Origin of the sequence: Streptomyces sp. NPDC015532 (assembly GCF_043078065.1) — a bacterium.
Classification (GTDB): domain Bacteria; phylum Actinomycetota; class Actinomycetes; order Streptomycetales; family Streptomycetaceae; genus Streptomyces.
The window spans coordinates 221,746-279,416 of the sequence record NZ_JBIBSY010000004.1 but is presented as its reverse complement, the minus strand read 5'-3'; the positions used below and the strand labels follow the sequence as shown (position 1 = coordinate 279,416).

The window sequence follows — 57,671 nt, the reverse complement described above, 5'->3', positions numbered from 1 at the left end:
CCTGCGGGCAGGCGTGTTCATGGTGTCCCCGTTTCTCTTCCGATCCGTATGGAGTCGCGAGCGCCGCCGGTCGTTACCCCGGACCGAGGGACATGGGGGTCCCATGTGGACGGGCGGGCCGGGGTGTTGTGGCGCTGCCGTGCCGACGACGTGCTTCGGCCGGTGCGACAGCCACAGCATGGGATTCCTCGCGGGCCTGGGACAACAGCCGCCCGCCAACCTGGGACGATGGAACCATCCCACCCCATATGACCTGCGGAAACGCGGAAGCCTGGGATGCCTTTCCGGGATGTGAGGACCCCGCCCGGCCGCCCCGCCGCCCTATCCCCGCAGGTCCACCCGCACCGTCAGCAGCCCCGTCCCGATCAGCCGGACCGCCGTGCTGTTGCCCCGGGGCAGGGTGTGCAGCCGGGCCACCGGGTCGTCGTCCGGGAGGAGGTGCGCCGTGCCCTCGTGCCAGCGGCCGTGGAGCCGCACCCGCACCCTCGGGTCCGCCTGGATGTTGCGTATGTACTGCGACCGTTCCCCGAACTCCGAGACCAGCCAGAAGGCGTCACCGACGCGGCGGCCGCCGAGCGGGGTGCGCCGGGGCAGGCCGGAGACACGGCCGGTGGTCTCCAGGAGCGTCTGGAACGGCATCCGGCGCGCGAGCGGGTTGACGAGGTGCCGCTGGAAGGCGGTCGTGGTGCGGAACCTGAGGTCGGTGAGGCGGGCCATGGTCGGTGGGGCTCCTGTCCGGGCTGGTGTGTGACACAAGGGAGTTGTTTCAATGGTCCCCGATGTCGCGCGACAGGAGCAGGTGGCTGCGGATGCGGGTTGTGACCTGGAACCTCTGGTGGCGGTTCGGGCCCTGGGAGGAGCGGCAGAAAGCCGTCCTGGCCGTGCTGCGCGAGCTGCGGCCCGACGTCGTCGGGTTGCAGGAGGTGTGGGAGTGCGGCGGCCAGAACCTCGCCGGGTGGCTCGCGGACGAGCTCGGAATGCACTGGACCTGGGCCGCGTCCGACGCCTCGGACCGCTGGCAGCGGCGCATCGGGGACACCACGGTCGAGGTCGGCAACGCCGTACTGAGCCGCTGGCCGGTGGTGGCGCAGGAGGTGCTGCGGCTGCCCGCCCCCGACGAGCTGTACGACGGACGGCTCGCCCTTCACGCCCGCCTCGCCACGCCCACCCACGACGTGCCCTTCTTCACCACCCACCTCACCTCGGCCATCCACGCCTCGGGCGTACGCCGTGAACAGGTCACCGCGCTCGCGGAGTTCGTCGCCGCGCACCGGGGCGGAACCGACTTCCCCCCGGTCGTCACGGGCGACTTCAACGCCTGGCCGGACTCCGACGAGATCCGGTTGTTCGGGGGATACAGGACGTCACCCGCGGTTCCCGGACAGGTCTTCCTCGACGCCTGGGAGTACGCCGACCCGACGGCGCCCTGGGCCACCTGGGACCCGGCGAACGCCCATGTCGGCCCGCACAGCCCCGCCGCGCGCATCGACTACGTCCACGTCGGCCCGCCCGGCCCCGGCGGCCTCGGGCACGTGCGGTCCGTACGGCGGGCCGGGGACGGGCCGGTCGACGGGGTGTGGCCCTCGGACCACGCGGCCGTCGTGGCCGACCTGTCCCTCCCCCTGGACGGTCAGGACACGTCCTGAGGCCGGCGGCACCGTGCGAATGACCGGTGCAGGAGGCCACTTGGACGGGGAAAACGCAACGTCGACAGGGCTCGCGGAGGCGGCTACCTTCACCTGGTCCTCGGTGGTCGCCCACGGTCGCACAGGGGTTTCTTCGGGCTGAACCGGCCGCGACGGGACGAGCCGGTCACGCCCCACGACTCCTCGCCCCCCTGCGTGAGCCACCGATCCGACTCCACGCCAGGCAGCCCCGACCAGGGAGAGTCGCATGCCCCATCTCGCTCTGTACACATTCGGCGTCCTGAAGTCACCCCTCGCCGATCCCGCACCTCTCACGCACGAGTTCTACGAGATCGGTGAGGCCGTCTACCGGAAGATCGGCCGGCACCCCGGACACCTCGGGCATGCCGAAGCGGCGGAGGGGGACCGGGGCTTGCTCTTCGAGGCGGACTGGGGCGCATGGGGAGAGTTCGCCGTACCGACCTGGTACGGCAAGGGCCGTACGGTGGAGACCACCGCCCTGGCCGCGACCCTCTCCCTCTGGACCGGCCCGCGCCCCGCCTTCGACGCCGTCTACAGCGGTCCGCACCGTGAGGCGCTGAACAGGCGTTACGACTGGTTCGAGAGGACAGGACACCCGAACTACGTGTGCTGGTGGGTCTCCGACGGCGTGACACCCACCTGGCGGGACGGGGTTTCCAGGCTGGAACACCTCCACGGCCACGGCTCCGCGCCGCACGCCTTCACCTTCCACCACTCGTTCTCCCCGGAGGGGACGCGTACGCCGTGATCGGCGCCGCGCCCGGCTCTCCGGTGAGCAGCCCCGGCCGCCTGCCGGACGGTCCGAACGGCGGGACCTAGGACCCCAGGAAGACCGGATTGGTGAACGCCGCCAGGGCCCCCGGCACCGGGCCCGCCGCCGTCTCGTGGCGCAGTTCCGCGCGGACGTACGCCGCGTAGGACGCCGTCGTACGCCATTCCACCGTGCCGGAGCCCGCGACCGGCAGCGGATCGCTGGTGAACAGCGTGCCCTGGTCGGTGACGAAGCGGACCGTGCAGCGCGGGGCGCCGGTGACCTCCAGGCGGACGGTGACCGGGGTGTCCGGGGCGACCCTCAGCCGCTCCCCGATGCCCGCGTGTTCGCCCCCGGCCCCGGACGCGGAGAAGGCGAGGGAGACCAGCTTCGACTCGGCGACGTAGGAACGGCCCGCGCGGATGCCCTCCTGGACTGCCTCGCGGGTCAGGTCGTCCGCGAGGACCACCGTCTGCGGGGAGCCGACCCGGTCGGGATCGCGGTGCGCGTCGCTGTTGCCCATCGCCGGGAGCCAGTCGTCTCCCCCGCGCACGGAGGCGACCAGCATGTTGTCCCAGTCGGCGAGGGCGACCTCGTCGTCGGGGGTGTACGGGCCGTTCCACACCTCGACCGCGTCCGCCTCGCCGAAGCCGAACTTCCAGCCGCAGCCGACGCAGGTGGCGTGCGGGTGCGCGGGCACCACGAGCCCGCCGGAACCGCGGATCCGGCGCGCGAACCGGCCGAACCGGTTGTCCCGGGCCCGGTAGCGCCAGTCGACGAAGGTGCCCGGCTCCGTGCCGAGCGCCAGCACGTGCCCGTTGCGGGTGGTGACCTCCTCGCCGAGCATGATCAGCAGATCGTCGCCCGCCTGGTCCGCCCAGTGCGGATGCGCGGCATGCGTGTTGTGGTCCGAGGAGTTGATGAAGTCCAGGCCCGCCGCCCGCGCCAGCGCCGCGATCTCGGCCGGGGAGCGGCGGCCGTCCGAGTACCAGGAGTGCAGATGGCAGTCGCCGCGGTACCAGGCACGGCCGCGGCCCCTGGCGCGCGAGGGCGGATACACCGGTTCCGGAGCCGGAGCGGGCTTCCCGTACGTGAGCGTGATCGTGACCTCGTACGCCAGTCCCTGCGGCGCCACCGTGTACGGGCCGAGCGCGATGTGCCAGGTGCCGGGGCGCACCGGCCCGGGGAGGTAGCCGGGGGTCGCGTCGTCCGAGCGGATGAAGAACTCCGTGCGCGCGCCGCCCGACCAGCCCCGGAAGCCCCGGCCGCCCAGCTCCGTGCCGTGCTCGTCGAAGATGCCGATGTCCAGCGCGTTGCCCGCCGTGCCGGCCGGGACGGACGGCCTCTCGTAGGTGTAGGAGACCTTGATCTCCGCTACCCCGGTCGGTACTTCGACCGGGAGATACACGAAGTCGGGGGAGCCGGTGGGGAGGGTGCCGCGCACCGTCCGCGTCTCCTGGTCGTCCGCCGCTTCCGCGTGCGCACCGCTGGGGAAGGTCACGCTTCCCAACGTAAGCGCGGCCACCGCTCCCGTCACGAACAGCGCGCGTCTGCCGATGGTGCGGTCGTCCTCGCACATACTGCTGCTCCCCCGGGGCCGGGCGTGACCGTGACATGAGTGACGCGAAGTGCCACGGACCACTGTGGGAGCGGGCGGTGAACGCGGGTGCACGCCAGGGGAATCGACGGCTTTCGGGGAGACCGACAGATGCCGCGCGGCTCGAATCGGGCACGCCTGGCGATACCTGATCACCTCGACCGTATGCTCGAAGGATGACGACCTCCGCTACGGGCACGACTCCCGGATCCGGGCCGACGGCGAACTCCATGCGGCGAGCGCTCAGGCGCGCCCGGGACGGTGTCGCGCTCGACGTGACCGAGGCCGCGGTGCTGCTCCAGGCGCGCGGCACGGACCTGGACGACCTGGCCGCCTCCGCCGCGCGGGTCAGGGACGCGGGGCTGGAGGCGGCCGGCCGGTCCGGTGTCATCACGTACTCCAAGAGCGTCTTCATCCCGCTGACCCGGCTGTGCCGGGACAAGTGCCACTACTGCACCTTCGTCACCGTCCCCGGCAAGCTGCGCCGGGCCGGCCACGGGATGTTCATGTCCCCCGACGAGGTCCTGGACATCGCCCGCCGGGGCGCCGAACTCGGCTGCAAGGAAGCCCTGATCACCCTCGGCGACAAGCCCGAGGACCGCTGGCCCGAGGCCCGTGAATGGCTGGACGCGCACGGCTACGACGACACCATCGCGTACGTACGGGCCATCTCGATCCGCATCCTGGAGGAGACGGGCCTGCTCCCGCATCTGAACCCGGGTGTGATGTCGTGGACCGACTTCCAGCGGCTCAAGCCGGTCGCCCCGTCGATGGGCATGATGCTGGAGACCACCGCGACCCGGCTGTGGTCCGAGCCCGGCGGCCCGCACCACGGCTCCCCGGACAAGGAGCCCGCCGTCCGGCTGCGGGTCCTGGAGGACGCCGGCCGCTCCTCCGTCCCCTTCACCAGCGGGCTGCTGATCGGCATCGGCGAGACGTACGAGGAGCGCGCCGACTCCCTGTTCGCGCTGCGCCGGATCTCCCGGTCCCACCACGGCATCCAGGAACTGATCATCCAGAACTTCCGCGCCAAGCCGGACACGGCGATGCGCGGGATGCCGGACGCGGAGCTGGACGAGCTGATCGCCACCGTCGCCGTCGCCCGGCACATCATGGGCCCGGCCGCCTGCCTCCAGGCCCCGCCGAACCTGGTCGACAGCGAGTACGGGCGGCTCATCGGCGCCGGGATCGACGACTGGGGCGGGGTCTCGCCGCTGACCATCGACCACGTCAACCCGGAACGTCCCTGGCCGCAGATCGAGCTGCTGCGCGAGAGGTCGGCCGAGGCGGGCTTCGAACTCCGCGAACGCCTGTGTGTCTACCCGGAGTTCGTGCAGCGCGGGGAGCCCTGGCTGGACCCCCGCCTGCTGCCCCACGTACGGGCCCTGGCGGACCCGGAGACGGGCCTCGCGCTCCCGGACGCGGTCGTGGAGGGCCACCCGTGGCAGGAGCCGGAGGAGGCCTTCACGTCCTCGGGGCGCACCGATCTGCACCACACCATCGACACCGAGGGCCGTACCGGCGACCGCCGCGACGACTTCGACACCGTGTACGGCGACTGGGCGGCCCTGCGGGAGGCCGCGGCCCCCGGGATGGTGCCGTCCCGGATCGACACCGACGTACGCGCCGCCCTCGCGACCGCGGCCGACGACCCGACGAGGCTGACCGACGACGAGGCCCTCGCGCTGCTGCACGCCGACGGCCCGGCGCTGGACGCGCTGTGCCGGATCGCCGACGACGTCCGCAGGGCGGCGGTCGGCGACGACGTCACGTACATCGTGACCCGCAACATCAACTTCACCAACGTCTGTTACACCGGCTGCCGTTTCTGCGCCTTCGCCCAGCGCCGCACCGACGCCGACGCCTACACCCTCTCCCTGGACCAGGTCGCCGACCGTGCCGCCCAGGCCTGGGACCTCGGCGCCGTCGAGGTGTGCATGCAGGGCGGCATCCACCCGGACCTCCCCGGCACCGCCTACTTCGACATCGCGAAGGCGGTGAAGGAACGCGTCCCGGGCATGCACGTCCACGCCTTCTCCCCGATGGAGGTGGTGAACGGCGCCACCCGCACGGGCCTGTCGATCCGCGAATGGCTGACGGCGGCCAAGGAGGCGGGCCTGGACACCATTCCCGGCACCGCCGCGGAGATCCTGGACGACGAGGTCCGCTGGGTCCTGACGAAGGGCAAACTGCCCGCGGCGACCTGGATCGAGGTGGTCACCACGGCCCACGAACTCGGCATCCGCTCGTCCTCCACCATGATGTACGGCCATGTCGACCAGCCCCGGCACTGGCTCGGCCATTTCCGCACGCTCTCCCGCATCCAGCAGCAGACCGGCGGCTTCACGGAGTTCGTGACCCTCCCCTTCATCCACACCAACGCCCCCGTCTACCTGGCCGGCATCGCCCGGCCCGGCCCGACGACCCGCGACAACCGCGCGGTCATGGCGATGGCCCGCCTCCTGCTGCACCCGCACATCCCCAACATCCAGACCAGCTGGGTGAAACTCGGCACCGAGGGTGCCGCCGAGATGCTCCGCTCCGGCGCCAACGACCTGGGCGGCACCCTGATGGAGGAGACCATCTCCCGTATGGCGGGCTCCAGTTACGGCTCCTACAAGTCGGTCAAGGAGCTGGTCGCGGTGGCCGAGGCGGCGGGCCGCCCCGCCAGACCCCGCACCACCCTCTACGGCGAGGTCCCGGAGGAACGCCAGAAGGCGGCGGCGGCCTCCGACGGCCATCTGCCGGACCTGCTTCCGGTGCTGGACTGAGGGAAAACCCTTTCGACGCTGTCGGTGCTCCCTGTTAGGTTCATGCGGCTCACTTGATCAACGAGCCTCAAGTACCAACGGGAGAGGGCGACTTGAAGGATTCCAGAAGAGCGGTCGGGCGAGGACGGCTGGCGGTGGGGTGCTGCACGGTGGCACTGCTGACCACCGCGGCCGGCACCGCGTACGCACTCGACAACCTGCCGCCGAAGCAGCCGCTCGTCGCGGATCTGTCGACCCAGGGCAGGGCGTGCGCGACGGGCGCCGACACCGTGTACGTCTCCTCGGCGCCGACGCTCGACGCGGTGCTGTACGACCCGGAGGAGGACAACCAGCCCTACGAGACCAACCGGGTCGACGGCGACTTCGAGGCCTGGTGGACGGACGCGGCCGGAGCCGAGCAGCGTCGTACGTTCACCACCGACCACGGCCTGTCCGGGAGCCGGCGGAGCTGGCAGCTGCCCTCCGACATCCCCGCGAACACGGTCGTCTCCTGGCACGTCCGCGCGAACGACGGCCAGGCCACCTCGGCGTGGAGCGACGCGGGCGCCGGATCGGTCTGCTCGTTCGTGGTCGATGACACGAATCCGGCCAACGCGACGGTCGCCTCGCCCGAATACCCCGTCCCGGAGCAGGAGTTCTGGGTGGACGGCGTCGGCGTCTACGGCCACTTCACGATGGACTCGCCCTCGGACGACGTGGTGTCGTACGCGTACAGCTTCCTGGGCGGCCCGGGGGGAACGGTCTCCGCGGGGCGGCCCGGGGCGGCCGTGACCATCCCGTACCTGCCGCTCAGCAGCGGGCCGAAGTACCTCCAGGTCCGCGCGATCGACCGGTCTGGCCGCAGCAGCGGGCAGACCACCTACAACTTCAACGTGAAGTCCGGCCGCGCCTCGGTCGCCCACTGGAAGCTGACCGACCCGGCGGGCTCCCGTACCGCCGCCGCCGAGACGGGCACCGCCGCCCGGGCCGGCACCGGCGTGACCTTCGGCGGCCCCGCGCCCGCGGGCACCGCCATCACCTCCTCCGTCGCGCTGGACGGCGGCGGCCACGGCTTCCTCACCCCGGACGCCCCCGCCACCGACCTCCGCAAGTCCTTCGCCGTCAGCGCCTGGGTGCGGCCCGCCGAGACCGGCCGGACCATGACGGCCGCCTCCCAGGACGCGGACGGCGCACCCGGCTTCTCGCTCGGCCTGCGCGCCGAGGACTCCGGCCCGGCCTGGTCGTTCGCGATCGGTGACGCGCGGGTCTCGGGCGGCGCGCCCGAGACCGGTGAGTGGGCGCATCTGGTGGGTCTGTACGACGCGGAGACCGGCAAGGCGCGGTTGTACGTCAACGGCCGTGCGACCGGCACCGCGGCGGACGCGACGCCCGCCGAGGCGGCAGGCGCCTTCCAGATCGGCCGGGCCCGCGGGGCCAACGGCTACCGCGACCGCTGGCACGGCGACATCGGTGACGTACAGGTCCACGACCGGGTCGTCGTACCGGACGAGGTCTCCGAACTCGCGCACCGCGCAGCGAAGCGGCTCGGTCACTGGTCGCTGGAGAACGTGTCCGACGGCGCGAGCCCGGAGCAGGCGGGCGGCTCCCCGCTGCGGCTCGGCCCCGGGGCGACCCTCTACCGGTACTCCGACGCTTCCGCTGCCTGCCCTCCGGAGCTCGACCCGGACTGCCCCTACGTGCCCATAGCACTGGTGGGCGACGGGCATCTGCACCTGGACGGTGAGAGCGGCCACGCAGCCCTCGACGGACCGGCCGTGGACACAGCGGACAGCTTCACCGTCGGCGTCGTCGTGCGCCTCGCCGACTCCGAGCCCGCGCACCCGATGACCGTGCTCTCCCAGGCCGGCGAGCACACCGACGCCTTCAAGGTGCGCTACGAGCCGTCCTCGCGGACCTGGCAGCTCGTGATGCCCGAGAGGGACGAGGCCGGAGCCCCGGAGAAGGTGGTGTCCGAGGTCGAGAGCGCCGACGGCGGCGAGGGCCCCGGCCATCGCCTCGCCGTGGTCTACGACGACGGGGCCGACACGATCAGGCTGTACGTCGACGGCCAGCTCGGTGGCGGGGACACGGCCGACTTCCCGAACGGCCGGCACAGCGGCGGCGCCCTCCAGGTCGGCAGGGCCAAGGCCGGTGACGGCTGGGGCGAGTACCTGCACGGCGACGTGGACGAGGTGCAGGCCTACCAGGGGGTCCTGAGCGAGACGCAGATCAGGCAGCTCGGCGCGGGCGAGGGCATCGACCCGTGATCCCGCCGGTGCCCAGGCACTGACCACCGTCGAAGCGGGCGGCCGGAAGCGTGATCCGGCCGCCCGTGCGTGGCCCGTCAACACCGCGCGTTCCGGGACGGGTTGCGTCAGACTGGAGGGCGGACCGGGCGGACCACGGGGGAGGGGCGGGCCGATGACGCGGGCGCGGCCGTCGATGCAGGAGCTGATCGAGGGGCGGCGGCGCCACGGGTTCGTCGGACGCGGGGCCGAACGGGCCACGTTCCGCGCCAACTTCGACCTGCCTCCCGAGGACGAGCGGCACCGGTTCCTGTTCCACGTGCACGGCAACGCGGGCGTCGGCAAGACGTTCCTGGTCCGCGAGATGGAACAACTGGCGCGTGAACGCGGCGCGCTGACGGCCTACGTCGACGAGAGCGTCGGCAGCCTGCCCGAGGCCATGGCGGCGCTCAGCCGCCGCTTCGCCGCGCAGGGACACCGGTTCAAGGAGCTGGACCGCCTGCTGGCGTCGTACCACGAGCGGCGGCACGAGGCGGAGGCCGCCGTCCTCGCCCCCCACGAGCCCGAGCGGCCCGGCCCCTCGGCGGGCAGCCTGACCGTGGCACGGGTCGGACTGGTGGGACTGGGAATGGTGCCCGGGGTCGGCGCCTTCGCCGGAGTCCTGGACCCCGCCCAACTGGCCCAGGGCGCCGACCGGCTGCGCGCGGGAATCGGCGCGCGCCTGCGCAACGAGGAGGACGAGCGGCTGGTCCTGTCACCGCACGCCGTGCTCACCCCGGTCCTCGTCAGGGAGCTCTCCGAGGCGGCGTCGGCCGTACCGTGGATCGTCCTGTTCTTCGACACCTACGAGCGGACGGGACCGTTCCTCGACGCATGGCTCCACGCGGTGATGGCGACCCGGGAGCACGGCCTGCTGCCCGCCACGGTCGTCGTGGTGACCGCGGGGCAGCGCCCCTTCGACACCTCCCGCTGGGGCGGCTTCACCGACTTCGTCACCGACCTGCCCCTCGGTCCCTTCACCGAGACCGAGACGCGGGGCCTCCTCGCGGACAAGGGCGTCGTGGCGGAGCCCGTGGTCGAGGAGGTGCTGCGCCTCACGGGCGGACTGCCCCTGCTGGTCTCCACGCTGGCCGAGCAGCGCCCCGCGGACCCCGACGACATCGGCGATCCCTCGGCCACCGCCGTCGAACGCTTCCTGAAGTGGGAACCGGACCCGGTCCGCCGCGCGGTGGCCCTCGCCTGCGCCCTTCCCCGCGGCCTCGACCTGGACGTGTTCCGGGCGGCCGTGGAGTGCCCCGACGAGGACGCCGACGCGTTGTTCGGCTGGCTGCGCGGGCTGCCGTTCGTGGACGGCCGCGGTGACCGGATCCGGTACCACGGCCTGGTCCGCGAGCCGATGCTCCGGCTCCAGCGGCGCCATTCCCCGCGCGGCTGGACCGAGCGCCACGAGAGGCTCGCGGAGGTCTTCGGCCAGTGGTGCGACGAGGCGGGGCACGACCTGCTCGATCCCGACGAGCTGTGGAAGCACGAGCCGTGGCGGCGGCTGCGGCTGGAGGAGTCGTACCACCGGCTGTGCGCCCGGCCGCGCGCGGCGCTGGGCGCCGCGCTGAGCGACGTGGTCGAGGCCTGCCGGACCGGTCAGGTGGCCGGACGCAACTGGGCCAGGATGATCGAGGAGGCCGGAGACGCGGCGGGCGACCCGGCCCTGCGCGAACTGGGCCGGGGATTGACCGAGGCGCTGGCGGACGACGAGGGCGGGGTGGCCGCGGCGATGGACCTGCTGCTGGCCCGCTCCGCGCTGCACGGCGCCGGCCGCGCCCTGGCACACGGGGTACGGGCCAGGGAACTGCGCAACGGCGGGGAGTACGAACGGGCCCTGGCCGAGTACGACCGGGCGGTCGAGATCGATCCGGACGAGGCACGGGTGCACTACGGCCGCGGCTTCGCCCACCAGTTGCGGGGGGACTTCACCGCGGCGCTGGCCGCCTTCGACCGCGCCGACGAGCTGCGGCCGGACACGGGGTGGATCATCGCGGAACGGGCGGAGACACACCGCCTGGCGGGCCGCTTCGAGGAGGCGGTGGCCGACTTCGACCGGGCCGTCGCCCTCGACCCGACGGACGTCGACTCGCTGGCCTCCCGAGCGGTGTGCCGGCACGCCCTCGACCGGTTCGACGCGGCGGGCGCCGACTTCGACCGTGCGCTGGGCATGGACGGGAACCACCTCTGGGCGCTCGTCCGCAGGGCCCGGCTGCACCGTGACACGGACGCGTGGGACAAGGCCTTCGCCGATCTGGACCGGGCGGCCCGTCTGGAGCCGGACTCCGCCTGGGTCGCCTCGGAACGGGGCGACGCCTACCGGCTCGCGGGCCGTTTCGAGGAGGCCGTCGCCGAACTCGGACGGGCCGTCGGGCTCAAGGCCGACTACGCCTCGGCCCTGGCGGGCCGCGGGGTGTCGCACCACGAGCTGGGCGACAGCGCGCGGGCGCTGGCCGATCTCGACCGTGCCGTCGCGCTGGAGCCGGACTACTCCTGGGCCCTGGTGATGCGGGCCCGGGTGAGGTGGGGTCTTGAGGACCTGTCCGGCGCGAACGAGGATCTGCGGCGCGCGCTCGCGGCGAGTCCGGACGCCGACTGGATCGAGGTCGAACTGGGCAACGCCCTGCGGATCGAGGAGCGGCACCAGGAGGCGATCACCGTCTTCCGGCACGTCCTGGACCGGGATCCCGGCAACGCCTCGGCGCTCGGCTGCCTGGGAGCCACCTACCGTGACCTGAAGGACTACGAGGAGGCGCTGACCTGGCTGGACCGGGCCCTGACGGACAGCCCGGACTACGCCTTCGCCTACGAGAAGCGGGCCCAGGTGTTCCTGGCGACCGGAAGGCCCGAGCGGGCCCTCGCCGACTGGGAACGGCTGATCGCCCTGGGCGGTGACGGGGACACGGCACGCTGCCGGATCGTGGAGACGCTGATCCACTGCGGCCGGCGGGACGAGGCGACGGCCCGGCTGTCCGAGGCGGGCCCCGTGCCGGGCCCGGACGACGCGCTCGACCTCGACCTCGACCACGTGCGCGTCGACGTCCTCCGGCACGCCGGGGAGTGGGCGCGGGCCCGGCACCTCGCGGAACGGCTCCGTGCGGAGGAACCGGTACCGGGCACGTTCCAGCTGGCGATGACCGAGGCGCGGTCCCGGGGCAGGACGGCCGCGGAACCCTGGTGGCGTGAGCTGGAACGGCTCCTGGACACGGACGCCCCGGACGAGCTCACCCGCCGGTCGGGCCGGTGCATCATCGGCTGGGCCCTCGGGGACTGGGCCGACGCCGACCGGGGGCTGGGCGACGTCCTGGCCATGGACCCCGAATGGGACGATCTGGCCGAGCTCGCGGACATCCTCACCGAACTCCTCGCCGCCCCCGGCGCCGACCCCTCCCGCCTGACCCCGCGCCTCACGGCGGTCACAGCGGCCCGCGACGCGATCCGGGCGCGCTACCCGGACTGACGGCGGCCGGGGGCCGAAGCCCGCGCTGTCCCCCGTGGACCGCCCGGACCCGGCCACGCGGGGACACCGGGAGCACATCCTCTTTCTGGATCCGCGACCTCGGCCGGCGGTTCCTGTTCGATTACAGTGCTGCCCTGTCGGACGTGCGTACGGACAGTGCCTCAGGAGGTCTCGGTGGGTGCGACAGCCGGTGCCGTCTGGGGCCGTGGGGAGCAGCAGGACTTCCGGAGCCGGGTCCGCGGGACACTTCTGGGCGCGGCCGTCGGCGACGCGCTCGGCGCCCCGGTCGACGGGCTCTCGCTGGAGGGGATCCGGGAGACCTACGGCGCGGAGGGCCTCGCCGGACCGGCCCTCGCGTACGGGCGGCGCGGCGCCGTCACGCACCTCACCCAGCTCGCCCTGTTCGGCGTCGACGGACTCGTCCGCGCCCAGGTGCGCCGCGACACCGGCGCCTGGCATCCGCCCTCCGACGTGCACCGCGCCTACCGCCGCTGGGCGGCCACCCAGAGCGACTGGGGGCCCGACGAACGCCGCAAGGACGACGGCTGGCTGGCCCGCGAGGAGTGGCTCTACGCCCGCCGCGATCCCGCCCAGGCCTGTCTGCTCGGCCTCGCCGACGACATCATGGGGACGCTGGACGCGCCCAAGAACCCCGGCGAGCAGGGTCCCCAGGCCGCCGCCCGTTCCGCGCCGTTCGGCCTGCTCGTCGGCTGGGAGCCGCAGCTCGTGATGCAGCTCGCGGTCGAGTGCGCCGCCCAGACGCACGGCCACCCCTCGGCATACCTGACGGCGGGCGCGTACGCCGTGACCGTGCACGCGCTCGCCCGCGGCGAGAACCTCGACGCGGCCCTGCAGCAGGCCCTCGCGCTGCTCGTGACCCGGCCCGGGCACCAGCCGGTGGCCGCCGCGCTCCAGCACGCCCTGGGCGCCGTACGGCAGGGCATGCCCTCACCCGAGCGGGTCCAGGAGCTCGCCGTGAGCGGCATCGCCGAGGGGCCGCTCGCCGCCGCGGTGTACTGCGTGCTCGTCGGTGAGGACGTTCGGCACGGTCTGTGCCTCTCGGTGAACCACGGCGGGCCCTCCGCCGTCACCGGCGCCCTGGCGGGTGGTCTGCTGGGCGCCCTGCACGGCGAGACGGCCCTCCCGCCGGCCTGGCTGGCCGAACTGGAGGGCCGTCCCACGGTGCTGGTCCTCGCGGACGACTTCGCGATGGAGATGACCCAGGGGCCCGCGCTGCACGGGCCCGCCGGATCGTCCCCGGGCTGGCTCGCCCGCTACCCCCGCGCCTGACCCGGGGACGCGACGGGCCCCGGGTCCCCTCGGGCCCTTCTCTAGTCCTTCACCGGTGTGCCCACCACGCCGTCCGCGGCGCTCGCCGGTGCCGGGACCGCCGCGGCGGTCGATCCGTCGTCGTCCGTGTTGATGATCTCGATGAGGGCGTCCCGCTCGGGGGTGTCCTCGGGCCGCAGGAAGCCGATGAGGATGTACAGGACGAGCGAGATGGCCATCGGCACGGAGACCTGGTACTCCAGCTTCACGTCCGTGCGCTGGGAGAAGTCCAGGTTGTAGTTGACGAAGAAGAAGGCGAGCAGACCGCAGGCCCAGCTGGTCAGCGCCGCCGTCGGGCCGGACTTACGGAACGGCCGCAGCAGACCCAGGATGAACGGGATCGCGATCGGTCCCATGAGCCCCGCCACCCACTTGATGACGACGGTGATGATGTCCTTGAACGTGGGGGAGTTGACCTGGGTGGCCACCGCCATGGAGAAGCCGAGGAAGGCGACGGTGGTGACACGGCCCGCGATGAGCCCGGCACGGGTGTCCCAGGCGCGCGCGGCCTTGGAGAGCACCGGCGCCACGTCCCGGGTGAACACGGCCGCGATGGCGTTCGCGTCCGAGGAGCACATGGCCATCGTGTGCGAGAAGAACCCGACGACGACCAGGCCCAACAGGCCGTGTGGCAGGAGCTGTTCGGTCATCAGGCCGTACGCGTCCGAGCCGTCCGGCTTCTGCGCGGTGACGAGCAGCGGCGAGAGCCACATGGGGATGAACAGGATGACCGGCCACACGAACCAGAGCCCGGCGGACAGGAACGCGGAGCGCGTGGCCTGCTTGGCGCTGCCCGTGGCCATGTAGCGCTGGGCCTGGTTCCACATGCCGCCGTTGTACTCGAACAGCTTGATGAACAGGTACGCGATGAAGAACACCGTCAGGTACGGGCCCGCGAACCCGTCCGCGTGACCGTGCAGCTTCGGCGAGTCCAGCGCCTTGGAGAGGCCGCCCTGGTCGGAGATCTTGTTCAGCGCGATGACCAGCATCGTCAGACCGGCCAGCAACTGGATGACGAACTGGCCCAGTTCGGTCAGCGCGTCGGCCCACAGCCCGCCGATCGTGCAGTAAACGGCCGTGATGCCGCCGGTGATGAGGATGCCCTGGGTGAGCGTGACGCCGGTGAAGACGCTGAGCAGGGTGGCGATGGCCGCCCACTTCGCGCCGACGTCCACGATCTTCAGCAGGATGCCGGACCAGGCCAGCGCCTGCTGCGTCGGCACGTTGTAGCGGTCCTTGAGGTATTCGAGGGGCGAGGCGACGTGCAGCCGTGAGCGCAGCCGGTTGAGCCGGGGCGCGAAGGCCTTGGCGCCGATGGCCACGCCGATGGCGATGGGCAGCGCCCAGGTGACGTACGAGGTGATGCCGTAGGTGTACGCGATGCCGGCGTAGCCGGTGAACATCACCGCGCTGTAGCCCGACATGTGGTGCGAGATGCCGGACAGCCACCACGGCATCTTGCCGCCCGCGGTGAAGAAGTCGCTCACATCGTCCACACGCTTGTGGGACCAGACACCGATCGCGGTCATGACACCGAAATACGCGACCAGGACGGCCCAGTCGAGACCGTTCATGTGCCCCCTCCAGGGGTCCGCCTTGTGAACCTGCAGATACCGGACGGCACTTCGCCAGTACGCATACGGGTCCCCCTTGCTCGAACGGAGCCGAGCGTTCGGGGAGGGCGGCGCCCCCGTGCGGGAGCGGGGACTTGGGGATTGAACCGCTGGTTCGACCAGCCGGTCAAGACCTCTCGCGGTCACAGATATGAACACAGATCAGAAAGCAGAACGATTTTGCCTCTACTTTACCCACCGGGCTGTTGTCGTGCTCGTGACGTGGACCACACCATGAGCGGGCACTTCGTCAGACCGCAGCAGCAATGACACGAAGACAGCCGTACGGGATGCGGGTCCCGTGCGCCTGCGAGAGGAGCCGCCTGCCGGATCGACTACCGCATGAGTTCGCCCGCGTTCACGAGCAGGGACTGGCCCGTGATCGCCCGCGCCCGGTCGGATGCCAGGAACACCGCGGCGTCGGCGACGTCCCCGTCCGTGGCCAGCTCGGGCAGGGCCATCCGCTCGGTGAGCCGCTTCAGCACGTCCGCCTCGGGCACCTGCTCGGTGTAGGCCGTGAACTGCACGTACGCCTCGACCGGTGGGCCCCACATCCAGCCGGGCAGCACGGTGTTGACCCGTATCCGGTACGGGCCGAGCTCCCGCGCCAGGGAGTACATCGCGCTCGTCAGCGCGCCCTTCGAGGCCGCGTAGGCCGCCTGCCGCACCTGGCTCGGCGCGGCGACCGACGACTGCGTCCCGACGATGACGACGGAACCGCCGCGCTCCTTCAGTGCGGGGAGGCAGGCGCGGGTCATCCGCAGCGTGCCGAGCAGGTTCACATCGATGACCGACTGCCAGGTCGCGAAGTCCGCGTCCTCCAGGCCACCGAAGTAGCTGTCCCAGGCGGCGACATGGACCACCGCGTCGATCCGCCCGAAGCGTTCGGCCGCGAGCGCCGCGAGCGCGTCGCACTGCCCCTCGTCGGTGATGTCCGTCGCGCGGAACGCCGTGTGCGTGCCGTCCGGGTCCAGTTCGGCCGCCGCCTTGGCGAGATTCGCCTCCGTGCGCGCCCCGAGAACGGCGTTGCCGCCGTCGCGCACCACGGCCGCCGCGACCTGATGGCCGAGTCCCGCTCCCACGCCCGACACCACGACGGTCCTGCCGGTCAGCAGTGACATCCGGGGCCTCCCCGACTCTGGCAAATTGTCTGACGGAGCGTCAGAGTATGGGCGTCCGGCGGAGGAAGGAAGTCCCGCGCACGTTCCACCGAGGAAGGGGTTCGTCATGTCGGAGGAGACCCGCAGCGAGACCTACGCGGAACTGGCCGCCCTCGGCCCGTACGGCGTCCACCCGGGCCACGCCCTGATCACCCTGGTCGAACCGCACCCGGGCCACGAGTACGCCTACAACCGCTGGTACGAGGACGACCACTACTACGCGGGCGCGATGGCCATGCCCTGGATGTACGCCGGACGCCGCTGGGTGGCCACCCGTGACCTCCAGCTGCTGCGCTACCCGGAGAAGTCGGCGGTCGCCCAGCCGGTCACCGCGGGCTGCTACATCTCCACCTACTGGGTCACCGACGGCCGCTACGACGACCACATGAAGTGGACCGTCGGCATCAACAGGCGGCTGAACCGCGACGGCCGCGTCTACCAGGACCGTACGCACGTCTTCACGGCCTTCCAGGACCACGAGGCCACCGTCTACCGCGACGGCGCCGCGGGCCCCCGCGACTTCCACGCCCTCGACCATCCCTACGCCGGTCTCGTGGTCGAGGTCATCGACGCCGAATCCGCCGACCGGCGCGCCGAGTTGCTGGAGTGGCTGCGCTCCCGCCACCTCCCCCGGCGGCTGACGGGCTCACCCGCCGCCCTCGTCACCGTCTTCCGGCCGACCCCGCTCCCCGGTGACCGCATGACCTACGTCAAGCAGGTCGAGGGCGTGGAGACCCGGCTCACCCTGCTGTGGTTCCTCCAGGCGGATCCGCGCGACTGCTGGGAGGCGCACTTCACGGGCCTGGACGAGGCCGTGGCCGAATCGGGCCTGGGACGCGTGGAGCTGGTGGCCCCGTTCATCCCCACGGTCCCGGGAACGGACACCTACGTGGACCGCCTGCGCTAGCGGGACCCTGAGGCGAGTGAGCCGAAGGGGCGCGTCGGCTTCTCGACACCGGCTTCAGCGCCCCGGAGGCGAACCGAGCCCGAAAGAGGAGAGGGCCGAGCCCCCTCGGCCAGGACGGCGGGCCGGTCGAGAGGGCTCTGTCGGTGGAGCGTATGAGATTGTTCCGGACATAGGGGTCAGACGAGGCTGGACGCTCCGCGGCTCACCTCGGTGACGAAGGCGTTCCAGGCGTCCGCGGGAAAGGCGAGCGTGGGGCCGGCGGGAACCTTGGAGTCCCGGACGGCCATCGCCGCGAGGACAGGGGACTTGACCTCGACGCAGGCGCCGTTGCCGGTGGAGTAGGAAGACTTGGTCCAGGTGTCGAGGGCGCCCTGCTGAATTGCCATGATCGCTCCAGAAAGCTGTCGTTCGTCGATGAGTTGCCGCCACGAAGCCGTCGGCGCACTGCCACCGGACTGCGGATCCGTCAGGAGACCCGCGGTCCGGATTGCGCCAACGTTGTTGCTCGATGGCGTGATCGACGCTACTCGCCAACATCGGTTGGCGAAGCGACTATTCACTCGACTGGATGGCATATTCCATGGGGGTCTTCCGCGTTGGGGCGGCGACAGTGTAGGGTCCGGCCGCTCATCGGCCGGGACGCCCTCGCGAGGCCGCCCCCGCGCCGGTCAGCGCGCGTACTCCTTCGCGATGTCCGCGATGAACTGGCGCGACTGCTCCACGTTCAGGGCCTGGGCCCGCAGGTGTTCGTACATCACGCTGTACTTCTGGACATCGTTCGCCTTCTCCAGGTACAGGTCGCTGGTCACGCCCTCGATGTAGACGACGCTGGAGTCGGCCGCGTCGGGGAACTCCAGGATCGCGTACTGGCCGTTGAGGCCCGGGTGCGCGCCCATGTCGAAGGGGATCACCTGCACGGTGACGTGCGGAAGCTGGGACTGCTCGACGAGGTACTCGAGCTGCTCGCGCATCAGCGAGCGGTTGCCGACGGCGCGGCGCAGGGCGGACTCGTCGAGGACGGTCCACAGGCGGAGCGGGTTGTCGGGCGCGGAGATTCGTTCCTGCCGCTTCATCCGCACCTGGACGCGCTTGTCGATGTCGGCGGGCGCGGTCTCCGGCAGGGCCCCCGCGATCAGGGCCTCGGCGTACTGCCGGGTCTGCAGCAGGCCCGGGACGACCTGGGGGTCGTACACGCGCAGGCTCGCCGCGTCGGTCTCCAGACCGATGTAGACGCTGTACGGGATGTCGCCGAAGGAGTGCCACCAGCCCTGCTGGCGCGAGTCCTTGGCCATCTGCATCAGCGAGTCGACGATCCGGTGGTCCTCGACCTCGTAGACCCCGCACAGATCGCGGACGTCACGCTGGCTGATACTGCGCCGGCCGTTCTCCAGCCGGCTGATCTTCGACTGTGACACCAGCAGGCGCTCGGCGACCTCTTCGGCCGTCATGCCCTTGAGTTCGCGGAGCCGCCGAAGCTCCTGGCCCAGCCGGCGCCGCCGGACGGTGGGATTGACACTTGACGCCACGGGACGTGCACCTCCGGCTGCGGGCCTGTACTTTGCGTATCTGCTGTTGAGCAGATTGCCACCAAGGTGCTTTCTACCGCTGGGAAACGGCGTATATGCGCCGGGTGGGCGCAAGTTCGCAGATTCGGCGTGTATACGCGGCCGTGCGACGTCGGTGTCACCACCGTTTCGCCGTCATCGTCGTTCGACGGCACTACCGTTTCCGCCGTCACCGTCGGTACGGGCCCCGCGACTCCCTTGAGGGACACGGAAGATCGCCGCCGAAGCGTGGTCGTGCCCGGCCTGCCGCCCGGGTGTGCGGACCCCCTCGGGGGCGGGCCGCTCCCCGCATGCGGTCGCGCGGGGCGCCGGGACCGTGCCGTCGTCCGGACGTACGGTCTCAGCCACCCCGCGCGAGCCGGCGGCTCCCGAACCGGATCATGGGGACTGCGGTGCGGCGCTGGTGTCTTGCGGCGGTGCTGGCGGTGCGGGTGCTGCGGGTCCTGCGTGGTGCGGGTACCGCCGGCGGTGCGTGACGCGGGCCGCGTGGGCCCGCGGCTCAGTGCGCCACGGCGCGCGCCATCGAACCATGGCGCGGTTGCATCGGAACACCGCGTGCGGGTTCCGGTGCGGACCTGACGCCGGCGGTGGCCGGGCGGCCTGCCGGTGCCGGGCTGCGGCGAGGCTGTGCCACACCGCTCTGGACGTCCATCACGGCATGCGCCACGAGGCCGCCCATGGGGTCGTGCCTGATCAGGTCCCGCAGCCGGGAGCGGGACGAACGTCCCTCGTTCCCCGGGTACAGGTGCTTGCCGAGACCGACCGCGTGGGCCAGCGCGGCGAGCGCCGCGGTCCGCGGGTCCGGCGGTACGCCGGTGCGGATCGCGTTGTCCAGCCGGGTTCGGATCTCCCGGCTGATATCCGTGTCCGTCGCTTGGTAGCGAGTCGTCGGAAGCACCCCGCACATCTGGCCGGCCACGGCATGGACCATGCCGCACCTCTCCAGATGAGAGAGGTAGGTCTGGCGAAGCCCCAGGCGGGGTCCGCCGATCCAGTTCACCGCGCGTACCGGTGCTCCGCGCCGGCGAAGGAGTTCCAACGCACAGTCCAGTGTTGGATCTCCGGTCGGCCGTGGCACCACCACGGCGATACGATCCCCGTCTGGGGCTATCCGTCCGGCCAGCGCCAGCTCCACTAGCTGTGCTCCGGCCAGACCGAGGTCGAGCGACTGCGGCTGCGCGGTGGTACCCGTGGCCGGGTCCAACGCCAACAGCAGAAGCTCCTCCGGAATTGTTCTGCGGCTCTTGCCCATCCATGCCTCCCCGCGTGGATGAATGACAGGGTGACCCCTCTCACATTGGTCTGTCGAGAGCGCGTGACCGGAATATGAGGGAACCGGCAGGTATGTCGTTCTCGTCTACCGCAAGAGTCGGGCCCTCGCACAGGACACTGGTACATGGCTCGGGCAGCGGTGTCCGGGCGGCGGTTCAAGGGTTTGACGGTTTGTTCTCGGCGCGCGGCGGGCGCGCGTCGCATGGAGGAGGCATCGGTGGCGGGCGAGTCCCCCGACAGGTCGAAGCAGCACGAGTCGTCGGCGTCGTCGGCAGAAGCGACGCCGGCGACCCCGGCGTCGGTTCCGAGTCCGGCGCGGTCGGGCGCGTCGGCGTCGACGTCGACCCAGAGCTCGGCCCCGGCCGACCCCCGGATGGCGATGGCCCGCGAGAGGGCCGCCACGGTGCGGGTGGATCAGGCGACGGCGGTGTTCTCCACGAAGGCGCTCTCGGCCGAGACGGCCCGCACGGCGGACGCCTCCCGTACGGCGGAGCCGGAGCGCGTCTCCGAGTCCGTGGACGGCGAGGGCGCGGCCGGCGGCAAGAACGCCGAGGGTGACACCCGGCTGCGCGCGGCGGTGGCCGCGTGGGTCGCCGGATCGGACGAGCCCGCTCCGGCGGACACGGCCGGGGCTGAGGCCGGCTCCGGGGGCGGAACCGGATCCCCGGACGAGGACGGCCCCGCAGGCGCCGACGACGCCGCCGAGACCGAGGCGGAAGCCTCTGACGCCGCCGAGACCGGCGCGGACGCAGACGGCACGGACACGGACGGCACGGAGCCGACCGGCGACGTCGAGGGTGACGACGCCGAGGCCGACGCCGACGCTGAGCCCGAGGCGGAGCTCGCCGAGGAGCCGGGCGAGCCCGCGGACTCCGCGACGGCCGAGGGCGCGTCCGACGCGACCGACGCCACCGACGAGGCGTCCGAGGTCTCTGGCGATGCGTCCGGCGATGTGCCCGGCACGGACGAGCAGGGCGCCGCCCCCGCCGCCGACCCCGGCTCGGACCGCGACATCGATATCGACACCGACCAGAAGCCCGAGTCCGGTCAGGAGCCGGAAGCCGGCTCCGACGAGACTCCCGCGGACCTGGCGGACGACGACGAGCCCGCGTCCGCCTCCCAGGACGAGCCCGGGAGCGGGCGCGACGCCGAACCCGAGGACGAGCCCGCCGACGCCCCCGAGAGCGGGCTCGACGGCGACAGCGACACCTCCGACGAGCCCTCGGACGCCGTGCCGGACGAGATCTCGGACATCGAGGCCGACGAGGACCCCGCCCCCGAGCGCCCCGTCGACCAGCCCACCGCCGTCTTCAAGACCCCCCGGCGCCCGGCCGTGGACCAGCCCACCACCATGCTCAAGCTGGGCGGCGCCACGCGGAAGCCGACCGACGGGAAGCCCGCCACCGGGCCGACGGACGCCCCTGCCGACAAGGCCGCGGGCAAGTCCGCCGAGCAGCCCGCCGACGGGCCCGGCGCCAAGCCCGCCGGCGCCCCCGCACGCACCAGCAAGTTCGTCCCCCTCAACCGGCTCGACGACTTCGCCCCTCCGGCGCGCCCGAAGCCGACGCCCGAGCCCTCCGCGAAGCCCGAGCCCACCGCGAAGCCCGAGCCCTCGGCCAAGCCCGAGCCCACCGCGAAGCCCGAGCCCTCGGCCAAGCCCGAGCCCACCGCGAAGCCCGAGGGGCCCGCGAAGCCCGGGCCCTCCGCGAAGCCTGAGTGGCCCGCGAAGCCCGAGCGGACCGCCGCCCCCGCCCCCGCTCCCAAGTTCGCCGACAGGCCCGCGGCGGCCACCGCGGCCGTTCCGCAGGTCGGCCCCGAGCGCACCACCCAGCTCCCGCTTCCGCCGAAGCCCCCGCTGGACCTGCTCGCCGAGCTGACGAACACCCCGCCGCCGCCGCAGACCCCGGTCCGCACCCTGGTGCGGCGGGTCAAGATCTGGACGCCGCTGGTCCTGCTGCTCGCGGTGATCTTTGCAGTCGCGCAGGCCTTCCGCCCGCTGCCGGCTCCGGCTCTGACGCTCAGCGCCGACAGCACGTACACCTTCGGCGGCGGCACCCTCGACCTGCCCTGGCCCGGTCAGGGCCAGTCCGCGATCGAGGTGGACGGCGTGGGCAGCCTCGGGACCGACGGCAAGCAGACCCCCGCCCCCACGGCGAGCGTCGCCAAGATCATGACGGCGTACGTGGTCCTTCAGGAGCACCCGCTGAAGGGGAACGAGGACGGCGAGAAGATCACCGTCGACCAGCAGGCCGAGGACGAGTCGAAGCTGCCGGACGAGTCGACGGCGGCGCTGTCGAAGGGCCAGCAGTTCACCGAGCGTCAGATGCTCCAGATGCTGATGATCCCCTCGGGCAACAACGTGGCGCGGCTGCTGGCCCGCTGGGACTCCGACAGCAAGTCGTTCGTCACCAAGATGAACGCCGCGGCCAAGGACCTCGGCATGACGAACACGACGTACACGGACCCGAGCGGTCTGCAGAAGACGACGGTCAGCACGGCCACCGACCAGATCAAGCTGGCCAAGAAGGTCATGCAGAACGACGTGTTCCGCAGCGTCGTCGGGATGGCCAAGGCGGATGTCCCGGGGCTGGCCAACACGATCTACAACAACAACGACCTCCTGGTGCAGCAGGTCGGCGTGATCGGTCTGAAGACCGGTTCGTCGACGCCCGCGGGCGGCAACCTGGTGTGGGCCGCGACCAAGGTCGTGAACGGCAAGACGCAGACGATCTACGGCGCGGTGATGAACCAGGACGCCGGCACCGGCAAGGTCTGGGACAGCCTCCACCTGGCACTCGTCAACAGCCAGAAGCTGATCGACAAGGTCCAGAAGAGCCTGATCACGGCCACGGTGGTGAAGAAGGGCCAGGTCGTCGGTTACGTGGACGACCAGCTCGGCGGCCGGACCCCGGTCGTCGCCACCAAGAACATGACCGCGGTCGGCTGGCCCGGTCTGAAGACCGAGCTGAGCATCGGCGAGGGCAAGACGGCGGTCCCGCACACCGGCACGGCGGGAACGGTCGTCGGCGAGCTGAGGGTCGGTGACGGTTCCAGCGAGGCCGTGCGGATCCCCGTCGCGCTCCAGAGGGACCTCGCCGAGCCCGGCTTCGGCGCGCGGGTGACCCGCGTCGGCTGAGCGGACGGGCACACCGGTGACGTACGCGCGCACGCATCGGTGACGTACCGCGGGAGCGGTGCCCGCACCCGCACTCCGTCGGACGGTGCCCCACTCGGGGGCTGTCCGGCGGAGTGCGTGCTAGCGTCGCGCTAATCGGGGCTGCTCGCGAGCCGCGGGTCCCGGCCCAGAACGGACCAAACGGGACACGGGGAGAACCTTGCAGTGGCGACAGCGGAGCCGACACACGCCGACGACGCCGATGCGGGCCAGGGAACGGGCCCGCGAATACGGCCGCGCGCCGGCACCCGCGAGGCGGTCCGTGACGTAGTCACGGACACGGTCGCCGGCGCCGACACGGACACAACCACCAGCGCCGACACGTGCGCGAGCACGGGCACCGCCACAGTCGCGGTCGCCGGCGCCGACACGGGCACAGTCACCGGCGCGAGCACGGACACCGGCACAGTCGCCGTCACCGGCGCGGGCACAGTCACCGGCGCGAGCACGGACACCGGCACAGTCGCCGTCACCGGCGCGGGCACCGACACCGGCACAGGCGCCGGCGCGAGCACGGACGGCGTCGCGGACACCGGTGCGAGCGCGGGCGCGGCGGCGGACCCGGGCACGAGCGCGGACACCGTCGCGGACGCGGGCGGTGGCGCCGCCGGGAAGCCCGGCGGGACCGGGCCGGCCGCTCCGGCGGCGACGGCCGGATCCGCGCCGCGCGACTTCCTCCGCCGCTACCCCGTCCTTCTCCTCACCGCCTTCGCCGGCGTGCTCCACATCGTGTGGTTCTTCACGTTCGCGAACAGTGGCGGCGACCTCGCGGCGCAGGACGCGTGGGCGGAGTTCGTCGGCCGGCACCCGGACTCGGCGTACAACCTCGCCTGGTACGGCGGAATGCACCCGGTCTCCTACAGCGTGGTGTCGCCGTATCTGATGTCGGTGCTCGGCGTCCGGACGACGATGATGATCGCCGGGACGCTCTCGGCCGGTCTGCTGACGATGATCCTCCTGCGCAGCCGCGTCGTCCGGAACCCGATCGCCACCTCGCTCGCGGGCATCTTCGCGCTGGTCTGCAACGCGATCTCCGGCCGGGTGACGTACGGCCTCGGCACGGCGTTCGCGCTCGGCGCGGTCGCCGTCGTCTTCTGCTGGCCCCACCGCTGGCGCTACAAACGCTGGGCGAAGGCCCTGTGCGCGGCGCCGCTGGCCGCGCTCGCGACGGCCGCCTCACCGGTCGCCGGACTCTTCGTGGGCCTGCTGGCCGCGGCCATGTTCCTCCAGAGGCGCCGTCCCGGCGCCTACGCCCTCGGCATCGCCCCGACGGTCGTGGTCGGGCTCTCGGCCCTGCTGTTCCCCTTCTCGGGCACACAGCCGATGACGTTCTTCTCGGTCATCCTGCCGTTCGCGTCCGCCGCCGCCGTCTACTACGTGGTGCCCAAGGAGTGGACGACGGTACGGATCACGGCGGCGGTGTACGGCCTCGCCGTGCTCCTCGTCTGGCTGATCAGCTCCCAGATCGGCTCGAACATCACGCGCCTGGCGATGCTGTTCGCGGGCGTCGCCCTGACCGCCGCGCTGCCCTTCACCGTGCCGAAGTCGCGGAAGTGGTACGCCACCGTCATCGCCCTCGCCGTGTTCACCGGCTGGATCGGCTTCAAGACGGTCGACGACATCGTGCACACGACCCCGGCGGCTTCCTGGGCGCGCGAGCTGGCCCCGCTCGTCAACCAGCTCCAGCTCGTGGACGCCGAGAAGGGCCGCGTCGAGGTGGTCCCCGCCCGCTCGCACCGCGAGGCCTCCGCCCTGGCCCCCTACGTGAACCTCGCCCGCGGCTGGAACCGTCAGGCCGACATGGAGCGCAACCCGCTCTTCTACGACGACACGCTCAACTCCGCGAACTACCACGAGTGGCTCCAGCGCTGGGCCATCCACTACGTCGTGCTGCCCAAGGGCGAACCGGACGGCGACGGCGGCCAGCGCGAACGCGAGCTCGTCCAGCGGGGCATGCCGTATCTGCGGCAGATCTGGGGCGACGCCAACTGGCAGCTCTTCACGGTCACCGACCCCACCCCGCTCGCCGAGCCGCACGCCGTGGTCGACCTGGCCGAGCAGGGCGAGATGACCATCGAGGTGAAGGAGGCGGGCCGCATCCTCATCCGCATCCCGTACTCGCCGTGGCTGAGCATCGTCGACGAGGACGGCAAGAGCCTGAAGGCACCCCAGGAGACGAAGGCGTCGAAGCGCCGCACGGACGGCACCCCGAAGACGTACGAGAACCTCAACGGCTGCCTGACGCCGACGGAGGAGACCGCGGCGGGCGACATCTGGACGGAGCTGCTCGCCCCGAAGCCGGGCACCTACCGGCTCGCGGCGCCGTACCAGCTCCCCCGGGGGACACCGTGCCCGGAGGAGCTGCGCTGACCCCTCCGGTACCGCCGGGCTAGTACCGCTCGAAGGGCCCGCAGTAGGTCAGGCCCGCCTCCTGCGGCCGTCCGTCGCGGAAGAAGCGGACGAGCAGATCGCAGAAGTCCTGGGGCCGCTGGAGATGGGCCAGATGGCCGCACTCCGCGATCGTGGTGAACCACGCGCCCGGCAGGTCCGCCGCCACCGAGCGGACCATGCCGGGCGTGGTCAGCGTGTCGTGCTCGCCGGTGAACGCGAGATACGGGACCGCGGGGACGGGCGCCCGCCGGTACCACTCGTGGGCCAGCAGCCGCCGGTTCCGCTCGACCGTCACGGCGACGTCGCGCGGGGTCTGCGCCGCGAACTGCTGGTACATGAGCCGGGTCAGCGCGGCGTGCTTGCGTACGGTGCGGTCGCCGGGCGGCGGCACGAAGCACCGTACGAACTCCTCGGCGGTCTCCTCGACGCGTCCCTGCTCCAGGAGCCGGACCCAGCCCACGAGCGCCTCGGCGAACCAGTCCGGAATGTGGTCCGACATCCCCTGCACGGCGACCCGGCGCAGCAGTTCCGGATACCGCTGGGCGAGCCGGAGCCCGACCGCCCCGCCGTAGCACCCCGCGTACAGGTTGACCGGGCCGAGCCCGAGCCGGCGCAGCATGTGGCCCGCACACTCGGCCAGGAAGTCGATCCCGTGCTCGGCGGGCAGGAAGTCCGCGTCCCCGAACCCGGGCAGATCCACGGTGACGACGGTTCCGAGCTGCCCGAGCCACCGCTCGTGCCGTGTCCACGAGTACCGCGTCTGGTCCGAGCCGCCGAGTACGAGCAGCGGCTCCGTGACGGGGGAGCAGTGCCGGGCCACCCGCGCGGTGTACCCGTAGCCCTCCCACGAGAGCCGGTGCTCCGCCACTTCCGTGGACGCCCCGCCTCCCGGCACCGGGACGCGGGCATGGACCGAGGAAGCGACAGAAGGCACAGCGAACTCCCGAGGGGGACGAGACCACCGAAACTCCCCAGTCGTACACGGCTCCCCGGCGCCGTGCCCGCACCGTCACACGAAGGTGGGCGTTGCACGTCACCAGGTGGGCGCGGCATCACGGGAAAGGGGCGTGACGCGGCGGCCGCGCCACGCCCACGTCGACGCGGTCCCTTCAGATCACCTCACCGGGAACGCCACGTCGCACACCGCGTCCGCGGGCCCCGCCGCGTCCCAGTCGGCGAAGTAGATCTCCCGGCACGGGCCGTCGACGGACAGCCCCTGTCCGGTGACCCAGCTCTCGACCGCCTCGAACGCGGCCAGGATCTGCGGGTGGGCGACCTGCGCCTTGCTGATGCGGACGAACGCGATGCGCCGGGCCGGTTCGACCCGCACCTCGGCCCCGGTGGCCCGGCCCTGCCGTCCGGCCCAGGCCCGTGCCGCGGCCTGGTCGGTCACCGGTACGCACGTCTCCGCCGGACCGTCGCTCTCCACACCGACCTCGGCGTGATAGACGACGAACGGCGGCCCCGTGATGCCCCCGGCCTCCCGGGCGCCCTCCTCCAGCCGGCCCAGCGAGGCGGGGATCCACACCGGCAGCTCGGGCGCCAGGACGTGCCGTTTCTCGGTCAGCACGACCTGTTCGGGCACCTCGGCGGTCTCGACGACGAACTTCTCGTACATCTCGGAACTCCTCCCGGAAAGACGTCCACGGAGGTAGTCGGCGAGCGCCCGCTGCGCGGCGAAGCGGGCCTCGGCACCGTCCCAGTACGCGGTGAGCAGCGAGGCCGCTTCCGTGCCGCGCGCCTCCACCACGTCCGCGATCCGCGCCAGCGGCATGTCGAGCTGGCGCAGCAGCGCGACGAGCCGGGCCCGTTCGGTCTGCTCGGCCCGGTAGTACCGGTAGCCGCTGACCTCGTCGACGTACGCCGGGGTCAGCAGCCCCAGCCGGTCGTACAGCCGAAGGGCCTTGGCCGAGAGCCGCGCCCGCGAGGCGAACGCGCCGATGGTGAGCAGGTCCTTGTCCACCCTGTCATCCTCCGTCACCGGGCGCCTTCCGCCCGGTGACAGGGACGCTCCCCCTTGCCCCAGGGGCAAGGTCAACGCCGGCGCCGCGAGCGTCAGCCGATGGCCTGCTCCACACCGGCGCCGCGAGGATCAGCCGATGGCCTTCTCCACGGCGGAGACCAGCTCGGCCGACTCCGGCTCGGTCTGCGGCGAGAAGCGGCCGACGACCGTGCCGTCCCGCCCGATCAGGAACTTCTCGAAGTTCCAGCGGATGTCGCCGGAGTGCCCCTCGGCGTCGGCGGTGCCCACCAGACGCTCGTACAGCCCGTGCCGCGCGTCACCGTTCACCTCGACCTTCTCGGTCATCGGGAAGGTGACCCCGTAGGTGGCGGAGCAGAACTCGGCGATCTCCTCGGAGCTGCCGGGCTCCTGGCCGAGGAACTGGTTGCAGGGCACGCCGAGGACGGTGAAGCCCTGGGCGGCGTAGCGCTCGTGCAGCTGTTCGAGACCGGCGTACTGCGGGGTCAGCCCGCACTTGGAGGCGACGTTCACGATGAGGACGGCCTTGCCCGCGTACTGGGACAGGTCGGCGGAACCCCCCTGGAGGGCCCCGATCTCGACGGCGAGCACAGAGGAACCGGTGTTGTCAGTAGTCATAAGCGGATGCTAACTCCGGTAGGTGTCGGTCCCGCCGGACCCACCGGCCCTGTCGGTCCGCTCCCGGCGCCCGTCCGGCGAATCCCTTACGCCGGACAGGTCCTGGCCCTGCGCTGTGACGAGCACCTCACCGGCGGCCGTCCGCGAGTACAGCACCGACCGTCCCGCCCTTCGCCGCTCCACGAGCCGCGCGTCCAGCAGGACCCGCAGATGGCGGCCGACCGACCCCAGTCCCTGCCCGGTCACGGCGACCAGCTGACTGGTGGACAGGGGCGAGTCGAGACGGAGCAGGACACCGGCCCGGGCCGTTCCGAGCAGCGCCCCCAGACTCTCCGGCACCACCGTGGCCCCTACGTCGGCCAGCGCCCCCGCGCACGGGTAGACCAGGGCGTAGCGGCGGGACCCCTCCCAGGACACCCATCCGGCCTTCGGCGTGACGGGGACGAAGACCAGCTGGGCGCCGGAGATCTCGCGCGGCGGGTACTCGTGGAGGTTGACCTGGAGCCGGTTGCCGCCGAGCCAGCGCGTCCCGGGCCGCAGCCCGTCCAGCGCCGCCGCCCAGCCGCCCTGGCCCAACCGCGCGGTCCGGGCCACCACATCGGCCTCCAGGACGCGCCGCCGCCGTTCCCAGTCGGGGCGTACGGACTCCTCCCAGACGGCGGTGAGCAGCGCGGCGGCCCGCTCGGGCAGATCGTCGCGGTCCGCGAGAGCCGCGGGCAGCGGGCCGCCCACCGAGCGGACGAGATGGCCGCGGGCGTCCCGGGGCGAGACCTCCCGCACCCGGGCGACCTCGGTCTCGAACGACTCGTCGCCGTACGGGGTCGGGGTGAGGAAGTCGGCGATCCACGCCCGCCCGAGCCCGCAGCTCACGAGCAGCGCGGTGACGGGGTCGGCGGCCAGCCGCCCGCGGTACGCCGCCAGATGGACGTCCAGCCAGGCGCGTTCACCGGGGTGCGTGGCGGTTTCCGCGTGCAGCAGCTTCAGACAGGCGAACGTCTCGGCTAGCGGTGACAGCACGAAACGACTCCCGGCGAGGGTGTCCGCGTTCACCTGCCACCAGCCCATGCCCGCCCCCTGCCTCCCCCCGGAACTCCTCGCGCCGGACCGTGTCCCCTTCTTGGAACGTCTGGCGCCGGGAGGTGTTTCCTCCCCGAACCTTTCGCGTCCACGCGAAACAATATCGACCGTCCGTACGACCTCGCAGACTCCGCGGATGCGCAGCTACTCCGAGCTCTTCCGCACGCGGGAGTTCACCCCGCTGTTCCTGTCCTCCTGCTTCCGGACCGCCGCCTCGACGGTGAGCGGTCTGGCTCTCGGCACCCTGGTCTACCGGGCCACCGACTCGCCGCTGCTCACCGCGCTGAGCATGTTCGGGCCCTCGCTCGCCCAGATGGCCGGCGCGGCCACCATGCTCTCGGCCGCCGACCGGCTGCCGCCGCGCGCGACCGTGGCGGGCATCGCGCTCCTCTTCGGGCTCGGCACGGCGGCGACGGCGATCCCCGGGCTGCCGATCTGGGCGATCTTCGCCGTCCTGCTGCTCCTCGGCCTGATCCAGTCCTTCGGCGGCGGGGTCCTGTGGGGCCTGCTGACCGAGATCCTCGCCAAGGAGGGCTATCTGCTGGGGCGTTCGGTGTTCAACATGATGAGCGGGATCGCCCAGATCGCCGGATACGCGACCGGTGGCGTCCTCGTGGCCCTGCTGTCCCCGCGCGTCACGCTCCTCCTGGCGGCCGGGCTGTACCTGGCGGCCGCCCTGACAGCCCGGCTCGGCCTGACACCCCGGGCACCCCGGGCCCTGGGCCGCCCCTCCATCGCCCGGACCTGGCGCACCAACGCCCGCCTCTTCTCCTCACCGGAACGCCGCACCCTCTATCTCCTGCTCTGGGTACCGAACGGCCTGGTCGTCGGCTGCGAATCGCTGTACGTGTCGTACGCGCCGAGCCGGGCCGGCGCGCTGTTCGCCTTCGCGGCCCTCGGCATGTTCGTCGGCGACGTGACGACCGGCCGCTTCCTGCCGCCCCGGGTACGCGCCCGCCTCGGCGTCCCCTTCCTGCTGCTCCTGGCGACCCCGTACCTCTTCTTCGCCCTGCGTCCGGGCGTGGCCGTGGCGGCCGTCCTCGTCGCCGTCGCCTCGATCGGCTTCGGGTCGAGCCTGATCCAGCAGGAACGCCTGGTGGCCCTGATCCCCGACGACCTCAGCGGCCACGCCCTCGGGCTCCACACGGCGGGCATGCTCACGATGCAGGGCGTGAGCGCGGCGCTGGCGGGCGGGATCGCCCAACTCGCCTCGCCCGCGACGGCGATGACCGTGATGGCGACCTCCTCGATCGCCGTGACGCTGACCCTGGCCCCCTCGCTGCTCCGCCACCGCGCCGCGCCCCCGGAGGGCCGACACCCGGAGCCGTCCGCACCGAGGGGACCGCAGTCCGAGGTGAACTCCCCCTGAAACGAGGCGGGCCCGTCTCCGCCGTAACGGGCACAGCCCCCACACGCACACACAGGCGCTACCGCTTCGTAGCCCGGTACCGCTTCATCAGGGCGACGATCCGCGCGGGGTCGGCCGGGCCGTTGAGCTCGGCGACGAGGTCGTCGGGACACAATTCGTAGAGATCGCCCCACCACCGGCGTCCCCGGTTGTCCCAGATCCGGTATCCGCCCGGTACCCCTCTGGAGACGTATCGCCTTCGGCTCACAGGAATCCGCCGCCGCTCAGGTTCGGAGCGGGCGCCCGCCGAGGGGCCGGGGCGGCGCCGATCGCGAACTGGTTTCCCATGCCGGTGACGATAGAAGACGCCACCGGCGGCCCGACCGTCCCGTGCCCCCGGAGCGGAGGACCCGAGACGAGCGTACGAAGGTTTCCGCAGGCGCCGGTGCGCCTCCGCGCGCTCTGTCCGGCGCGGCTCGGCGGGTGGAACGATCCCGATGCTCGGTACCGGCAGGGGAACGCCTTTGGCCGCCGTGGAGATGTGAGCGGCGGACCGTGGATGTTTGCTGGTCCGAGAACGGCGTCACCACTACGAACAGCAAGGGGCCGGACATGGCAATCGTGATGTCGATGCACTGGGCGGACGCCACGCCGGAGCAGTACGACACCGTGCGGGACGCGGTGCAGTGGGAGGAGGTCCCGGGGGCCGGCGGTCAGATGCACGTGGCCTGGTTCGACGCGCAGGGGCTGCACGTCACCGACGTCTGGGAGTCCCAGGAGGCGTTCGAGACCTTCTTCGCCGAACGCCTGGCCCCCGCGATCCAGAAGGCCGGCATGCCCGGCGCCCCCGAAACCTCCTTCAGCCCCCTCCACCGCCGCTTCATCGCCCCGGGCATCAGCGGCGCCGCGTAGGACCACGCAACACCGATCCCGCCCCACTCCACCCGTGGGACGCGCGTCCACGCGTCCCACGACCGAACGACGAACCCCGGGCGCCGAGAAGGGCCCGGGGCACCAGGAAACGACAAAGGGCCAGCCTGGGAGGAAACCCCTCCCGAGCCGGCCCTTCTGTCTGTGCCCCCGGCAGGATTCGAACCTGCGACACCCGCTTTAGGAGAGCGGTGCTCTATCCCCTGAGCTACGAAGGCGTGCGGATCGTGTGCGATCCGGTAGCTAGCGTAGCGGATCGCGGGTGGAGGCTGGGAAGGTTCCCGTTCGTGCAGGTGGGGTGGGGTCGGGCAGGGTGGCCGAGGGGCGGGGGCTCCGGTGCTCTGTGGGCGGTGCGTGGGAGGTACGCGGCCGTGTGTCGGTGGCGTGCGAGGGCCCCCCGGACGTCGCCCCGGTCTCGTGGGCGCGGCGGCTGTTCGGAGCCCTCGGGTCGGCTGGACGCCCTCGGGTCAGTTGGTCGGGAGGCCCGAGAGGGCCGGGCGGGTCAGGTGGAGCATGCGGGTCAGCCACAGGTCGCCCGTCTCCTGGGAGGAGCGGGGGACGAAGTGGGGGGACGAGGCGGGGCGCGGGTGAGGGGAGCGGGGAGGGCCCGAGAGCGTGGGGTCCGCGGGGAGGCGGGCCAGGGACGTCGTGCCGGTGATAATGGACAGCATCAGTACGGCAGCCGCTCGGACGTCGACCCCGGGGAGCAGGGAGCCGTCGCTCCGGGCCCGGTCCAGGATTCCGTGCAGGGCGCCGAGCCAGTTGGTGTGACAGTGGAGTGACGGGTCGTCGGGAGTCCTGATCTCCTGAGCCAGCCGAGCCCCCGCGCGAACGGTCATGTCGGTTTCCACGAGGCCCACGAGGGTGTGCGCCATGGCGGTGGCTATCTCGAACGCCGGCGTCTCGCGCCGCGCCAGCTTCCCCAGCGCGGCCTCCGACGTCGTGCAGGCCTGCGCCTGGACCGCGCGGGCCAGATCGGACTTGGCCGCGAAGTGGAAGAACAGGGCGCCCTTGGTGACCTGGGCCCGTTCACTGATCGCGGACAGGGTCGCCCGTTCGTAGCCGGACTGGTCGAACTCGGTCGAGGCGGCCCGGATCAGGTTGCGCCTGGTTCGCTCGGACCTCTCCTGCTTCACCACGACGCGACCACCCGGACGCTCCTTGTCGTTCGGCTGCTGTTTGTCCTGCCGCAAGCGACGCTAGGAACCCGCTTTTGGATCTGTCAACGGGGCCTGGGTCGGGCAGATCATCTTCACGCCAGGTCATAACCGCCTTCCAGACATGGCTGGTTGAAGGATGGAAGAGGTCAGGTTCGTGGCACCCGGCGGAAGCGGCCCGCGATGTGCAGGTCCGCCTCGACGCGAGTCGCTGTCGCTCGGAGTTCGGGCAGCACGTCGCTGACGCATGCCTCGGCGGTGCGGCGCCCGCTGTGCATGGCGACGTTCACCGCGGCCACGGTCCGTCCGGCGAGGTCGCGCACCGGGACGGCGATGGATCGCAGGCCCTGCTCCAACTCCTCCTCGACCAGGGCGTATCCAGCCTTCCGTACCCGGTCGAGTTCGGCCCTGAACAGCTCCGGGGCCATGCCGATCCGCCGGGAGACGGCCTCGGGCGCGCCGGTCAGGATCTCCGTCACGCGGGTCTCGGGAAGATCGGCCAGGATCGCCCGGCCCAGCGAGGTGGCGTACGCGGGCAGCCGGGTGCCGACGGTGACGTGGACGCTCATGATGCCGCGGGTGGAGACGTGTCCGGTGTACTGGATCTCGTCGCCCGTCAGCACCGCGAGCGACACCGAGTCGTGCAGCCGCTGGGAGAGTTCGGTCAGATGCGGGGCCGCGATCTCAGGGAGCGTGGTCCGTGAGAGGGGCGGAAAGCCGAGCCCCAGGACGCGCGGCGTGAGGCGGAAGACGCGGTCGTGCGTGGTGACGTATCCGAGGTGTTCCAGCGTGATCAGGGCGCGGCGAGCGGTCGCTCGGGCGAGTCCTGTCGCCTGAGCGACCGCGGTGAGGGTCAGTTCGCCGCGGCCCTCACCGAAGGCCGTGATCACGGTCAGGCCCCGTGCCAGCGACTCGATGAACTCCCGCCCCAGTTCCTGCTTGGAGGCAGCGGTCCAGTCGGCGAGCCCGGCGGGGGTGGCGGCCCTTCCCACGGGTTCCGTGCTCCCTGAGGTGCCGGGGCTCCCAGCACTGCCGGCACCGCCGGGGCTCCCAGCACCGCCGGCACCGCCCGTGCCGCTTGAGCCGCCCGCGACCCCCGTGCCTCCTGGGCCGCTCGTTCCGGTCAGGATGTCGTCGCTCCGCGTGATCCCGGCCTTCCGCTGCGGCGTGGGTTCGTCGTCCCGTGCCAGTGCCCGTTCCATCTCGGCAACGGCCGTCCGCAGGCGCGGCAGCAGCGCGTCCCGCAGTTCGGTGGCGCTGTGCCGGCTCGTATGGCTCACCACGTTCACCACGCAGGCGATCCGCCCCGCCTCCCGTACGGGCATCGAGAGGGCGACAAGGCCCGGTTCGATGAGCTGGTCGTCCAACGCCCAGCCGGCCTCGCCCGCTTCGGCCGCGCGTTGCTCGAAGTCATCGCCGACGGTGGGGTGTTGGGCGGCCGGCAGGGCGGAGGTGTCCGCCCTGCCCTCGTACGGCCGGCTCCGCGCGGGTACGGTCGGGAAGCCGCGGTCCTCCGGATCGGCAGCGCGGCGCTCTCGCCAGCGTGTCCACTCCTCCTCGCTCCACTCGGACGCGAACAGCGGTCCCGGTGCGGTGCGTTCGGCGGGAAGCAGGTCGCCGATGCGGAACCTCAGGGACATCGCGCGGCGCCGGGTGGCCTGATGGATGAAGCGGATGCCGTCCCGGTCGGAGACGGCGATGGACACCGATTCGTCGAGTTCGTCGGCGAGCGCGTCGGCGTGCGCGTTCAGGACACGGGGAAGCCGGAGGGCGGCGAGATAGGCGTTGCCGAGTTCCATCAGGCGGGGCGCGAGTACGGCATCCCGGCCGTCGAGGCGCAGGTAGCCCATGCGTGCCAGGGTCGCCGTGATCCGGTCGACGGTGGACCGCGCGAGCCCGGTGGCCCGTTCGAGTCCGCTCAGACTGGCCGAACCGTCCGCCTCGGTCAGCCGGCGCAGCACGGCGAGGCCCCGGATGAGCGGCGTGACCGCCTCGTCCGGCACGTCGGCCCCGGCGGCGGGACCGGAGCCGGACACCGCGGAACCGTTGCCCGCCCCGGCCGACACGCGGTTCGGCGGTGTGACGGGCCACGGTGACGACGTGGGGCTCGATGACCTGGGGCTTGATGGCATGGGCTCTCCGGTGGGGCTCTCAGAAGAGTCACCGTGCGGCGGATCTCGGATGAGTCACCGTGTGGCGGATCTCAGAAGAGCCACGGTAGTGCTTGTCCGCCCGCCGAAGCAGGTGGGCCGCTTCCGGGCACGGGCGCCGGTCTGCCGAGCACGCCCTTCTCCGTCCTGCTGTCTCGCGGGCCTCCCTCCGGCTGCCCTTCGACCCCTGTCCGCTGTCTCGCGGGCCTCCGTCCTGCCGTCTCGGGGGCCTCTGTCCGGTTGTCCTTCGGACTCCGTCCGGCTGCCGCCCTTCGGACTCCGTCCGGCTGTCTCAGGCTCCCGTCCGCCGGGCCGGCTGTCTGTGTCGGGCTCCTGCCCGTCCCGCTGTCTCGGGCTCCCGCCCGGCCCGTCGACGGCTCGCCCCGAGCACCGCCGTCCGGACGGCCGTCCGCGGGACCGGGGCGGCTCGCCCGCTGGTCAGCGGCGCGTCACGTACACCAGATACTTTCCCGTGGCGTCCGCCGACGCGACCTGGACCGTGAGTCCCGCCTTGGCGGCCTTGAAGGTCTCACCGGGGGAGAAGGGCGCGTCGGAGAGTTCCGCCTGCACGTTGGGTGAGCGGGTGCATCCGCCGCTGTCGCGGTGGGAGTCGTACACCGTGACGGGCCCGTTCCCGGTGTCCACGTCCGCGTCGACCTTGTAGACGAGGATGCCGGGATGGCAGACGGCGGAGTCGTTGCCGGCGCGGGTGCGCAGTTCGAGGACGTATCCGCTCCGGGCGCCGACGGGTATGACGACGAGCTTGGCGCCGCCCCGCCGAGCCATCGGGGTCAGTGTGTACTCGCTGGTGCCGTGTGCCGCCGCGCAGCTCACCTGGGAGGCGTCGAGCCAGCCGAGCTTCCACTTGTGCCAGCCGAGCAGGTCGTTGTCGGCCCCCCAGTCCTCGCTCATGATGTCCCAGTGCCCGACCGCCCCGCCGCCGTCCTGGGTATAGAGGTCGGGCAGGCCGAAGGTGTGACCGTTCTCGTGGGGCAGTACGCGGTAGCCGGTGTCGGCGTAGGAGCCCGAGCCGTCGTCCTGGCGGCTGTAGACGAAGGACGCGTTGGCGACCGGGACGCCGTCGGCCACCGGCGCCTCGGTGTTGCCGGCGAAGGTCACGGACAGCACGGTGTCCAGGGCGGAGGGCCCGGCATTCGGGGTGACCAGCACGTTCAGGATGTCGTACGACCGGAAGTCGACCTCGGGATCGGCCGTGGCCACGATGTCCTGGACCAGTTCGCGGTAGCCGGGGTCGAAGGGCGCGCCGCGTTCTATCCCGTACGCCTTGAAGGGCTTGGGCATGCGCAGCCAGTGCCGGACGGGGGCCTCGGGCCGGTAGTCGAGGCGGCCGTAGGAGGCGGTGCGGAACCATTCCTGCGTCTTGGGGAAGAACTCGTCGTACCGGTCGCGGGCGCTGCCCTTGCCGGGCGCGTCGGAGAAGTCGACCATCAGGGTCAGGGCCCGCAGGGTGCCGGTGGAGCGGGCGTACCCGGGTGAGGTCGGTATCCCTTCCCCCATTTGGACGTCCGACGGGCCGTTGATCAGGCAGGGGCCGAGCGTCGTGGAGCGGGCCAGTGCCGCGGAGCCCGCCGTGGCGGAGCCGGCCGTCAGATGTCCGGTGCCCGCGGAGGTGCTGACCGCCAGCGTCAGAACGGTCACCGTGGCCAGCGCGGCCATACGGCGCGGGCGTATGCGGCGGCTGGACGGCAGCATGCAGGGGGCCCTTCGCTCCACGGCAGCCACCGGTCTCCGACTGCACCCTTTCGATCACCCTGAGTCGCCGACGCGCCGGGCGCGCGTTGGATGAGCCCGATCGGGTTCATCTGCGGGAGGGGCCGAAGGGAGGAAGAATGTGTGACGCAGGTCACATCATTCTCTTCCAGGTCCGGGAAATAACCGGGGATCGTTTCCCCGTTTAGTCATACGTCCGAGCGAAACGGGGACCGAGTCCCCGGATCGCACACACGTTCCGAGAAGCTCCGAGGAGGATGCCGTGGAGACCGCGACCCCCGTACAGCGTCGAGTGGCCCGGCCCCGTGCCGATGCCCTGCGCAACCGGGAGCGGATCGTCGCCGCCGCCCGCGAGATGTTCGTCGAGTTCGGCGCCGAGGTGCCGTTCGACGAGATCGCCCGCCGGGCCGGTGTCGGCAACGCCACGGTGTACCGCAACTTCCCCGACCGCGACGCCCTCGCCCGCGAGGTCGTGTGCTCGGTCATGGACCGCACCTCGGAGTGGGTCGAGGAGGCGCTCGCCGTGGACGGCGACGCGTTCGAGGCGCTGAGCGGCTTCGTGCACTTCGCCGCGGACGAGCGGATCGGCGCCCTGTGCCCGATGCTCTCCGAGAACTTCGACCAGAACCATCCCGACCTGGTCGCCGCGCGCGACCGGATCACCGATCTGCTGCAGCAGCTGATGGCCCGCGCGCGTGAGGCCGGACAGCTGCGCCCCGACGTCGAGCTGGGCGATCTGATGATCGCCGTCAGTCAGCTCACCAGGCCGCTGCCGGGCACCGCGTGCCAGGGCATCGACCGCTTCGTGCACCGTCATCTTCAGCTGCTCCTGGACGGCATGCGGGCCCCGGCTCGATCCGAACTGCCCGGAGTGGCCGCCAACCTGGAGGAACTGCGACGAGTGTGACCGGTGCCGGGGTGGCAGCCGAAGCGATCGGTCGACCGGCGACCGATGAGCCCGGCGCCCGGCGGCAGTCAGGACTCGTAACCCGAACTCGTACTCAGCGAACTCGTACTCAATAACGCACAACTCATCGCCCGAGCCCGTACAGCCCGTACACGTCGTGCGGCCCGTACGCGTCACACGCGAGGTGCGCTCGCCGTCAGGGACGAGCCGCGCCGAGGCGTTCCCGGCCGTCACCGTCGACGAGCCGTCCCTTTTCACTGACTTTTTTCGCTACGAAGTCCCGGAGTGGGTACCCCCATGTCTGAAACAGCAATCTCCAAGGCAGTCCCGGACCCAGCGTCCGACGCGCACAGCAACCGCTGGAAGGCGCTCGTCTTCATCGCGCTGGCCCAGCTGATGGTGGTGCTCGACGCCACGATCGTGAACATCGCGCTGCCCTCGGCCCAGCAGGACCTGGGTATTTCTGACGGCAACCGGCAGTGGGTCGTCACGGCCTATGCCCTCGCCTTCGGCGGTCTGCTCCTGTTCGGCGGCCGCATCGCCGACCTGTGGGGCCGCAAGCGCGCGTTCGTCGTGGGTCTGGTCGGCTTCGCCCTGGCCTCCGCCCTCGGCGGCGCGGCACAGAGCGGCGCGATGATGTTCGGCGCCCGTGCCCTTCAGGGCGTGTTCGGCGCGCTGCTGGCGCCCGCCGCGCTCTCACTGCTCGCCGTGATGTTCACCGACGCCAAGGAGCGCGCCAAGGCCTTCGGCATCTACGGTGCGATCGCCGGTGGCGGTGGCGCCGTCGGCTTCATCCTCGGCGGTGTCCTCACCGAGTACATGAACTGGCGCTGGACCTTCTTCGTCAACATCCCGTTCGCGATCGTCGCGGCCGCGGGCGCGTACTTCGTCATCCGTGAGCCGAAGGGCGGGCGCAACCGTTCGCCGCTCGACATCCCGGGCGTCGTCCTGTCCACCCTCGGTCTGGTCTCCCTCGTCTACGGCTTCACCCGCGCCGAGTCCGACGGCTGGGGCGACACCACGACGGTCGGCCTTTTCGTGGCCTCCGCCCTGCTGCTGGCCGCGTTCGTCTTCACCGAGTCCAAGGTCAAGGCCCCGCTGCTGCCCCTGCGCGTCATCACCGAGCGCAACCGCGGCGGCGTCTACCTCTCGCTCGGCCTCGCGATCATCGCGATGTTCGGCACCTTCCTCTTCCTCACCTACTACCTGCAGATCGTGAAGGGCTACTCGCCGATCTCGACCGGCTTCGCCTTCCTGCCGATGATCGCGGGCATGATCACGGGCTCCACGCAGATCGGTGCCCGTCTGATGACCCGGGTCGCGCCGCGGCTGCTGATGGGCCCCGGCTTCCTGGTCGCCGCGCTCGGCATGCTGCTCCTGGCGCAGCTGGAGATCGGTTCGTCGTACGTCTCCCTGGTGATGCCGGCGATGCTGCTGCTCGGCCTCGGCATGGGTACGGCGTTCATGCCCGCCATGTCGCTGGCCACGCACGGCATCGAGCCGCGTGACGCCGGTGTCGCCTCGGCGATGGTCAACACCTCGCAGCAGGTCGGCGGTGCGATCGGCACGGCCCTGCTGAACACGATCGCCGCCTCCGCGACCACCGTCTACATCAAGGACCACATGGCGGGCGCCGGCACCAAGGCGCAGCAGCAGCTGGTCCAGGCCGAGGGCATGGTGCACGGCTACAGCAACGCGATCTGGTTCGCCGTCGGCATCCTCGTGGTCGCCGCGGGAATCGCCTTCACCCTGATCAACACCGGCCGTCCGGACGCCTCCGCGATCGTCGGCTCGGGCACGGGCGAAGGCGCCGAGGACGAGGTCAAGGTGCCGGTCATCGCGCACTGACCCCACGACCACCCGTACTCGGGTACTTCCGTAGCCCACGCTCCGGTACTTCGTAGCCCACGGTCCGGTACTACCGCGGTCCGTACGACGGTGCTTCGCGTGCGGACGGGGATGGGGACGCCTCGTCCGTACGACTCCGGAGACCGCCCCGGTTCCACGCCACACGGAACCGGGGCGGTCCCGTGTCCGGGGGGAGCCGCTGTCCGGCCGCCCGCTGTCCGGCCGACCCGATGTCCGGCGGGGGTGCTGTCCGGTCGGTCCGCTGTCCGGTCGGTCCGATGTCCGCCGGGGGTGCCGTCCGGCGGTCCCGTGTCCTGGGCGGCTCTCCGTCCGGGCGGCTCCCCGTCCCGGCGGGCCGCCGTCCGGACGGCCTCGGCGGCAGGTGCCCGCCGCCCGGCCGATCCTCTAGCGCAGCCAGGGCAGATCCGCCCCGGCGTCCTTCGGCTGGAGCCCCTCGGCGATGATCCGCATGGCCTCGCCGAGGGCCTTCCGCTGGTCCGGCCCGAGCCGGTCGAACAGTGCCTGGCGTACGGCGGCGACATGGCCCGGGGCCGTCCGCCGCAGGACCTCGTAGCCCTCGTCGGTCAGCACCGCGAACTGGCCCCGCTTGTCGGACGGGCAGTCCTCGCGGCGTACCCAGCCGCTCTTCTCCAGCCGCGCGACGGCGTGCGAGAGCCGCGAGCGGGTGATCTTCGCGCTCATGGCCAGCTCCGTCATCCGCAGCCGGCGCTCCGGTGCCTCGCCGAGCTGCACGAGCAGGCCGTAGTAGATGTGCGGCATGCCCGCGTCGCGCTGGAGCTGGCGGTCGAGGTGGTCCTCCAGGAGGGTCGTGGCGTGCATGTACGCACGCCAGATGCGCTGTTCCTCGTCGGTGAGCCAGCGCGGCTCTTCAGCGGGAGCGGGTGCCGTGTTCATGTACTCCACTGTACGAGCCCCTCCTTGAAACTTAAACAAACCCGTCGTAGTCTGTGCGCAGTAGAACTTGAGACTTTAAGTAAGTGCTTCAAAGATCAAGCACTGCCGCCGTACGATGGAACCCTCTGGAGGGAGCCGCCATGTCCGCCGCCACCGAGGAGCGCCCCGTGCCGGAGCGCATGCCCGCCCTCTATCTCAGTCACGGTGCCCCGCCGCTCGCCGACGACGCGGTCTGGCCCGGCCAGCTCGCCGCCTGGTCCGCCGACCTGCCCCGCCCCAAGGCGATCCTCATGGTCTCCGCCCACTGGGAGGAGGCCCCGCTCGCCCTCGGCGCGACCGAGACGGTCCCTCTCGTGTACGACTTCTGGGGCTTTCCCGAGCACTACTACCAGGTGACGTACGCGGCCCCCGGCGCTCCGGAGCTCGCCGCGTCCGTACGGAAGCTGCTGCGCGCGCCCGGTACGCCGGTGCAGGACATCCCCGACCGCGGACTCGACCACGGCGCGTACGTCCCCCTCAAGGAGATGTTCCCCGAGGCCGACATCCCGGTGCTCCAGATCTCCATGCCGACGCTCGACCCGGTCGGGCTGTTCGAGATCGGGCGGAAGCTGGCCCCGCTGCGTGACGAGGGGGTGCTGATCGTCGGTTCCGGCTTCTTCACCCACAACCTCGCGGCCCTGCGGCACACCGGTGGGGGAGTGCCCACCTGGTCGAGCGAGTTCGACGACTGGGGGCACCGCGCGCTGGAGGCCGGTGACGTGGACGCGCTGCTCGACTTCGAGCGCAAGTCCCCGGCGGGCCGTCTCGCCCACCCGCGCACCGAGCATTTCGCCCCGCTCTTCGTGACCATGGGAGCGGCGGACGCCACCGGGGGAGTCGGCGGGCAGCGGTCCGTGATCGACGGATTCTGGCTGGGCATGGCGAAGCGGTCGGTTCAGTTCGGCTGAGCGGCCGATGACCCGGACCTCCGGGCGGCCCGACCGCCCGAAGGTCCACCCGTCCACCCATCCAGCCGTCCACCCGTCCCCTGTCCGGCGGTCCGTCCGCCTGATGGTCGCGGACCGGGTGCCGTGCTCAATGCGCCCGGTGGGTGAGGTCCTTCTCGTACCAGGCGACGTCCCAGTAGCGGCCGAACTTCCGGCCGACCTCCCGGTAGGTGCCGACGTGCCGGAACCCGAAGCGTTCGTGCAGGCGCACGGACGCTTCGTTGGGCAGCGCGACGCCGGCGTACGCCCGGTGCAGGTCCTCGGCGGCGAGCGCCGAGAAGAGGGCTTCGTAGAGGAGCGTGCCGACGCCCCGGCGCCCCGCGCCGGGAGCGACGTAGACCGTCACCTCCACGGAGGTCGCGTAGGCGGGCTTCGCGCGAAAGGCGCTGGACGTGGCGTACCCCAGAATCACCTGTGAATCCGCGTCCGTGGCAACCATCAGGCGGTGCGGTCCGTCTTCAGGGTGGGAGAGCAGCCACGGGCGACGTTGCTCCGGCGTGAAGACGATGGTGTCGAACGTGATGGGCGTCTCACGCACGTAATGGTTGTACAGCTCCGTGAGTGCGCCCAGGTCGGCTGCGACCCCCGGCCTGACCTGCACATCTGTACGTTCTGACCGCATCAGACCTCCCGAGTGGTGCGACAGGGTACTGCATGCTCAGAAAAATCAAGGTGCGGGTTGGGAATTCTGTCCTGATTCCAGTCGTTGTTTCCATCGGATGCCGGGCACCCGGGAGGGTGAAACCGGATGTCCGGGACCACCCGCAAGCCCACCACGCAAGGGAGCACGCATGGCAACCCGTGCCGTCGCCCGTCGTAAGTCCGCCACTGGCGGGACATCCGACGCGGCACGCAGTGTTCGCGCCGGAGGCGGCGAAATCGCCGATCGCGACCTGGTCGGCATGTACCTCGACGAGATCGCGCGTACACCGCTGCTCGACGCCGCCAAGGAAGTCGAGTTGTCCCAGGTCATCGAGGCGGGTGTGTTCGCGCGGCAGATCCTCGACGGTGAGGCCGAGGCCACCGCGGACGCGTCCCGCGAGGAGCTGGAGGCGCTGTTCGCCGACAGCGAGCGCGCCAAGGACGTCTTCATCCGCTCGAACCTCCGGCTGGTCGTGGCCGTGGCGCGCCGTTATCCGCGCAGCGGTCTTCCCCTGCTCGACCTGATCCAGGAGGGGAACGCCGGCCTGGTGCGCGCGGTCGAGAAGTTCGACTACCGCAAGGGCTTCAAGTTCTCGACGTACGCCACCTGGTGGATCCGTCAGGCCATCACCCGTTCCATCGCCGACCAGTCGCGCACGATCCGCCTCCCCGTCCATCTGGTCGAGGAACTGGGCAGGATCCGTCGCGTGCAGCGTGAGTTCAACCGTGAGAACGGGCGCGAGCCCGAGCACACGGAGATAGCCACCGAGCTCGGCACGACGCCGGAGCGCGTGGGCGACGTCCTGGACTGGGCCCGCGACCCGGTTTCGCTGAACATGGCGGTGGACGACGAGGGCGAGACCCAGTTCGGCGACCTGCTGGAGGACACCTCCGCGGTCTCGCCCGAGCAGTCGGTGCTCACCCTGCTGCGCAGTGAGGAGCTGGACGATCTGATCGGCCATCTCGACCAGCGCACCGCCTCCATCATCAAGATGCGGTACGGCATCGAGGACGGCCGGGAGCGGACGCTCACGGAGGTCGGCAAGGAGCACGGGCTCACGCGTGAGCGCATCCGTCAGATCGAGAAGCACGCCCTGCTCGAGCTGAAGAAGCTGGCGCGCGACACCGGATTCGACGCGGCGGCGTAGCGGCGGCGAGGTGCGCGGAAGGCGCGGGGCGGGCCGAGTGCGCGGGGCGAGTGGGCCGTACGGGTTCAATCGCCGCGCGGGTGCCGGACCCCTGTGTCCCAGTCCGCGCACGGGCCCTCCCGCCCTGATGGCCACAAGTCGACCAGACATGGCCATGTAAGGCCGCTTCAACCTGCCGGGCCCTGGGAACAAGACTTCAGGGCCCACGCTTCGGGCCCCGTCCGAGCGGTAGAAGCGAACAGAACCACCGAGCGGAACCACCGAGCGGAACCACCGAGCGGAAATCCTCAGAGGAAGTCCTCAGCGGAATCACCGAACGGAAACACCCCGCTCCCAAGAGCCGAGTCCCGACGCACACCCCCCCGCGCCGGGACTCTCCCAGAGCCGAGCTTCGGCGCCTCCCCCCCCCGGCGCCGAAGCTCGGTTCTCTTTTTGCTTCGGGGGACGGGAGTTGCCGGCTTCGACGGGGACGGGCGGGCGCGGAGGGTTTCCGGGCAGGACGCGGACGGGCCACCCCGAACCTGAACCCCGGGGTGACCCGGACGGCAGATTCTGCCACAGCGGCATAACCGGCCGTCGCCGACGGTCCACCGGGTGTCACCGCCCCCCGTGGCGGACGGCCGACCGTCAGGCGCCGTCAGTCTGCGGCACTTCCCCCGCCCGGCTCAGCCGTGCACCCAACTCCCTTACGTACTCCACAAGTTCTCGCGGTTCTCGCACCGTGAAGTCACAGTCGACCATCGCGATCCGCACCGCCAGCCATTCCACCGAGTCGCTGGAGGAAGCCCGCAGCCGGCAGCTGTGGGCGTCGATCGGCTCGGGCGTGCCGACCCAGGCGGGCACGCGCGCCGCGACGAAGTCGGCCGGGGCGGCGAAAGTGACCTCGAACGTGTAGGTCTCCTGACGCCGGTACATCGACTGCCGCAGGAATTCGGCGGCGTCCCCCGCCGGCAGCTCGCGGGGCGTGAACCGGGCCCCCGTCGCGAAGGGTTCGGTCACCCGGTCGACGCGGAACGACCGCCAGTCGTCGCGGTCGAGGTCGTACGCGACGAGATACCAGCGGCGGCCCGTGGAGACCAGCCGGTACGGCTCGGTCAGCCGCCGCGACGCGGTTCCGTCCCCGGAGCGGTAGGCGAACCGCAACCGCTCCCGTCCCGCGATGACCGACGCCATCACGGTCAGCGTCTCCGGTGCGATGCTGGCCCCGTCTCCGCTGGTCAGGAGGGTGGTCGCGGCCTGGAGGGTGGATACGCGGTGGCGCAGCCGGGACGGCAGCACCTGTTCCAGCTTGGCGAGCGCCCGTACGGAGGCCTCGTCCACGCCCGCGACCGCGTGCCCGGCGCCGGCCCGCAGACCCACGGCGATGGCCACGGCCTCCTCGTCGTCGAGGACGAGCGGGGGCATCGCCGTGCCCGCCACCAGCCGGTAGCCACCGTCCGCTCCCTTGGTCGCCTGCACCGGATAGCCCAGCTCGCGGAGCCGGTCGATATCGCGTCTGACCGTACGACGGGACACTCCGAGGCGCTCGGACAGCTCGCCGCCGGGCCACTCGCGGGGCGTCTGGAGGAGGGAGAGGAGTTGGAGGAGCCGGGCCGGAGTGTCGGTCGTCATGTTTTCCAGGGTGCCGGAGAACTAGGACATGATCTGACCTAATCAGGCCCTAGGTTTATCGCATGACCTCCACCGACACCCCTGAGACAGCAGCTCTCAGCAGCCCGGCACCCGGCGCCGTGGCCGACCGACGGCGCTGGCTCGCCCTCGCCATCGTGATGACCGCGGCCTTCATGGACCTCGTCGACGTCACGATCGTCAATATCGCGATCCCGTCGATCAAGCAGGACGAGGGCGCCACGTTCAGCCAGATCCAGTGGATCACCGCTGGCTACGCGCTGGCCTTCGCCGCGGGACTCATCACCGGTGGGCGGCTCGGGGACATCTACGGCCGCAAGCGGCTCTTCCTCCTCGGCGTGGCGGGTTTCACCGTCGCGTCGGCGCTGTGCGGTTTCGCGGTGAACCCGGAGATGCTCGTCGCCTCGCGCATTCTGCAGGGCGCCATGGCCGCGATGATGGTGCCGCAGGTCCTGTCGATCGTGCACGCCACCTTCCCCGCGCACGAGCGCGGCAAGGTCTTCGGCCTCTTCGGCGCGATCGTCGGCCTGGGCGCGGTCTCGGGTCCCCTCCTCGGCGCACTGCTCATCGAGTGGGACATCTTCGGCCTGGAGTGGCGGCCGATCTTCCTCATCAACCTGCCGGTCGGTGTCCTCGCGCTGATCCTGGGCCGCCGCTTCATCAGCGAGTCCAAGGCTCCCAAGGCCCTGAAGCTCGACCTCGTCGGCGTCGCCCTCGTCACGCTCGGCCTGCTGATGCTGCTCTACCCGCTGACCCGCGGCCGTGAACTGGGCTGGCCGCTGTGGGGATACGTCTCGATGGCCGGCTCCCTCGCCGTCTTCGCGGGACTGGTGGCGTACGAGAAGTGGAAGACGGCGCGGGACGGTTCGCCGCTGGTCGAGCTGTCGCTGTTCAAGGTGAAGAGCTTCGCGGCGGGCATCGCCGTGCAGACCGTCTTCGGTATCGCGCTCGGCATCTTCTTCCTGGTCTGGACGCTGTACATGCAGTTCGGGCTGGGCTGGAGCGCGCTGCGGGCGGGGCTCACCGGGGTGCCGTTCTCGATCGCGGTCTCGGCGGCGGCGGGCATGTCCGTGCAGCTGCTTGTCCCGCGCTTCGGGCGCAAGGTGCTCCAGGCGGGCGCCCTGATCATGGCGCTCGGCGTGCTCCTCTACATCTGGGAGTCCGACCGCTACGGCATGGACATCGCCTCCTGGCAGATGGCCCTCCCGTTGGTGGTCATGGGCGCCGGCATGGGCTTCATCGTCGCCCCGCTGACGGACGCCGTGCTCTCGGAGGTCCCGCGCGAGCACTCGGGTTCGGCCTCGGGTCTGATCAACACCGTGCAGCAGATGGGCAACGCGCTCGGCCTCGGCCTGGTCTCGGTCGTCTTCTTCGGTGAGATCAGCGACCACCTGACCCTCGCCCAGGTGGGTCCGGCCTTCGCGAACGCCTTCGAGCACGCGCTCGGCTGGGTCGCCGCCGTGCTGACCGTCATCTTCCTGCTGATGTTCGCCCTGCCGAAGCAGCCGGCCCAGCATGTGGAGGGCGCGCAGGACGAGCCGGACGCCCAGGATCTGAACCAGGTCCAGGACAAGGCTCCGGGCCAGGACACCGCCCAGGGCAAAGACAAGGGCCAGGATCAGGACCGGAAGCCGGAATTCGTGGGCTGATCTCCGCCCAGGTCCGTCATCACCCGCGTGACGCGGAGGTCCGAGCCGGAAGGGGCCCCAGCACCTCAGGTGCCGGGGCCCCTTCCGGCTTCAGCCCAGTCGTGCCGCCCGGCGCTCCATCGCGTCACGGGCCGCGTCCTCCGTCGCGTACACCTCGCACATGTGCCGCCGGTCCGGGGTCGCCGTGTGCTCGACCTCCCACAAGGAGATCTCCTGCCCGTCGCGCAGCAGGAACGCGTGCTCGTAGAGCGAGAAGCACAGCCCCGCCTGTCCAGCGCGGCACGGGCGCCCGAAAGCCTGCGTGATCTGGTGCGCGAACGCCTCCCGGAGCAGCAGCGTCGTGAGGTCGGCGTCCGGCCGGTCCGGATTCTCCGCGCGCCGCAGAAGCCGGCGCGCGTGATCGGCGGAGTCGTCGGGCAGATAGGTGTGACGCGGCTCGGGGATCGACGACAACTGCACGAACACGGGAAGCTCGAAGTCCGGCGCGTCCGGAGGGAGCGGGAGCCGGGCCGTGGCGGTACGCAGCTCCTCCTCGTCGACGTAGACCTCGTGCTGGCCGTCGTGACCGGTCGCGGTGTTGTGCACGAGCTCCCACAGCGTGACGGCGGAACCGTCGGCGAGCAGCCAGGTGTGCCGGTACGTCTCCCGGTGGAGCCCCGCGCTGTGGTGCGCGGAGTGCAGCGAGCTGTCGTGTGCCAGCGCGCAGTCCAGCCGCCGTATCGCCTCGTCGGGCAGCTCGAACGAGTTCAGGGCGCGGCCCAGAAGTCGTGCGAGATGCTCCTCCGGAGACTCGGGCGACTCGGGTGGTTCGTACGCTGCTGTCTCGTACGGAACGCTCAAGGTTTCTCCCGGCGTTGCTGCATGTCACCTTGTGGGTGCATACCGTAGCCCCTCGGTCGGACATCATGTCCGCGAACCGAGAAAACGTACGGGCGGAAAACGGGCGGGCCGCGCGGTAAGTTCCCCCGCAGCTCGCCAGGACGTCAAAAAGCCCTCGTCAGGCGGCACTTCCAGCGGTCGGCGGGCCCCGCGAAAGGTTCCGGCCGTCGCACCCATTGTCCGGCAAGGTGCCCTGGGCGCACCAGTTCCCGGCCGCTACAAGACGCCCCCGGCGAACGAGTCCCGACCCGCTCCACCACACGGACCCGGCGCGGGCGCGGCTCGGCGCCGAGCGGTTCGACGTGGCTCGGCTCAGCGCGCCCACGTAGGCCCCGGCCGCCCCGCCGCCCGCCGCCCCGAGCCGTACGCCGTCAAGCGGGAGAACGGCACGGCGACCCCCCCCCGGAGCCGTACGCCGTCAAGAACAACGGCACGGCGCCCGCCCCGAGCCGTACGCCGTCAAGCCGGAGAACGGCACGGCGCCCCCCCCGGAGCCGTACGCCGTCAAGAACAACGGCACGGCGCCCGCCCCGAGCCGTACGCCGTCAAGCCGGAGAACCGGCAGGGCGCCCGCCCCGAGCCGTACGCCGTCAAGCCGGAGAACCGGCAGGGCGCCCGCCCCGAGTCGTACGCCGTCACGGGCGAGTACCGGGGCGGTCCCCCAACCCGCCGTTCCCGTAAAGCTCTTCGTACGACGGCCACGCCCCGCCCGGCCCGTCCACCGGCTCCGCCGCGCGTACGGCCCGCACGATCGCGCGCGTCACCAGGTCCGCGCCCGCCGCGAGGATCTCGTTGAGCGCCAGGGGGTTCCCGGCGTCGAGCGGCCGGTCACCCGTGGCCAGCGCGAACACCGTGTCCCCGTCGTTCAGCAGATGCACCGGCTGTACGGCACGCGCGATTCCGTCGTGCGCCGTCCCCGCGAGCTTCTGCGCCTGCGCCCGCGTCAGCCCGCCGTCGGTGGCGACGACGGCGAGCGTGGTGTTCAACGGGGGCGGCGCGTTCCTCGCGGCGGCCTCCGCCAGCCGCAGCCGGGCCGCCTCGCGCACCGCCGCGGACGGCCCTGTCGTACACCCTCGCGCCAACTCCCCGTACGGGATCCCGGTTTCCGGCTCCACCGCCGAGCCCGCCGCGTTGGCCACGACCAGCGCGGCCACCGTGACGCCGGACTCCAGCACGGCGCTCGCCGTCCCGATCCCGCCCTTGAGCACTCCGACCACCGCGCCGGTACCGGCGCCCACGCCGCCCTCCCGCACCGGCGCGCACAGCGCACTCGCGTCGGCGGCCTCGACCGCGGCGATCCCGGTGGAGGCGTCCGGCCGCGACCGGAAGTCTCCGCCGCGTCCGAGATCGAAGACGCAGGCGGCCGGCACGACGGGCACGACGTGCCTCGGGTCCGGCCCCACGCGCACCCCGCGTCCCCGCTCCTCCAGCCACGCCATCACACCCGACGCCGAGTCCAGCCCGTACGCGCTGCCCCCGGTCAGCACGACCGCCTCGATCTTCTGCACGAGGTTGCGCGGATCGAGCGCGTCCGTCTCCTTGGTGCCGGGCCCTCCGCCGCGCACGTCCACGGCGGCGATCACCCCGCCCTCGGGAGCGAGCACCACCGTCGTCCCCGTGAGCCACCCGTCCCCGCTGCGCGTCGCGTGCCCCACCCGCAGACCCACGACATCTGTCAGAGCGTCAACTGTCATACCCCCAGTCTTCCCCGGCCGCGTGCCCCGGCAGAGGTTCGCGCGTTCCGGGCTACGCGCTTCGTGCCGCGCCGGCCGCCGCTTCCCGCGTCACCATGCGCGTCGTCATCACCACCCCGACCGCCACGGTCAGCGCGCAGACGATCCCCGCGGCGAGCACCGCCCAGTCACCCAGGAAGGTGCAGAGGATGACGAGCAGCGCGGTCGTCGGCAGGACGAGCTGCTGGGCGATGCCGACCTTGAAATGGCGCGAGTGCAGTCCCCAGACGGCGAGGAAGTACAGGGCGGTCGGCAGTGTCACCGCGGCGGACGCCGAGAGCGCCGAGATGTGCGCGGTGCCGACCGTCTGTTCCACCGCGACTTCCAGACCCGCGCCGATCGCCGCGGCCGACGCGAAGATCAGATAGTGGCCGTACCCCCACAGGAAGGCCTGTCCGTTGGACCGCAGATGGCCGTGGATCGGCACCACGAAGTAGATCCACCAGGCGGAGAACACGATCAGCAGGCCGCCCGCGGCGATGGGGAGCAGCTCGCCCAGCGCGTCGTGCTCGTCGACGGCCGACTTCACCGCGACGGTGGCGGCGGCGATCGTCTCGCCCAGCACGATGATCGTGAACAGGCCGTATCGCTCGGCGATGTGGTGCGGATGCCAGGACGTGGTGAAGTCCTTCTCCGCGAACAGCGGGACGCACAGCTCGGCGACGGCCACCACCAGGAAGACCCACGGGCGGCCCGCCTCCGGCGCGAACAGCAGGCCGAGCCAGCCGATCTGGCACAGCAGTACACCGCCCGCGTACCGCAGGGCCGCGGTTCTCTCGGTCCCCTCGGTGGACCGGGCCACGCGCAGCCACTGCGCGATCATCGCGAACCGCATGATCGCGTAGCCGAGCCAGACGACCACGAAGTCGTGGTTCTCGAAGGCCTTGGACACCCCGGCGGCGAGCACCAGGACGCCGGCGATCTGCACCAGCGTGACGACCCGGTAGAGCACGTCGTCGTTGTCGTAGGCCGACGCGAACCAGCTGAAGTTCATCCACGCCCACCCGTGAGCCAACGATGCAACACCGCCTCTGACCTGCGGAAACGTCCACATAGGCCGTTCACCCGCTCCACAGCAGGGGCGGACCATCTTCGGCGAACGGACGGACATGACCCGAGACGACACCCCCACCCTGCGGGCGCTGGGATTCAGCGACGACGAGATACGTGAGCTTGGCCTGTGGGAACCGGCGGCCGGTGAGCCTGCCCAACTCGCTGAGGCGTACATCAGGCGCTCCAAGGCCAAGGACACCCTTTCGACGCTCCGGGCCCACCTGCGGGACATCGTGCGCGCCGCATCCGCTGAGGGCATCGCCATTCGCCATGTGCACTTCGAGCAGCGCAGCGCGTCCAAAGCGTATGTCCGGCGCGAGGAATTCGAGAACGCGACACAGGCCATTCTCGACGGCCGTAGTCGCACGCTGTATGTCTGGCGCACGGACCGGCTTTCCCGGCGGGGTATGGGGGCAGTGGATCGCCTCATTGATCAGTTCCGGGGCGCACGCATTGTGGTGACGTCCGAAGGGCTCGACTCGTCCAAGCCGGGGATGCGGATCATTTTCGGGATCCTCGCCGACCGCGCCAGGGAAGAGGCAAAAGCAATAGCCCAGCGCACCAAGACCGGCGGAGACGCACATAAGACTGAGGGGCGCTGGCCCGGCGGAGTAGTGCCCTACGGTCTGCGCTGCCCCAAGGGAACCGGGAAGCTGGAGCATGACCCGGCGGAGTACCCGACAGCGCGCCGTATCGCTGCGTGGCTGCTCGATGGCGTCACCCCTGCGTCTATCGCCAACACGCTGAATGCCGAGGGCACGCGTACGCGCAAAAGCAAGATGTGGCGGGCGCAGACGGTCATCCACCTTGCTCAGTCGCCGAGCTGGGCCGGTTTGATTCCCGACCGTGAGCGGGCACGTGATGAGCATGGCGACCACATCGATAAGTGGCACCGGGGTGGGAATCCACTCATGGCCCCGGACGGACACCCCGTAGCCGCTGGCGTTGGTGTGGTGACCTACGCGGAATGGGAGCGAATCCGGCTCATCATCAGCGGGCGCAGCCGACCGGGGACCACCATCGGTGACCGTACGCGCGGAGTTCGACGGGCTAAGACAATCCTCACCGGCATTCTTCGCTGCCCGTTCTGCAAGGGGGCCATGGGGAATGGCGGCCGGAACTATCGCTGCCTCGCCCGAATCAATCAGGGTGAGTCCGTGTGCAAGGGGGCCGCGACGCTGCGCGAAAGGGCGGATGAGGCTGCCGCCGTGCTGTGGATCAATCACATCGTGAACCTGCCGCCCGACTCCCCGACGATCCTGGCCATTGCGCGTCGCTGGCTTTCGTACGAGGACCCGGCGGTCGAGGCACGCAAGCAGGCAGTAACCCGCGCGCTTGATGACGCTGTGGAGCGGGAAGCGCAACTGCGTAAGGAGCGGTTCATTCTCAGCCGGATCAGCGAAGCGGACTACGAATACCTGTGGGGCGCGCTGAACGCTCAGATCGAATCGCTGAAAGCCGAACTTGCCGAGGTGTCAGCGGGTGCGGACCTTTCCCCCTTGATGGACCCAGAGGCGCTCATCGACCTTTGGAACTCCGCCGGGGTCGACGGCCAACGGGCACTACTCAGCGCAGCACTCCGCCGGGTGACACTGCTGCCTGCCGGTGGAAAGGGCGACCGCACGCCGATCCTGGACCGTATGGAGCCTGAGTGGCTCGATGACGACACCAGCCATTCCGACGCCGCGTGGGAAGCGTGGGAGCGACGCAGTAGCGAAGCTGACAGCGATGGCTGACGAGTTGGCAGCGAACGACTAGGCGCCTCTCTCTCAGCCTTTCAGCCCCTCTTGGTCCCCATGGCCGGGAGGGGCTTTCGCATGCCCTCAGCGGGGCGTACAGGACCGGGACTCCCAGGCGAGCGGATAACCCACCAGCCTTCCTGTGGCCCGGATAACGGCTAGGTAACGGAATGCCTCATCGTCTCATTGTGTGAGATTGGTCTAGACCTGTTGAATCAGCGGGAGTGTAGATCGATGAATAACTAGGCAAGATCAAAAGCCCTCTGACCTGCAAGAAGTGTAGAAGTGTAGAAGTGACGATCAATTCAGATCCTTCTAGGGACTCCAAGCAGTAACCAGACCGACCCTCATTTCTGCACTTCGTCACCTACCCCCTGTCTAGGGCCGTTGCCAACCCGGGGCCGGTCGCCCGATACAAATAACGAGTAGGGCGGATACGTCCCCGCCCGCTAGCTCAGTCGACGCCAGCGCACGCCGTCAAGGCTGCGTAATCCTGAGCACCCAGGGCGAAAGCCCCACCTGTACTGAGCCTCCCGGCTCGGTTGTTCCTCGCAGACTGACTGGCGTCGGGTTTGCGAGCTGAGCAACCGGCCGGGGGGCTCTTTCTCTTTTTCCCGCGAGGGGGACGTAACCGTGACTCGACCCGGCTATCGCACAGTGCACGTCCGACTAACCCGGCAGTGCGGCCCAGCAAGGCATCATGCGTGCGCATGGTGTGGTCGCACTGCGGAACAATGGGCGTACTTGCACACCGACGAAAATGAAATCCTCGACCTGGAAACGCGCCGACTCTGGTCTGTTGACGAGTCGCATTACGCGCCGATGTGCCTGCGTCATCACCGGCAGATGGATCGGACATACCGCGAGAGTGGTTACAACCGGTGCCTGCTAGCCGAGCGGGTCAAGCCCTTGCGTGATCAGGCTTGGTCCGCTGTGTCTGATGATCAGCGCGCACATGAACAGCGGCAGCGTGAATCGGCCGTACGAATAGCCAGGCAATACCACCAGGGAAGGTGTCGATGATTCGACTACCCCTCATGCCGGGGCGCGACGTGGATACGCGCAACGCTTAACGCGATGACCACCTACCAGTTTTGGTACGTGGCATCGCTTCGAGACCTACCGGGGCTGCACCCCTGATATCGCGTCTCGCCCCATGATCTAGGCCCGTAGGCCCGGTACTCACTCCCTGTCGTGCAGGACAGGTAGCAGTGAACCCGGGCCTACGGGTCTTTTGTTTTTCACCCGCTGCTCATGCAAAGCGGCACCCGCAGCCGGCTGGAGCTTCCTCGCTGGTCAGCGGCCTGCGCGTGGCTTCTTCCGGGCTGTCCAGTTCGCAAATCTGGAGCCCTCGTGATCCTGCTCGCTGTCTTCTCTGCTTTCTGTGCGGCCGCAAGTGCCAGCGCCCTGACTTCCTGAACGATCGAAAGGCTTCCGCATGATCGACCCTTCCATCACTAAGGCGCTGGCCGAAGTGCTCGAACCGCGCCCCGGTAGCTCGGTCCCGATTCCGCAGGTCCATGGCGCCGTGTTGGCGAACCTGGGAATTGACCGAGGGGTCAGCTTCCGTGACGTCAAGAATGCGCTTCGCGCCGCTGGCGTTTCTGTGCGGGTGGATGAGCGCGGGGGTGAGCACTTCGCCCGCGATGTGGTCCTCGGCCCTGATGTGCCGGTGCGCGATCCTGGGCTCGAAAAGAAGATCCGCACGATGCGGAGGAATGCGCGGTGAGCCCGTACAAGCTGACGCCGGATTCCCCTGGGTATCGCACGTTCATGGATGCCGCGTTCTGTACCGTCGCGTTCGCTGAGCATGGCGGCGTGGAAGTACCCAGGGACGTCCAATGGGCTTTCACGCAAGTGGCTACGCCTCAGGGAATCCACGTTCCGTACAGGACGGTCCGCCATTACCTGCGCGAGCGTGGAATCGAGACGCGCTACATATCCGGACTGGGCAAGGACAGATACTGCGTCGGAATCATCCTGCGCGACGAGTACGCCAACCCAAACTAACGACTGAGGAAACATGGACATCAACTCTCTGCCTGTGGGCGTAACCGTTCCTGCTGCCGTCATCAAGGCGCAGGCTGATCTAGACGCTGCCTGGGACCGCTACGGCGAGGCGCAGCTCGAATACGACGATGCCCTAGGCGATGGTTACCTTGAGCGCGCGCAGGCCCGTGATGCTGCTGCCGCTAAGGCTGCGACGCTGGCCGGAAAGACGCTGCCTAAGGGCGAGTCCGAAGTGTCGCGCGTAACTGCTATGCGAGGTACGGCGGTTGGCGTTATCGAGGCCATGGAGCAGCAGATTCGGGCCGCTGGCGCTGTCGTGAATCAGGCATGGTCTGCGAGCGCGCCTGAACTACGTGAGCAGGTTGTAAAGGCGCTGAAGCGAACTGAGCAGGAGTTCGCCGATACAGAACTAGCGCACCGGCGCGCCCGTGGCGATTTCCGACAGGCTGTCTCCGCGCTGGCTGCTGTCGACTACATGGCGCGAGGTAAGCGAGGACCGGCGCCCATCTTCACCAGCAACGAACAGCGGGGCGATTCCTTCACCAAGCTGGGCCGTGACTGGCTCAAGGTCAATTGCGTCAGCGTCGATCCGGGGGACATCGTCCGCGTGCGCGTCGGCGAATACACCCGAGAGCTAGCGGCCGACGTGGCGGAGAAGTTCATAGCCGCTGGCGTGGTCGGGCCGATTGTCGAAGACGCCTAACCCGCTGAGCTGCGCACTGACGGAGCTACTGGATATGGGGCCCGGCATTCCGCTGGGCCCCTTCCATGAAAGGACAGCGGACCCGTGAGACTGCGTGTCGGAACGTTGTGTCGACTGGTCTACCAGGACTCCCAACTCAGCGGCGGAGATGAGTTCGACGTGCCCGACGAGAGCGCCGCTCAATGGCTGCGCACGGGCCTGGTTGTCCCTGCCGATGGCGTCTGGCCGGAGAATGCGGCGCCACCCCCCGAGCTACCTGTCAGGCCCGCTGAGAGCCGTACAGCGAAGCCAGCGGCTAAGCCTGGTGAGTACCTGCCGCATGCGTTGTGCCAGCCTCCCCCGTCCGGCCGGAAGTCTGTGTGCAGTGTGCCGAGTTGCCCGTGTCAGGTACCCAAGGGGAAATGCCTTGAGTGCACGCGAGCGCAGCGCAGGCATCGGAACAAGTCAGCGCACCAACGGGCCTATCGCTCCAAGGAATGGCAGCGCACACGGACAGCCTTCCTCCGTGAACATCCGTACTGCGAATGCGAGGAGTGCGCCCTGGTCCCCGAGCCGCTGAGATCTTCGGGCGAAGTGGTCGACCACATTGACGGGCTCGGTCCGCTGGGTCCGCGCGCTCATGACTGGTCGAACCTTCGGGCAATGACGACTGCTCATCACAACCGACGAACCATGCGCGACCAAGGCAACGGAATGTGAGCCCCGACAACATTCATTGGTCACTTTGCGTGCTCGGGGGTGGGGGATGGACCCCCAAACGCCTAGGGGGCAGGAGGCGCGGGGGAGGTGTCCGTGCCATTTACCGCTGGGAATCAACTTTCCGGGGCGTGCCCCGACTACCGAATGTGAGGTGATCCCATGGCCGGGGTCAAGGGAATGAAGCAGCCGCGAAGGAATCCAATCCAGCGCGGCGAGACAACTACCAAGCTGCCCAGCTTTTGCGACCTGCCTACTCCGCCGATCCCGCCCGGCGCCAACTTCACTGCTGAACAGACCCGGCGATGGGAAGAACTCTGGTCCACCCCATCCGCCTGGCTTTGGTCCGAATCGGAAATCGGTCTCGTCGCTGCGTATGTCCACCTCGAACGAACTCTGTTCGATGGCTCTGGTACGGCCGCCACAATTCGTGAGGTGAAGGCACTGGGTGAATCGCTGGGCATGACACCCCAAAGCCGGGCGCGCATGGGTTACGTGATCGAAGAGAGTGCATGAGTAAGAAACCGAATGAACGCCAGCGCGCTGCGCAGACCCGTAAGGCCGAGGCCCCGACACAGGCTGACCGGAACATTTGCCCGAAGCATCGGCGCTACGTGCATTTGGGCACCGCATGCAAATACTGCGCTGCTGGATATCGCGTGATCAGCGAGAATGAAATGATCATTGCGACTGGTGAGATCGTCTCGCTCGCCGACGTCGACCGCCCGAACCTGGGGGCCAGCGCCGACAGTCTGCGCAAACGGCTGGGCGAGGTGACCAACTGAACAGCTATTCAGTAGCCAACTGCGCTCGGTATGCAGCTCTGTTGGCTTCGATGTCCATCTCATTCGCCACTCAGCAGCATCTCGCCGTAACGCATGACGTTCCCCAACTCCCCTCGTACGCCGTCCCGTTGGCCATCGATCTATACCTCGTCTGGGCAGTGCGGATGCGGCGGGATGTGGCGCTGGCCGTCCTCGTGTCCGTCGCGGCCAACGTGGCCGGAGTGCTGACCGCTGATCCGCTGGCCAGTGTCGACACCTGGGTCAGTGCCGGACTGCACGCCGTGTTCCCGCTGACCCTCTGGCGGATGCACCGGCCGGTGACCGCTGAGGCGCCCGCCCTGGCCATACCGGTGACCGGGGACCCTGCGCCCCTGGCGGTCGCTCCTGTGGCCGCTGAGAGCCTGCCGGACACCTGGCCGGACGATGACCTGTGGGTCGACTTCCATGGCAGTGCGGCGGACGTCGACCCGGTCACCCCTCCGAGTGCCGAGGACGTGCGCACGGTCATGGCTTCACTCGCTGCGGACCATGGCCGACCCGTGACCGGCCGGATGTTGGCCGACCACTACAGCGTCAGTGAGCGCACCGGACGCCGGTATCTAGCGCTGGCCGGTGACGCGTGAGTGACCTGCCGCATTACCTGGGCTTGTCCGCCGAGGAATTGAGCGCGCCACTGTGGACGTTTCCGCCGCTTGATGTGTCGTTGGTCCAGCGTGCGCGCCGCCGAATTCTGGGTGCCGGTCCTGAGTTGCAACCGCATGCCCTCGCTGAGTCTGATGAGCGCGTTACCGAGTTCGCCGATACCGAGTAGCAAGAGCCCCGATCCTGGACATTCCAGGGTCGGGGCTTTGCTGTGTTCTAGATTTCGTTAGCTTCCGTAAAGAGTGGCCCTCGCCGGCTGAGCCCCACATGGGCGTTGACCTGCGACGTTGCGCCTGAGAGAGATTGTGATGGCATGCGCTAGCGCTAAGCTGCCTGATGTTCGGCGAGTAGGGATGCGACTTCCGGCACGTCGGCGAAGTCTTGCAAGCGGCGGAGTATCACGCGCACCCGTTCGGCCGTCCGTTCCGATGGAATGTCGGATGCCAGCGAGATAACCCGTTCGGCTACTGCGGCTGCTTCCTCAGGCTCATTGGCATCCGCGAGAGCGACGACCAACCAGGAGAGATACAGGGCGACTTCCCGTGAATGCGTCGCGTCGTATCCGCCGAGGACGTCACGGAGCAATGGCACGGCGCGCAAGGGTCGGTGCAGCTCTGTGTACACGCGGGATTCCATGACGCGCAGTTCGCCAGCGTCGACCCAGTACAGGAAGGCGGGCGACTCGATTCCGGCGCCGTCCTCGCTGAGTGCTTGTCCAGCTTCCCCCAGGGCGCGCATTGCCTGCTGGCCGTTGTCGACTCCGCCGAGTTTGGTGTGTGCCCATGCGACCCGA

At 70.6% G+C, this 57,671-nt stretch carries 46 protein-coding genes and 1 tRNA gene (2 of these 47 only partly in view); 23 read left to right on the top strand and 24 right to left on the bottom strand.

All coding sequences use genetic code 11. The features are described 5' to 3' along the window. Together ACF07B_RS15685 and ACF07B_RS15680 are read right to left on the bottom strand one after the other, a co-directional pair. Window positions 1-21, bottom strand: the start of a protein-coding gene (locus tag ACF07B_RS15685; RefSeq protein ID WP_392179348.1) for a DUF4232 domain-containing protein. Its footprint begins 801 nt before the window's first position; the window shows 21 of its 822 coding nt (coding positions 1-21); the start codon lies at window positions 19-21; its stop codon lies off the left edge, out of view. A 300-nt stretch (window positions 22-321) separates the two neighbouring features. Continuing rightward, entirely contained in the window at window positions 322-717 is a 396-nt protein-coding gene (locus ACF07B_RS15680; protein ID WP_362392711.1) for a nitroreductase/quinone reductase family protein, read from the bottom strand. Window positions 718-809: 92 nt separating this feature from the next. On the opposite strand from ACF07B_RS15680, the gene ACF07B_RS15675 reads away from it, so the two are divergent. Then, window positions 810-1,646 carry an endonuclease/exonuclease/phosphatase family protein gene (locus ACF07B_RS15675; RefSeq protein ID WP_392179347.1) on the top strand — a complete coding sequence of 279 codons (837 nt, stop codon included), beginning with the start codon at window positions 810-812 and terminating at the stop codon, window positions 1,644-1,646. Window positions 1,647-1,893: 247 nt separating this feature from the next. Beyond that, on the top strand, window positions 1,894-2,415 hold the full coding sequence (locus ACF07B_RS15670) for a DUF3291 domain-containing protein (protein ID WP_369482650.1): 522 nt from the start codon (window positions 1,894-1,896) through the stop codon (window positions 2,413-2,415). Window positions 2,416-2,482: 67 nt separating this feature from the next. Here the strand turns inward: ACF07B_RS15670 and ACF07B_RS15665 are convergent, their stop codons facing one another. Continuing rightward, window positions 2,483-3,997: a CehA/McbA family metallohydrolase gene (locus ACF07B_RS15665; RefSeq protein WP_392179346.1), complete on the bottom strand. Its 1,515-nt coding sequence runs from the start codon at window positions 3,995-3,997 to the stop codon at window positions 2,483-2,485. Window positions 3,998-4,191: 194 nt separating this feature from the next. Here ACF07B_RS15665 and ACF07B_RS15660 point away from each other — a divergent pair, with 194 nt between their 5' ends. The 4 genes from ACF07B_RS15660 to ACF07B_RS15645 all read left to right on the top strand — a co-directional run bounded on the left by ACF07B_RS15660 (window position 4,192) and on the right by ACF07B_RS15645 (window position 13,800). Further along, entirely contained in the window at window positions 4,192-6,786 is a 2,595-nt protein-coding gene (locus ACF07B_RS15660; RefSeq protein ID WP_392179345.1) for a bifunctional FO biosynthesis protein CofGH, read from the top strand. Between the two features lie 674 nt (window positions 6,787-7,460). Further along, on the top strand, window positions 7,461-9,032 hold the full coding sequence (locus ACF07B_RS15655) for a LamG-like jellyroll fold domain-containing protein (RefSeq protein ID WP_392179535.1): 1,572 nt from the start codon (window positions 7,461-7,463) through the stop codon (window positions 9,030-9,032). A gap of 154 nt (window positions 9,033-9,186) precedes the next feature. Beyond that, entirely contained in the window at window positions 9,187-12,510 is a 3,324-nt protein-coding gene (locus ACF07B_RS15650) for a tetratricopeptide repeat protein (RefSeq protein ID WP_392179344.1), read from the top strand. 174 nt (window positions 12,511-12,684) lie between these two features. Then, window positions 12,685-13,800 (top strand): ADP-ribosylglycohydrolase family protein, encoded by a 1,116-nt coding sequence (locus ACF07B_RS15645; protein ID WP_369482656.1) that lies wholly within the window; start codon window positions 12,685-12,687, stop codon window positions 13,798-13,800. 41 nt (window positions 13,801-13,841) lie between these two features. Here the strand turns inward: ACF07B_RS15645 and ACF07B_RS15640 are convergent, their stop codons facing one another. Then, window positions 13,842-15,413: a sodium:solute symporter family protein gene (locus ACF07B_RS15640; protein WP_369482657.1), complete on the bottom strand. Its 1,572-nt coding sequence runs from the start codon at window positions 15,411-15,413 to the stop codon at window positions 13,842-13,844. A 374-nt stretch (window positions 15,414-15,787) separates the two neighbouring features. Beyond that, window positions 15,788-16,573 (bottom strand): SDR family oxidoreductase, encoded by a 786-nt coding sequence (locus ACF07B_RS15635; RefSeq protein WP_369482658.1) that lies wholly within the window; start codon window positions 16,571-16,573, stop codon window positions 15,788-15,790. 106 nt (window positions 16,574-16,679) lie between these two features. Between ACF07B_RS15635 and ACF07B_RS15630 the strand changes: the two genes are divergently transcribed. Beyond that, window positions 16,680-17,519, top strand: coding sequence for a hypothetical protein (locus ACF07B_RS15630; protein ID WP_392179343.1), 840 nt, complete (start codon window positions 16,680-16,682; stop codon window positions 17,517-17,519). A gap of 176 nt (window positions 17,520-17,695) precedes the next feature. On the opposite strand, the gene ACF07B_RS15625 is transcribed toward ACF07B_RS15630, so the two are convergent. The 3 genes from ACF07B_RS15625 to ACF07B_RS15615 all read right to left on the bottom strand — a co-directional run bounded on the left by ACF07B_RS15625 (window position 17,696) and on the right by ACF07B_RS15615 (window position 20,336). Next, a complete protein-coding gene (locus ACF07B_RS15625) occupies window positions 17,696-17,905 on the bottom strand; it encodes a DUF397 domain-containing protein (RefSeq protein ID WP_369482660.1) in 210 nt (69 codons plus the stop codon). Window positions 17,906-18,187: 282 nt separating this feature from the next. Then, the gene (locus ACF07B_RS15620; RefSeq protein WP_362392672.1) at window positions 18,188-19,045 is read right to left on the bottom strand and encodes a helix-turn-helix transcriptional regulator; all 858 of its coding nucleotides are present in this window, start codon (window positions 19,043-19,045) and stop codon (window positions 18,188-18,190) included. A 538-nt stretch (window positions 19,046-19,583) separates the two neighbouring features. Continuing rightward, window positions 19,584-20,336 carry a GPP34 family phosphoprotein gene (locus ACF07B_RS15615; protein WP_362392669.1) on the bottom strand — a complete coding sequence of 251 codons (753 nt, stop codon included), beginning with the start codon at window positions 20,334-20,336 and terminating at the stop codon, window positions 19,584-19,586. 237 nt (window positions 20,337-20,573) lie between these two features. Between ACF07B_RS15615 and ACF07B_RS15610 the strand changes: the two genes are divergently transcribed. Both ACF07B_RS15610 and ACF07B_RS15605 read left to right on the top strand, forming a co-directional pair. Continuing rightward, window positions 20,574-23,492: a serine hydrolase gene (locus tag ACF07B_RS15610; RefSeq protein ID WP_392179342.1), complete on the top strand. Its 2,919-nt coding sequence runs from the start codon at window positions 20,574-20,576 to the stop codon at window positions 23,490-23,492. A 756-nt stretch (window positions 23,493-24,248) separates the two neighbouring features. Beyond that, window positions 24,249-25,901, top strand: a complete 1,653-nt coding sequence (locus tag ACF07B_RS15605; RefSeq protein ID WP_369482688.1) for an MFS transporter — start codon at window positions 24,249-24,251, stop codon at window positions 25,899-25,901. A gap of 19 nt (window positions 25,902-25,920) precedes the next feature. On the opposite strand, the gene ACF07B_RS15600 is transcribed toward ACF07B_RS15605, so the two are convergent. From ACF07B_RS15600 to ACF07B_RS15585, 4 genes are all read right to left on the bottom strand, one after another. After that, entirely contained in the window at window positions 25,921-26,856 is a 936-nt protein-coding gene (locus ACF07B_RS15600) for an alpha/beta fold hydrolase (protein WP_369482662.1), read from the bottom strand. Window positions 26,857-27,036: 180 nt separating this feature from the next. Beyond that, the gene (locus tag ACF07B_RS15595) at window positions 27,037-27,903 is read right to left on the bottom strand and encodes a MerR family transcriptional regulator (protein WP_392179341.1); all 867 of its coding nucleotides are present in this window, start codon (window positions 27,901-27,903) and stop codon (window positions 27,037-27,039) included. A 111-nt stretch (window positions 27,904-28,014) separates the two neighbouring features. After that, on the bottom strand, window positions 28,015-28,521 hold the full coding sequence (locus tag ACF07B_RS15590) for a glutathione peroxidase (protein WP_384234224.1): 507 nt from the start codon (window positions 28,519-28,521) through the stop codon (window positions 28,015-28,017). 9 nt (window positions 28,522-28,530) lie between these two features. Beyond that, window positions 28,531-29,586, bottom strand: a complete 1,056-nt coding sequence (locus tag ACF07B_RS15585; protein ID WP_392179340.1) for an ArsR family transcriptional regulator — start codon at window positions 29,584-29,586, stop codon at window positions 28,531-28,533. A 148-nt stretch (window positions 29,587-29,734) separates the two neighbouring features. Here ACF07B_RS15585 and ACF07B_RS15580 point away from each other — a divergent pair, with 148 nt between their 5' ends. Next, complete coding sequence (locus tag ACF07B_RS15580) at window positions 29,735-30,967, top strand: MFS transporter (RefSeq protein WP_392179339.1); 1,233 nt, start codon at window positions 29,735-29,737, stop codon at window positions 30,965-30,967. 58 nt (window positions 30,968-31,025) lie between these two features. Here the strand turns inward: ACF07B_RS15580 and ACF07B_RS15575 are convergent, their stop codons facing one another. Further along, window positions 31,026-31,214, bottom strand: coding sequence for a hypothetical protein (locus ACF07B_RS15575; protein ID WP_392179338.1), 189 nt, complete (start codon window positions 31,212-31,214; stop codon window positions 31,026-31,028). A 344-nt stretch (window positions 31,215-31,558) separates the two neighbouring features. On the opposite strand from ACF07B_RS15575, the gene ACF07B_RS15570 reads away from it, so the two are divergent. Beyond that, window positions 31,559-31,858 (top strand): hypothetical protein, encoded by a 300-nt coding sequence (locus tag ACF07B_RS15570; protein WP_392179337.1) that lies wholly within the window; start codon window positions 31,559-31,561, stop codon window positions 31,856-31,858. A gap of 163 nt (window positions 31,859-32,021) precedes the next feature. On the opposite strand, the gene ACF07B_RS15565 is transcribed toward ACF07B_RS15570, so the two are convergent. From ACF07B_RS15565 to ACF07B_RS15550, 4 genes are all read right to left on the bottom strand, one after another. Then, window positions 32,022-32,094 (bottom strand) — tRNA-Arg (locus ACF07B_RS15565). Window positions 32,095-32,343: 249 nt separating this feature from the next. Then, window positions 32,344-33,069: a ScbR family autoregulator-binding transcription factor gene (locus ACF07B_RS15560; protein ID WP_392179336.1), complete on the bottom strand. Its 726-nt coding sequence runs from the start codon at window positions 33,067-33,069 to the stop codon at window positions 32,344-32,346. A gap of 113 nt (window positions 33,070-33,182) precedes the next feature. Continuing rightward, window positions 33,183-35,165, bottom strand: a complete 1,983-nt coding sequence (locus ACF07B_RS15555) for an IclR family transcriptional regulator C-terminal domain-containing protein (protein ID WP_392179335.1) — start codon at window positions 35,163-35,165, stop codon at window positions 33,183-33,185. Window positions 35,166-35,621: 456 nt separating this feature from the next. After that, the gene (locus ACF07B_RS15550) at window positions 35,622-36,860 is read right to left on the bottom strand and encodes a M6 family metalloprotease domain-containing protein (RefSeq protein ID WP_392179534.1); all 1,239 of its coding nucleotides are present in this window, start codon (window positions 36,858-36,860) and stop codon (window positions 35,622-35,624) included. Between the two features lie 316 nt (window positions 36,861-37,176). Between ACF07B_RS15550 and ACF07B_RS15545 the strand changes: the two genes are divergently transcribed. Together ACF07B_RS15545 and ACF07B_RS15540 are read left to right on the top strand one after the other, a co-directional pair. Then, the gene (locus ACF07B_RS15545) at window positions 37,177-37,821 is read left to right on the top strand and encodes a TetR/AcrR family transcriptional regulator (RefSeq protein WP_392179334.1); all 645 of its coding nucleotides are present in this window, start codon (window positions 37,177-37,179) and stop codon (window positions 37,819-37,821) included. A gap of 297 nt (window positions 37,822-38,118) precedes the next feature. Beyond that, complete coding sequence (locus ACF07B_RS15540; RefSeq protein ID WP_369482673.1) at window positions 38,119-39,669, top strand: MFS transporter; 1,551 nt, start codon at window positions 38,119-38,121, stop codon at window positions 39,667-39,669. A gap of 405 nt (window positions 39,670-40,074) precedes the next feature. Here the strand turns inward: ACF07B_RS15540 and ACF07B_RS15535 are convergent, their stop codons facing one another. Further along, window positions 40,075-40,584 carry a MarR family winged helix-turn-helix transcriptional regulator gene (locus ACF07B_RS15535; protein ID WP_392179333.1) on the bottom strand — a complete coding sequence of 170 codons (510 nt, stop codon included), beginning with the start codon at window positions 40,582-40,584 and terminating at the stop codon, window positions 40,075-40,077. A gap of 140 nt (window positions 40,585-40,724) precedes the next feature. Here ACF07B_RS15535 and ACF07B_RS15530 point away from each other — a divergent pair, with 140 nt between their 5' ends. Further along, entirely contained in the window at window positions 40,725-41,531 is an 807-nt protein-coding gene (locus ACF07B_RS15530; RefSeq protein ID WP_369482675.1) for a dioxygenase, read from the top strand. 127 nt (window positions 41,532-41,658) lie between these two features. Here ACF07B_RS15530 and ACF07B_RS15525 read toward each other — a convergent pair whose 3' ends face one another. After that, window positions 41,659-42,192 carry a GNAT family N-acetyltransferase gene (locus ACF07B_RS15525; RefSeq protein ID WP_392179332.1) on the bottom strand — a complete coding sequence of 178 codons (534 nt, stop codon included), beginning with the start codon at window positions 42,190-42,192 and terminating at the stop codon, window positions 41,659-41,661. Window positions 42,193-42,361: 169 nt separating this feature from the next. Between ACF07B_RS15525 and ACF07B_RS15520 the strand changes: the two genes are divergently transcribed. Beyond that, window positions 42,362-43,360: an RNA polymerase sigma factor RpoD/SigA gene (locus ACF07B_RS15520; RefSeq protein WP_369482677.1), complete on the top strand. Its 999-nt coding sequence runs from the start codon at window positions 42,362-42,364 to the stop codon at window positions 43,358-43,360. 627 nt (window positions 43,361-43,987) lie between these two features. Here the strand turns inward: ACF07B_RS15520 and ACF07B_RS15515 are convergent. Continuing rightward, on the bottom strand, window positions 43,988-44,971 hold the full coding sequence (locus ACF07B_RS15515) for a YafY family protein (protein WP_362392580.1): 984 nt from the start codon (window positions 44,969-44,971) through the stop codon (window positions 43,988-43,990). A gap of 62 nt (window positions 44,972-45,033) precedes the next feature. On the opposite strand from ACF07B_RS15515, the gene ACF07B_RS15510 reads away from it, so the two are divergent. Further along, window positions 45,034-46,638, top strand: a complete 1,605-nt coding sequence (locus tag ACF07B_RS15510; RefSeq protein WP_369482680.1) for an MFS transporter — start codon at window positions 45,034-45,036, stop codon at window positions 46,636-46,638. A gap of 90 nt (window positions 46,639-46,728) precedes the next feature. Here the strand turns inward: ACF07B_RS15510 and ACF07B_RS15505 are convergent, their stop codons facing one another. From ACF07B_RS15505 to ACF07B_RS15495, 3 genes are all read right to left on the bottom strand, one after another. Further along, a complete protein-coding gene (locus ACF07B_RS15505; RefSeq protein ID WP_392179331.1) occupies window positions 46,729-47,478 on the bottom strand; it encodes a DUF6227 family protein in 750 nt (249 codons plus the stop codon). A 674-nt stretch (window positions 47,479-48,152) separates the two neighbouring features. Next, window positions 48,153-49,211, bottom strand: coding sequence for a P1 family peptidase (locus ACF07B_RS15500; protein ID WP_392179330.1), 1,059 nt, complete (start codon window positions 49,209-49,211; stop codon window positions 48,153-48,155). 52 nt (window positions 49,212-49,263) lie between these two features. Next, window positions 49,264-50,304: a low temperature requirement protein A gene (locus tag ACF07B_RS15495; protein ID WP_392179329.1), complete on the bottom strand. Its 1,041-nt coding sequence runs from the start codon at window positions 50,302-50,304 to the stop codon at window positions 49,264-49,266. A 55-nt stretch (window positions 50,305-50,359) separates the two neighbouring features. On the opposite strand from ACF07B_RS15495, the gene ACF07B_RS15490 reads away from it, so the two are divergent. The 7 genes from ACF07B_RS15490 to ACF07B_RS15460 all read left to right on the top strand — a co-directional run bounded on the left by ACF07B_RS15490 (window position 50,360) and on the right by ACF07B_RS15460 (window position 56,859). After that, complete coding sequence (locus tag ACF07B_RS15490; RefSeq protein ID WP_392179328.1) at window positions 50,360-52,039, top strand: recombinase family protein; 1,680 nt, start codon at window positions 50,360-50,362, stop codon at window positions 52,037-52,039. A gap of 1,441 nt (window positions 52,040-53,480) precedes the next feature. After that, window positions 53,481-53,771, top strand: a complete 291-nt coding sequence (locus ACF07B_RS15485) for a hypothetical protein (RefSeq protein WP_392179327.1) — start codon at window positions 53,481-53,483, stop codon at window positions 53,769-53,771. Then, entirely contained in the window at window positions 53,768-54,052 is a 285-nt protein-coding gene (locus ACF07B_RS15480) for a hypothetical protein (RefSeq protein WP_392179326.1), read from the top strand. The genes ACF07B_RS15485 and ACF07B_RS15480 overlap by 4 nt, the downstream gene beginning before the upstream one ends. 13 nt (window positions 54,053-54,065) lie before the next feature. Then, complete coding sequence (locus ACF07B_RS15475) at window positions 54,066-54,755, top strand: hypothetical protein (protein ID WP_392179325.1); 690 nt, start codon at window positions 54,066-54,068, stop codon at window positions 54,753-54,755. A gap of 858 nt (window positions 54,756-55,613) precedes the next feature. Beyond that, a complete protein-coding gene (locus ACF07B_RS15470; protein ID WP_392179324.1) occupies window positions 55,614-55,967 on the top strand; it encodes a hypothetical protein in 354 nt (117 codons plus the stop codon). Next, on the top strand, window positions 55,964-56,236 hold the full coding sequence (locus tag ACF07B_RS15465) for a hypothetical protein (RefSeq protein WP_392179323.1): 273 nt from the start codon (window positions 55,964-55,966) through the stop codon (window positions 56,234-56,236). Before ACF07B_RS15470 ends, ACF07B_RS15465 begins: the two co-directional genes overlap by 4 nt. Before the next feature lie 50 nt (window positions 56,237-56,286). Continuing rightward, window positions 56,287-56,859, top strand: coding sequence for a transfer protein spdA (locus ACF07B_RS15460; RefSeq protein ID WP_392179322.1), 573 nt, complete (start codon window positions 56,287-56,289; stop codon window positions 56,857-56,859). A gap of 343 nt (window positions 56,860-57,202) precedes the next feature. On the opposite strand, the gene ACF07B_RS15455 is transcribed toward ACF07B_RS15460, so the two are convergent. Beyond that, window positions 57,203-57,671, bottom strand: the 3' portion of a protein-coding gene (locus ACF07B_RS15455; RefSeq protein WP_392179321.1) for a helix-turn-helix transcriptional regulator. It continues 749 nt past the right edge of the window; the window shows 469 of its 1,218 coding nt (coding positions 750-1,218); its start codon lies off the right edge, out of view; it ends in the stop codon at window positions 57,203-57,205.

Bases quoted from the DNA above. Each gene is read 5' to 3' on its own strand.
- ACF07B_RS15530 (WP_369482675.1), top strand. From the start codon at position 40,725: ATGTCCGCCGCCACCGAGGAGCGCCCCGTGCCGGAGCGCATGCCCGCC.
- ACF07B_RS15465 (WP_392179323.1), top strand. From the start codon at position 55,964: ATGAGTAAGAAACCGAATGAACGCCAGCGCGCTGCGCAGACCCGTAAG.
- ACF07B_RS15635 (WP_369482658.1), bottom strand. From the start codon at position 16,573: ATGTCACTGCTGACCGGCAGGACCGTCGTGGTGTCGGGCGTGGGAGCG.
- ACF07B_RS15580 (WP_392179339.1), top strand. From the start codon at position 29,735: ATGCGCAGCTACTCCGAGCTCTTCCGCACGCGGGAGTTCACCCCGCTG.
- ACF07B_RS15555 (WP_392179335.1), bottom strand. From the start codon at position 35,165: ATGCCATCAAGCCCCAGGTCATCGAGCCCCACGTCGTCACCGTGGCCC.
- ACF07B_RS15495 (WP_392179329.1), bottom strand. From the start codon at position 50,304: ATGTGGACGTTTCCGCAGGTCAGAGGCGGTGTTGCATCGTTGGCTCAC.
- ACF07B_RS15490 (WP_392179328.1), top strand. From the start codon at position 50,360: ATGACCCGAGACGACACCCCCACCCTGCGGGCGCTGGGATTCAGCGAC.
- ACF07B_RS15590 (WP_384234224.1), bottom strand. From the start codon at position 28,521: ATGACTACTGACAACACCGGTTCCTCTGTGCTCGCCGTCGAGATCGGG.
- ACF07B_RS15680 (WP_362392711.1), bottom strand. From the start codon at position 717: ATGGCCCGCCTCACCGACCTCAGGTTCCGCACCACGACCGCCTTCCAG.
- ACF07B_RS15675 (WP_392179347.1), top strand. From the start codon at position 810: ATGCGGGTTGTGACCTGGAACCTCTGGTGGCGGTTCGGGCCCTGGGAG.
- ACF07B_RS15535 (WP_392179333.1), bottom strand. From the start codon at position 40,584: ATGAACACGGCACCCGCTCCCGCTGAAGAGCCGCGCTGGCTCACCGAC.
- ACF07B_RS15650 (WP_392179344.1), top strand. From the start codon at position 9,187: ATGACGCGGGCGCGGCCGTCGATGCAGGAGCTGATCGAGGGGCGGCGG.
- ACF07B_RS15520 (WP_369482677.1), top strand. From the start codon at position 42,362: ATGGCAACCCGTGCCGTCGCCCGTCGTAAGTCCGCCACTGGCGGGACA.
- ACF07B_RS15660 (WP_392179345.1), top strand. From the start codon at position 4,192: ATGACGACCTCCGCTACGGGCACGACTCCCGGATCCGGGCCGACGGCG.
- ACF07B_RS15470 (WP_392179324.1), top strand. From the start codon at position 55,614: ATGGCCGGGGTCAAGGGAATGAAGCAGCCGCGAAGGAATCCAATCCAG.
- ACF07B_RS15655 (WP_392179535.1), top strand. From the start codon at position 7,461: ATGGACTCGCCCTCGGACGACGTGGTGTCGTACGCGTACAGCTTCCTG.
- ACF07B_RS15475 (WP_392179325.1), top strand. From the start codon at position 54,066: ATGGACATCAACTCTCTGCCTGTGGGCGTAACCGTTCCTGCTGCCGTC.
- ACF07B_RS15550 (WP_392179534.1), bottom strand. From the start codon at position 36,860: ATGGCCGCGCTGGCCACGGTGACCGTTCTGACGCTGGCGGTCAGCACC.
- ACF07B_RS15515 (WP_362392580.1), bottom strand. From the start codon at position 44,971: ATGACGACCGACACTCCGGCCCGGCTCCTCCAACTCCTCTCCCTCCTC.
- ACF07B_RS15640 (WP_369482657.1), bottom strand. From the start codon at position 15,413: ATGAACGGTCTCGACTGGGCCGTCCTGGTCGCGTATTTCGGTGTCATG.
- ACF07B_RS15510 (WP_369482680.1), top strand. From the start codon at position 45,034: ATGACCTCCACCGACACCCCTGAGACAGCAGCTCTCAGCAGCCCGGCA.
- ACF07B_RS15630 (WP_392179343.1), top strand. From the start codon at position 16,680: ATGTCGGAGGAGACCCGCAGCGAGACCTACGCGGAACTGGCCGCCCTC.
- ACF07B_RS15585 (WP_392179340.1), bottom strand. From the start codon at position 29,586: ATGGGCTGGTGGCAGGTGAACGCGGACACCCTCGCCGGGAGTCGTTTC.
- ACF07B_RS15625 (WP_369482660.1), bottom strand. From the start codon at position 17,905: ATGGCAATTCAGCAGGGCGCCCTCGACACCTGGACCAAGTCTTCCTAC.
- ACF07B_RS15665 (WP_392179346.1), bottom strand. From the start codon at position 3,997: ATGTGCGAGGACGACCGCACCATCGGCAGACGCGCGCTGTTCGTGACG.
- ACF07B_RS15460 (WP_392179322.1), top strand. From the start codon at position 56,287: ATGTCCATCTCATTCGCCACTCAGCAGCATCTCGCCGTAACGCATGAC.
- ACF07B_RS15615 (WP_362392669.1), bottom strand. From the start codon at position 20,336: ATGGGCAAGAGCCGCAGAACAATTCCGGAGGAGCTTCTGCTGTTGGCG.
- ACF07B_RS15525 (WP_392179332.1), bottom strand. From the start codon at position 42,192: ATGCGGTCAGAACGTACAGATGTGCAGGTCAGGCCGGGGGTCGCAGCC.
- ACF07B_RS15670 (WP_369482650.1), top strand. From the start codon at position 1,894: ATGCCCCATCTCGCTCTGTACACATTCGGCGTCCTGAAGTCACCCCTC.
- ACF07B_RS15540 (WP_369482673.1), top strand. From the start codon at position 38,119: ATGTCTGAAACAGCAATCTCCAAGGCAGTCCCGGACCCAGCGTCCGAC.
- ACF07B_RS15570 (WP_392179337.1), top strand. From the start codon at position 31,559: ATGGCAATCGTGATGTCGATGCACTGGGCGGACGCCACGCCGGAGCAG.
- ACF07B_RS15485 (WP_392179327.1), top strand. From the start codon at position 53,481: ATGATCGACCCTTCCATCACTAAGGCGCTGGCCGAAGTGCTCGAACCG.
- ACF07B_RS15500 (WP_392179330.1), bottom strand. From the start codon at position 49,211: ATGACAGTTGACGCTCTGACAGATGTCGTGGGTCTGCGGGTGGGGCAC.